At 72.2% G+C, this 56,261-nt stretch carries 49 protein-coding genes, 1 pseudogene and 1 CRISPR repeat array (2 of these 51 only partly in view); of the genes and pseudogenes, 23 read left to right on the top strand and 27 right to left on the bottom strand.

All coding sequences use genetic code 11. The features are described from left to right. Window positions 1–8, top strand: partial view of an MFS transporter gene (locus ACFZAX_RS04640; RefSeq protein WP_390959040.1) — the final stretch only. It extends 1,300 nt beyond the left edge of the window; 8 of the gene's 1,308 nt are visible here — the last part of the coding sequence; the start codon falls outside the window, past its left edge; its stop codon occupies window positions 6–8. Window positions 9–33: 25 nt separating this feature from the next. Here ACFZAX_RS04640 and ACFZAX_RS04635 read toward each other — a convergent pair whose 3' ends face one another. After that, entirely contained in the window at window positions 34–1,428 is a 1,395-nt protein-coding gene (locus tag ACFZAX_RS04635) for an MFS transporter (RefSeq protein WP_390959039.1), read from the bottom strand. A gap of 187 nt (window positions 1,429–1,615) precedes the next feature. On the opposite strand from ACFZAX_RS04635, the gene ACFZAX_RS04630 reads away from it, so the two are divergent. Beyond that, window positions 1,616–2,179: a TetR/AcrR family transcriptional regulator C-terminal ligand-binding domain-containing protein gene (locus ACFZAX_RS04630; protein WP_390959037.1), complete on the top strand. Its 564-nt coding sequence runs from the start codon at window positions 1,616–1,618 to the stop codon at window positions 2,177–2,179. Window positions 2,180–2,195: 16 nt separating this feature from the next. Here the strand turns inward: ACFZAX_RS04630 and ACFZAX_RS04625 are convergent, their stop codons facing one another. Then, window positions 2,196–3,020, bottom strand: coding sequence for a maleylpyruvate isomerase family mycothiol-dependent enzyme (locus ACFZAX_RS04625; protein WP_390959035.1), 825 nt, complete (start codon window positions 3,018–3,020; stop codon window positions 2,196–2,198). Window positions 3,021–3,230: 210 nt separating this feature from the next. Here ACFZAX_RS04625 and ACFZAX_RS04620 point away from each other — a divergent pair, with 210 nt between their 5' ends. Continuing rightward, window positions 3,231–4,043: a nitrilase-related carbon-nitrogen hydrolase gene (locus tag ACFZAX_RS04620; RefSeq protein ID WP_390959033.1), complete on the top strand. Its 813-nt coding sequence runs from the start codon at window positions 3,231–3,233 to the stop codon at window positions 4,041–4,043. Between the two features lie 156 nt (window positions 4,044–4,199). Here ACFZAX_RS04620 and ACFZAX_RS04615 read toward each other — a convergent pair whose 3' ends face one another. Next, entirely contained in the window at window positions 4,200–4,700 is a 501-nt protein-coding gene (locus tag ACFZAX_RS04615; RefSeq protein ID WP_390959031.1) for an LURP-one-related family protein, read from the bottom strand. Window positions 4,701–5,040: 340 nt separating this feature from the next. On the opposite strand from ACFZAX_RS04615, the gene ACFZAX_RS04610 reads away from it, so the two are divergent. Next, on the top strand, window positions 5,041–5,517 hold the full coding sequence (locus tag ACFZAX_RS04610) for a hypothetical protein (RefSeq protein ID WP_390959029.1): 477 nt from the start codon (window positions 5,041–5,043) through the stop codon (window positions 5,515–5,517). 106 nt (window positions 5,518–5,623) lie between these two features. Then, window positions 5,624–7,468 carry a thioredoxin-like domain-containing protein gene (locus ACFZAX_RS04605; protein ID WP_390959028.1) on the top strand — a complete coding sequence of 615 codons (1,845 nt, stop codon included), beginning with the start codon at window positions 5,624–5,626 and terminating at the stop codon, window positions 7,466–7,468. A gap of 81 nt (window positions 7,469–7,549) precedes the next feature. On the opposite strand, the gene ACFZAX_RS04600 is transcribed toward ACFZAX_RS04605, so the two are convergent. The 5 genes from ACFZAX_RS04600 to ACFZAX_RS04580 form a co-directional block, all read right to left on the bottom strand. Then, window positions 7,550–8,269, bottom strand: coding sequence for a DUF4232 domain-containing protein (locus ACFZAX_RS04600; RefSeq protein WP_390959026.1), 720 nt, complete (start codon window positions 8,267–8,269; stop codon window positions 7,550–7,552). A gap of 234 nt (window positions 8,270–8,503) precedes the next feature. Beyond that, on the bottom strand, window positions 8,504–11,314 hold the full coding sequence (locus ACFZAX_RS04595; protein ID WP_390959024.1) for a BTAD domain-containing putative transcriptional regulator: 2,811 nt from the start codon (window positions 11,312–11,314) through the stop codon (window positions 8,504–8,506). Window positions 11,315–11,570: 256 nt separating this feature from the next. Continuing rightward, a complete protein-coding gene (locus ACFZAX_RS04590; RefSeq protein ID WP_390959022.1) occupies window positions 11,571–11,792 on the bottom strand; it encodes a DUF6458 family protein in 222 nt (73 codons plus the stop codon). 102 nt (window positions 11,793–11,894) lie between these two features. Continuing rightward, window positions 11,895–13,199, bottom strand: coding sequence for a M18 family aminopeptidase (locus ACFZAX_RS04585; RefSeq protein ID WP_390959020.1), 1,305 nt, complete (start codon window positions 13,197–13,199; stop codon window positions 11,895–11,897). A gap of 138 nt (window positions 13,200–13,337) precedes the next feature. Further along, window positions 13,338–15,164, bottom strand: a complete 1,827-nt coding sequence (locus tag ACFZAX_RS04580; protein ID WP_390959018.1) for an acyl-CoA dehydrogenase C-terminal domain-containing protein — start codon at window positions 15,162–15,164, stop codon at window positions 13,338–13,340. A 186-nt stretch (window positions 15,165–15,350) separates the two neighbouring features. Here ACFZAX_RS04580 and ACFZAX_RS04575 point away from each other — a divergent pair, with 186 nt between their 5' ends. Then, window positions 15,351–15,809: an SseB family protein gene (locus ACFZAX_RS04575; RefSeq protein ID WP_327176900.1), complete on the top strand. Its 459-nt coding sequence runs from the start codon at window positions 15,351–15,353 to the stop codon at window positions 15,807–15,809. A gap of 97 nt (window positions 15,810–15,906) precedes the next feature. On the opposite strand, the gene ACFZAX_RS04570 is transcribed toward ACFZAX_RS04575, so the two are convergent. Then, complete coding sequence (locus ACFZAX_RS04570) at window positions 15,907–16,851, bottom strand: LysR substrate-binding domain-containing protein (RefSeq protein ID WP_390959016.1); 945 nt, start codon at window positions 16,849–16,851, stop codon at window positions 15,907–15,909. Between the two features lie 101 nt (window positions 16,852–16,952). On the opposite strand from ACFZAX_RS04570, the gene ACFZAX_RS04565 reads away from it, so the two are divergent. The 5 genes from ACFZAX_RS04565 to ACFZAX_RS04545 all read left to right on the top strand — a co-directional run bounded on the left by ACFZAX_RS04565 (window position 16,953) and on the right by ACFZAX_RS04545 (window position 21,745). Then, on the top strand, window positions 16,953–17,381 hold the full coding sequence (locus ACFZAX_RS04565) for a nuclear transport factor 2 family protein (RefSeq protein WP_390959014.1): 429 nt from the start codon (window positions 16,953–16,955) through the stop codon (window positions 17,379–17,381). A 354-nt stretch (window positions 17,382–17,735) separates the two neighbouring features. After that, window positions 17,736–18,692 (top strand): pirin family protein, encoded by a 957-nt coding sequence (locus tag ACFZAX_RS04560; protein WP_390959013.1) that lies wholly within the window; start codon window positions 17,736–17,738, stop codon window positions 18,690–18,692. Between the two features lie 84 nt (window positions 18,693–18,776). After that, window positions 18,777–19,856, top strand: a complete 1,080-nt coding sequence (locus ACFZAX_RS04555) for an AI-2E family transporter (protein WP_390959011.1) — start codon at window positions 18,777–18,779, stop codon at window positions 19,854–19,856. 121 nt (window positions 19,857–19,977) lie between these two features. After that, on the top strand, window positions 19,978–21,204 hold the full coding sequence (locus ACFZAX_RS04550) for a hypothetical protein (RefSeq protein ID WP_390959009.1): 1,227 nt from the start codon (window positions 19,978–19,980) through the stop codon (window positions 21,202–21,204). A 70-nt stretch (window positions 21,205–21,274) separates the two neighbouring features. Continuing rightward, entirely contained in the window at window positions 21,275–21,745 is a 471-nt protein-coding gene (locus ACFZAX_RS04545) for a hypothetical protein (protein ID WP_390959007.1), read from the top strand. Window positions 21,746–21,806: 61 nt separating this feature from the next. On the opposite strand, the gene ACFZAX_RS04540 is transcribed toward ACFZAX_RS04545, so the two are convergent. Further along, window positions 21,807–23,945, bottom strand: coding sequence for a SpoIIE family protein phosphatase (locus tag ACFZAX_RS04540; protein WP_390959005.1), 2,139 nt, complete (start codon window positions 23,943–23,945; stop codon window positions 21,807–21,809). A gap of 218 nt (window positions 23,946–24,163) precedes the next feature. On the opposite strand from ACFZAX_RS04540, the gene aspS reads away from it, so the two are divergent. Further along, the gene (gene aspS, locus ACFZAX_RS04535; protein ID WP_390959003.1) at window positions 24,164–25,981 is read left to right on the top strand and encodes an aspartate--tRNA ligase; all 1,818 of its coding nucleotides are present in this window, start codon (window positions 24,164–24,166) and stop codon (window positions 25,979–25,981) included. A 299-nt stretch (window positions 25,982–26,280) separates the two neighbouring features. Further along, the gene (locus tag ACFZAX_RS04530) at window positions 26,281–27,123 is read left to right on the top strand and encodes a L,D-transpeptidase family protein (protein ID WP_390959001.1); all 843 of its coding nucleotides are present in this window, start codon (window positions 26,281–26,283) and stop codon (window positions 27,121–27,123) included. Window positions 27,124–27,217: 94 nt separating this feature from the next. Here ACFZAX_RS04530 and metG read toward each other — a convergent pair whose 3' ends face one another. Together metG and ACFZAX_RS04520 are read right to left on the bottom strand one after the other, a co-directional pair. Then, window positions 27,218–28,825 (bottom strand): methionine--tRNA ligase, encoded by a 1,608-nt coding sequence (gene metG, locus ACFZAX_RS04525; RefSeq protein ID WP_390958999.1) that lies wholly within the window; start codon window positions 28,823–28,825, stop codon window positions 27,218–27,220. A gap of 196 nt (window positions 28,826–29,021) precedes the next feature. Continuing rightward, window positions 29,022–30,641 (bottom strand): VWA domain-containing protein, encoded by a 1,620-nt coding sequence (locus tag ACFZAX_RS04520; RefSeq protein ID WP_390958998.1) that lies wholly within the window; start codon window positions 30,639–30,641, stop codon window positions 29,022–29,024. 333 nt (window positions 30,642–30,974) lie between these two features. On the opposite strand from ACFZAX_RS04520, the gene ACFZAX_RS04515 reads away from it, so the two are divergent. Continuing rightward, window positions 30,975–31,397, top strand: coding sequence for a S4 domain-containing protein (locus tag ACFZAX_RS04515; protein WP_390958996.1), 423 nt, complete (start codon window positions 30,975–30,977; stop codon window positions 31,395–31,397). A 110-nt stretch (window positions 31,398–31,507) separates the two neighbouring features. Here ACFZAX_RS04515 and ACFZAX_RS04510 read toward each other — a convergent pair whose 3' ends face one another. The 4 genes from ACFZAX_RS04510 to ACFZAX_RS04495 all read right to left on the bottom strand — a co-directional run bounded on the left by ACFZAX_RS04510 (window position 31,508) and on the right by ACFZAX_RS04495 (window position 35,821). Continuing rightward, window positions 31,508–33,448: an FUSC family protein gene (locus ACFZAX_RS04510; protein WP_390959243.1), complete on the bottom strand. Its 1,941-nt coding sequence runs from the start codon at window positions 33,446–33,448 to the stop codon at window positions 31,508–31,510. A gap of 63 nt (window positions 33,449–33,511) precedes the next feature. Then, the gene (locus ACFZAX_RS04505; protein WP_390958994.1) at window positions 33,512–33,757 is read right to left on the bottom strand and encodes a DUF2630 family protein; all 246 of its coding nucleotides are present in this window, start codon (window positions 33,755–33,757) and stop codon (window positions 33,512–33,514) included. 104 nt (window positions 33,758–33,861) lie between these two features. Beyond that, window positions 33,862–34,842, bottom strand: a complete 981-nt coding sequence (locus tag ACFZAX_RS04500) for an alcohol dehydrogenase catalytic domain-containing protein (RefSeq protein WP_390958992.1) — start codon at window positions 34,840–34,842, stop codon at window positions 33,862–33,864. 115 nt (window positions 34,843–34,957) lie between these two features. Next, window positions 34,958–35,821, bottom strand: a complete 864-nt coding sequence (locus tag ACFZAX_RS04495) for a hypothetical protein (RefSeq protein ID WP_390958990.1) — start codon at window positions 35,819–35,821, stop codon at window positions 34,958–34,960. Window positions 35,822–35,941: 120 nt separating this feature from the next. On the opposite strand from ACFZAX_RS04495, the pseudogene ACFZAX_RS04490 reads away from it, so the two are divergent. Then, window positions 35,942–36,349 (top strand): annotated as a pseudogene (locus tag ACFZAX_RS04490) (hypothetical protein); the annotation flags it as partial. A gap of 148 nt (window positions 36,350–36,497) precedes the next feature. Beyond that, window positions 36,498–36,641 carry a hypothetical protein gene (locus ACFZAX_RS04485; protein ID WP_390958988.1) on the top strand — a complete coding sequence of 48 codons (144 nt, stop codon included), beginning with the start codon at window positions 36,498–36,500 and terminating at the stop codon, window positions 36,639–36,641. A gap of 151 nt (window positions 36,642–36,792) precedes the next feature. Here ACFZAX_RS04485 and ACFZAX_RS04480 read toward each other — a convergent pair whose 3' ends face one another. From ACFZAX_RS04480 to ACFZAX_RS04470, 3 genes are all read right to left on the bottom strand, one after another. Continuing rightward, entirely contained in the window at window positions 36,793–37,215 is a 423-nt protein-coding gene (locus ACFZAX_RS04480; protein WP_390958986.1) for a universal stress protein, read from the bottom strand. A gap of 179 nt (window positions 37,216–37,394) precedes the next feature. Next, the gene (locus ACFZAX_RS04475) at window positions 37,395–38,078 is read right to left on the bottom strand and encodes a CE1759 family FMN reductase (RefSeq protein WP_390958985.1); all 684 of its coding nucleotides are present in this window, start codon (window positions 38,076–38,078) and stop codon (window positions 37,395–37,397) included. A 5-nt stretch (window positions 38,079–38,083) separates the two neighbouring features. Then, entirely contained in the window at window positions 38,084–39,175 is a 1,092-nt protein-coding gene (locus ACFZAX_RS04470) for a CE1758 family FMN-dependent luciferase-like monooxygenase (protein WP_390958983.1), read from the bottom strand. A 306-nt stretch (window positions 39,176–39,481) separates the two neighbouring features. Here ACFZAX_RS04470 and ACFZAX_RS04465 point away from each other — a divergent pair, with 306 nt between their 5' ends. Then, the gene (locus ACFZAX_RS04465; protein ID WP_390958981.1) at window positions 39,482–39,610 is read left to right on the top strand and encodes a DUF6126 family protein; all 129 of its coding nucleotides are present in this window, start codon (window positions 39,482–39,484) and stop codon (window positions 39,608–39,610) included. Window positions 39,611–39,775: 165 nt separating this feature from the next. Here the strand turns inward: ACFZAX_RS04465 and ACFZAX_RS04460 are convergent, their stop codons facing one another. Continuing rightward, complete coding sequence (locus ACFZAX_RS04460) at window positions 39,776–40,522, bottom strand: methyltransferase domain-containing protein (RefSeq protein WP_390958980.1); 747 nt, start codon at window positions 40,520–40,522, stop codon at window positions 39,776–39,778. 312 nt (window positions 40,523–40,834) lie between these two features. On the opposite strand from ACFZAX_RS04460, the gene trpS reads away from it, so the two are divergent. Continuing rightward, the gene (gene trpS, locus ACFZAX_RS04455; RefSeq protein ID WP_390958978.1) at window positions 40,835–41,950 is read left to right on the top strand and encodes a tryptophan--tRNA ligase; all 1,116 of its coding nucleotides are present in this window, start codon (window positions 40,835–40,837) and stop codon (window positions 41,948–41,950) included. Between the two features lie 63 nt (window positions 41,951–42,013). Here trpS and ACFZAX_RS04450 read toward each other — a convergent pair whose 3' ends face one another. Beyond that, on the bottom strand, window positions 42,014–42,841 hold the full coding sequence (locus tag ACFZAX_RS04450) for an alpha/beta fold hydrolase (protein ID WP_390958976.1): 828 nt from the start codon (window positions 42,839–42,841) through the stop codon (window positions 42,014–42,016). Window positions 42,842–43,072: 231 nt separating this feature from the next. Beyond that, on the bottom strand, window positions 43,073–45,085 hold the full coding sequence (locus ACFZAX_RS04445; protein WP_390958975.1) for an NAD-binding protein: 2,013 nt from the start codon (window positions 45,083–45,085) through the stop codon (window positions 43,073–43,075). 355 nt (window positions 45,086–45,440) lie between these two features. On the opposite strand from ACFZAX_RS04445, the gene ACFZAX_RS04440 reads away from it, so the two are divergent. Beyond that, window positions 45,441–46,514: a helix-turn-helix domain-containing protein gene (locus ACFZAX_RS04440; protein WP_390958973.1), complete on the top strand. Its 1,074-nt coding sequence runs from the start codon at window positions 45,441–45,443 to the stop codon at window positions 46,512–46,514. Window positions 46,515–46,672: 158 nt separating this feature from the next. On the opposite strand, the gene lysA is transcribed toward ACFZAX_RS04440, so the two are convergent. The 3 genes from lysA to ACFZAX_RS04425 all read right to left on the bottom strand — a co-directional run bounded on the left by lysA (window position 46,673) and on the right by ACFZAX_RS04425 (window position 49,486). After that, a complete protein-coding gene (lysA, locus tag ACFZAX_RS04435) occupies window positions 46,673–48,175 on the bottom strand; it encodes a diaminopimelate decarboxylase (protein ID WP_390958971.1) in 1,503 nt (500 codons plus the stop codon). A gap of 12 nt (window positions 48,176–48,187) precedes the next feature. Continuing rightward, on the bottom strand, window positions 48,188–48,715 hold the full coding sequence (locus ACFZAX_RS04430; protein ID WP_390958970.1) for an SAV_915 family protein: 528 nt from the start codon (window positions 48,713–48,715) through the stop codon (window positions 48,188–48,190). Between the two features lie 315 nt (window positions 48,716–49,030). Continuing rightward, on the bottom strand, window positions 49,031–49,486 hold the full coding sequence (locus tag ACFZAX_RS04425) for a TerB family tellurite resistance protein (RefSeq protein WP_390958968.1): 456 nt from the start codon (window positions 49,484–49,486) through the stop codon (window positions 49,031–49,033). A gap of 307 nt (window positions 49,487–49,793) precedes the next feature. On the opposite strand from ACFZAX_RS04425, the gene ACFZAX_RS04420 reads away from it, so the two are divergent. The 3 genes from ACFZAX_RS04420 to ACFZAX_RS04410 all read left to right on the top strand — a co-directional run bounded on the left by ACFZAX_RS04420 (window position 49,794) and on the right by ACFZAX_RS04410 (window position 52,248). After that, entirely contained in the window at window positions 49,794–50,312 is a 519-nt protein-coding gene (locus tag ACFZAX_RS04420) for a BlaI/MecI/CopY family transcriptional regulator (RefSeq protein ID WP_390958966.1), read from the top strand. A 25-nt stretch (window positions 50,313–50,337) separates the two neighbouring features. Further along, window positions 50,338–51,384: a M48 family metalloprotease gene (locus ACFZAX_RS04415; RefSeq protein WP_390958964.1), complete on the top strand. Its 1,047-nt coding sequence runs from the start codon at window positions 50,338–50,340 to the stop codon at window positions 51,382–51,384. Between the two features lie 279 nt (window positions 51,385–51,663). Then, a complete protein-coding gene (locus ACFZAX_RS04410; protein WP_390958962.1) occupies window positions 51,664–52,248 on the top strand; it encodes a hypothetical protein in 585 nt (194 codons plus the stop codon). Between the two features lie 173 nt (window positions 52,249–52,421). Here ACFZAX_RS04410 and ACFZAX_RS04405 read toward each other — a convergent pair whose 3' ends face one another. Further along, window positions 52,422–53,696: a cation:proton antiporter gene (locus tag ACFZAX_RS04405; protein ID WP_390958961.1), complete on the bottom strand. Its 1,275-nt coding sequence runs from the start codon at window positions 53,694–53,696 to the stop codon at window positions 52,422–52,424. Between the two features lie 2 nt (window positions 53,697–53,698). Next, entirely contained in the window at window positions 53,699–54,169 is a 471-nt protein-coding gene (locus ACFZAX_RS04400) for a TrkA C-terminal domain-containing protein (protein WP_390958959.1), read from the bottom strand. Window positions 54,170–55,321: 1,152 nt separating this feature from the next. Continuing rightward, window positions 55,322–55,663: direct repeats of the CRISPR family, unit length 29 nt; unit sequence GTGCTCCCCGCGCGTGCGGGGATGGTCCC. 322 nt (window positions 55,664–55,985) lie between these two features. On the opposite strand from ACFZAX_RS04400, the gene cas3 reads away from it, so the two are divergent. Beyond that, on the top strand, window positions 55,986–56,261 hold the start of the coding sequence (gene cas3, locus ACFZAX_RS04395) for a CRISPR-associated helicase Cas3' (protein WP_390958957.1). The gene runs 2,859 nt beyond the window's last position; the window shows 276 of its 3,135 coding nt (coding positions 1–276); it begins with the start codon at window positions 55,986–55,988; its stop codon lies beyond the right edge, outside the window.

Below are 56,261 nucleotides of genomic sequence, written 5' to 3'. Positions count from 1 at the left end.
CGGTGTGAGTGGTTCCGGCCCGGGGGTGCGGGGTCACCCGTTCCCGGGGGTGGCCCGTGGGGCGCGGGCCCGGGCGAACCCCCAGGCGACGAGCGCGGCGGCCAGGACGGTGAGCGCGAGGCCCGCGACCGTGGTGGCCCGGTGGAACTCCGCGGTCTGCCGGGCGCTCCAGTGCGCGTCGGCGACGCTGCCGGTGAACAGCGCGGCGAGGACCGTACCGGCGACCGCGACGGCGGCGCCGGAGCTGACCTCGGAGGCCGTGTCGACGAGGGCCGCGCCGGTCGTCGTCCGGTTCTCGGGCAGCCCCCGCAGCACGTTGACCCCCGCGACGACCCCGACCACCCGCATCCCGGACGCCACGAGGACGAGGGCGAGCGCGACCCACCCGTAGCCGTACCCGCCCAGCAGCGAGTGGACGGCGAGCCCGGCGACGACCGCCGAGGCGCTGAGCAGGGCGGCCCGTTCGAGCCCGGCCCGCTCCACGAACGGCCGGACGAACGCGCCGCCCGCGACCAGCACCACCACCTGCGGCAGCATCCCGAGGGCCGCCTGTCCGGATGACCACCCCCAGTCGAGCTGGAGCCGCAGCGTCACCAGATAGCCGAGCCCGGCGGTCGCCAGCCCTGCCGCGGCCTTGAACGCCAGGCCGGTCGACACCAGCGGGGCGGCGAGGAGCCGCAGGTCGAGGAGCGGGTGGCGCGCCGACCGCTCGCGCAGGACGAAGAGCACCGCCCCCGCCACGCCCGCCGCCAGAACCGTCCAGGGGGCCCAGGCGCCGGCGCCCCGGTCCACGAAGAGCGTCGGCGCGAGGAGCGCCGCCACGATCGTCGCCGTACCGAGCACCGCTCCGGCCACGTCCACCGGATCACGGTGGAGCTCCGCCGCCCCGTCGGGTGCGATGCCCCGGCGTATCCCCAGGAACGCGAGCGCGGCGACCGGCACGTTCACCAGCAGCAGCACCTGCCACGGCGCGACCGCGAGCACGAAACCGCCCGCCGTCGGGCCGACCGCGAGCCCCGCCAGACCCACGGTGGAGATCAGGGTGGTCGCCCGTACGCGCAGCCCGTCCTCGTCGAACAGCCGGAAGGCCAGCGCCATCGAGCCCGGCGTGGTCATCGCCGCCGCGACGCCCGTCACCGCGCGGACCGCGACGAGCTGCCCCGGGGTGGTGACGCAGACGGTCGCCAGGCTCGCGACGCCCAGCAGCACCAGCCCGACGAGCATCACCCGCCGCCGCCCGAACCGGTCGGCGACCGCGCCGAACGCGAGCATCAGCCCGCCGAACACGACCGCGTACACCCCCGCCACCCACTGGAGCGCGGTCGTCGAGGCGTGCGCCTGCCGCCCGATCGTGGGGAGTGCGACGTCGAGGACCGAGTTGTCCAGCATCTCGAAGAGGAACACCGCCGACAGACCGGCCAACGCCACCCATGCCTCGCGGAGGGAGCGGGGGGAGGGGGCCGTCCCAGGGGGTGCGGTCCCGGTCCCGTGATGAGTACGCAAGGACGACAACCACCTAAGATATAGAGTCCTATCTTACTGGGCTCAGGGTAGAGCTCCGGAATAAGATAGGCAAATCTATCTAAGCGGATTCAGAGATCCTCAAGGAGACGTCATGGCCGAGCGGCGACGCGGACCGGCGCTGGAGAAGGCACTCCTCGACGCCGCATGGGAAGAGCTCACGGCCAACGGCTACGCCCGGTTCACCATGGACGCCGTGGTCCAGCGCGCGGGCACCAGCCCGCCCGTCCTCTACCGCCGCTGGTCCGACCGCGACGCCCTCGTCCGGGCCACCCTCCAGCACGTCATGAAGGGGGCCCTCCTCGACATCCCCGACACGGGGAGCCTGCGCGGGGACGTGCTCACCCTCATGCGCGAGATCAACGCCACCCGCATCGAACTCGTCACCGTCATGAGCGTGCAACTCGCCGACTACCACCGGGCCGCCGGCCCCGACGCCCCGCGCTCCCCCCTCACCAGCGGGCGCAAGGAAGCCGTCGACGTGCTCTACGACCGGGCCGTCCGGCGCGGCGAGGTCCGGCCCGAACGCCTCACCGACCGCATCAGGTCACTCCCCTTCGACCTGCTGCGCCACGAACTCCTCACGACCTTCGCCCCCGTGCCGGACGACGTGCTCGAAGAGATCGTCGACACGGTCTTGCTGCCCCTGGTCCGCTGACGCTCCCCGCACGCATCTACGGGGTCACGGCGAACCGGTGCAGGATCGCCGCCGCCAGGTCCTCGTCGCCCTCGACCTTGATCCGGTCCGCGACGGTCGACGGCCGCACCCGCCCGCAGGCCAGCCGGTAGTACGTCTCCCAGTCCATCGCCAGCGTCACGGCGGGGCCCAGCGACGGCGAACCGTCGATCGAGCCGCGCCCCTCCGCGTCCACCCGGATCGTACGGAGGAACTCCAACGGCCCCTGGACGTCGAGCACCACGGCCGAGTTCGCCGGGGCGCCCGCGTCCTTGGCGACGACCTTCGGCAGCGCCTCCAGCAGGGTGTCGCGGACGATGTGGGCGCCGGGGGAATCGAGGTTGCCGGGCCGCCCGAGCGCCGCACGCAGGTCCTGTTCGTGCACCCACACGTCGAAGGCCCGCATGTGCAGGGCGACTTCGAGGGTCTGCTCGGCACCCAGGGGCGCCCGGACCATCGTCTCGGGGGCGCGTGACTCGTTCCGCAGCTGCCGGGAGCGGCGGATGATCGTGTACTCCAGCTCCGAGGTCATCTCGGGCGAGGTGTGGTGGCGCCGCACGTCGACCTGCATCTCCATGTACCGGGCGATGTCGCTCTGCACGTGGTAGAGGTCGCGCGGCAGTGTGTGGATGGGCCGCGGGTCGCCGAGCTGCTCGCACTCCATGCCGATGATGTGCGACACGATGTCGCGCACCGACCAGGCGGGGCACGGCGTACGGCGGTTCCAGTCCCCCTCGGCGAGCGGCAGCACCAGCTCCGTTATCGCCTCGATGGAGTGGGTCCAGGCGTCGGCGTAGGTCTGGAGGCTGGGATGGACGGTCACGGGACCCCTCGTGCGGTTCTTCGGTGCGTGGGCTGGAGAGCAGGGAGTGCGGGCGGGTGGGCTGGCACTGACGGCGCTGTCTGCGAGCTGCGTGGGAGGTTCGTTCCTTCGGAAAGTTCCAAGTTACGCTGCGAGCAGGCACCCCGGCAGTGCTTTCGTGTGACGATCGTAGGCCGGTGTTGACGGCTCGAATGCCAGGACGGTGGTACTGTGCGCGCCTCTCTGATCCAGATCGCGGTAAACCCGGACGAACCCGTCAATCACCGCAGAGCGAGGGCGGCTTCCCTCGTGGTCGGCGAGGCGTCAGGTCCGAATCCGGCCGACTTGGTGGTCCTCCCCGAACTCTGGCCGGTGGGCGCCTTCGCCTTCACCCGCTTCGCCGACGAGGCCGAGCCCCTCGAAGGCCCCACCCACGAAGTGATGTCCCGCGCGGCGGCCGAAGCGGGCGTCTGGCTGCACGCCGGATCCTTCGTCGAACGCGCCGAGGACGGCACCCTCTACAACACCTCCCTCGTCCTCGACCCGAGGGGCGAACGCGTCGCCGCCTACCGCAAGATCCACCGCTTCGGCTTCGACCAGGGCGAAGCGACCCTGATGGGCGCCGGCGACACCCTCGTCACCGTCCCCCTCCCGGACACCACCCTGGGCCTCGCCACCTGCTACGACCTCCGCTTCCCCGAACTCTTCCGGGGCCTCGTCGACGCGGGCGCCCAGACCCTCGTCGTCCCCGCCGGCTGGCCCGAACGCCGCCGCGCCCACTGGACCCTCCTCGCCCGGGCCCGCGCCGTCGAGAACCAGGCGTACGTCCTCGCCGTCGGCACCGCCGGCACCCACGCCGACGTTCCCCAGGCGGGCCACACCATCGCGGTCGACCCGTGGGGCGAGGTCCTCGCCGAGGCGGGTGCGGACGAGGAGATCCTGCGGGTGGAGTTCGACCCGGCGAAGGTGGAGAAGACCCGTGCGCAGTTCCCGGCGCTGAAGGACCGACGGCTGGGGGTGGAGCGGCCGGGGGAGGTGGGGTGAGGGGTGGCAGGGGGAGGGTGAGGGTGGGATTCCCGAACCGGTGAAGGACCGAAGTGACGACGTGTGCTTCCCGCGCGTGCGGGAGTGCTCAGGTCCCCGGTCGGAGAAGCGGACCCACGATCCGTCGGCCGAGGTTCGGGTCTCACCCACCGTCCCTCAGTCGTCCCCCTTGTCGTGCTCCTTCTCAGCGAGGACGATCACGCACATCGCGACCGCGATCAGCAGCGAGGCGTCGGCGTCCTCGCGGACGATGTCGATGCCGTACGTGTCGCGGATGCTGAGCAGGCGCCGGGAGATCCGGGCCAGCAGCTCGTCGTCGTAGTCGATCGCGAACTCGCGGTCGAGGATCTTGCCGCTGACGTCGAGTTCGGTGCCGTCCGCCATGGTCACGCGGTAGTGGTTGCGGAGCAGCGACAGGTGCTTCTTCCTGACCCGTGCCAGCTCTTCGCCGTCGCGCTCGATGATCATCGTGTCGCGGATGCTGATCAGCTTCTGGCGCAGCTCCACGAGGACCCGGCCGTTCGCGTCCTTCAGCTCGAAGGTGTCGCGTACCCGCATGGCCTTGCCGTCGACGAGGAACACCTTGCGGCCCTCGGTGTCCTCGATCCAGTAGTCGTCGCCGATGGCGAACAGTCGCTCGCGTACGAGAAGTCTCATGGAGCACAGCTTCCCGGAGGCGGCCACGGAATGCCTGAGGGCGCGCGAGGTGCCGGAGGGTGCGGAGGCACCGGAGCAACGCGGACGTACCCCGCCCACGCCGCCGGCGAGCGCGGGATGAACACGGCATGAACAAGGACACCGGCCCGGGCGACGACTTCCCCCGCTTCGCCCGCGGCGGGAACCGGGCCGGGGCGTCGCGGAGTCACGGTCGTGAAGAGGGGCCGGACGCACCGCGTCGCAGCCGAGTCGGAGCCGCGTACGCACTGATCCGTCACGCATCACGGGACAGCCAGGCTGCCCGACGGCCCGAGACAGTCCGGCACCCCGAGGAGAGAACGTGATCCACCGCCTGAAGCGGATACCGGCGTTGTTCGTGGGAGCGCTCCTCGTCGGGGGGCTGGCCGCCTGTGATCCGGAGGGGCTGCACTCCGCCGAGCACGCCGGTCCGTTCCCGTACGAGTCTCCGGCCGACACCGCCGATGTCGACCTGCGCGAGGCCCTGTCCGACTACGGCGTCCGCCTGCCCGAGGGGGCCGAGGAGATCACCTACGGCGCGCTCAAGGCGCTGGACGGGTACCCGTTCCGGGTCGAGTTCTCGATGCCCTGCGACGGCGTCCCGGCCTTCGTCCGGGAGAACCAGCTCGTCCCGGCCGGGAAGGAGACCCCCGACGGGGTGAGGATGGAGGTCATGGATCAGGGGCTCCCGGTGGACGCCGACCCGGCGTACGTCCGGGCGAAGGGGTCAGAACTGTTCACGGTGTACGCGGCGATCTTCGACCGGTCGGGGACGTGCAGGGTGTTCCTCAGCAGCTGAGCCCGCCGGGAGCCCCTCCTGCCATGCCGCCACCCGTGATCGGCGACGACGCCGCGAGTGCGCCACCCGTGATCGGCGACGACGCCGCGAGTGGCACCCTTGAGGCATGAACGATGCCGTCCCGGCGCCCGCCCCCGCGCCCCACCGTGCCCGTGTCCGCGCCCCCGAGCTCATCGGCAAGGGCGGCTGGCTCAACACGGGTGGCCAGCAGTACACCCTCGCTGACCTGCGGGGACGCATTGTCGTCCTCGATTTCTGGACCTTTTGCTGCGTGAACTGCCTGCACGTCCTCGACGAGCTGCGCGAGCTGGAGGAGAAGCACCGCGACACCGTGGTGATCATCGGCGTGCACTCGCCGAAGTTCGTGCACGAGGCGGAGCACCAGGCCGTCGTGGACGCCGTGGAGCGGTACGAGGTGCACCACCCGGTGCTCGACGACCCGGAGCTCGCGACGTGGAAGCAGTACGCGGTCCGGGCCTGGCCGACGCTCGTGGTCATCGACCCCGAGGGGTACGTCGTCGCCCAGCACGCCGGCGAGGGCCACGCCCACGCCATCGCGAAGCTGGTGGACGAGCTGGAGGCCGAGCACGAGGCGAAGGGCACCCTGCGGCGCGGGGACGGCCCGTACGTGGCGCCCGAGCCGGTCGCGACCCACCTGCGGTTCCCGGGCAAGGCGCTGCTGCTGCCGGACGGCGGCTTCCTGGTCTCGGACACCACCCGCCACCGGCTGGTGGAGCTGGAGGCGGACGGCGAGACCGTACGCGGCCACTACGGCACCGGCGAGCGCGGCTTCACCGACGGCGGCCGTGACGAGGTGCGGTTCAGCGAGCCGCAGGGCCTCGCGGTGCTGCCGGACGGCCGGATCGCCGTCGCGGACACCGTCAACCACGCGCTGCGCGCCCTGGACCTCACCACCGGCCGCACGGTGACGCTCGCCGGCACCGGCAACCAGTGGTGGCAGGGCTCCGCGACCTCGGGTCCGGCGCGCGAGGTGGACCTCTCCTCGCCGTGGGACATCGCCTGGTTCGGCGACCGCCTCTGGATCGCCATGGCGGGCGTGCACCAGCTGTGGACGTACGATCCCGGGGCCGGGACCGTCGAGGTCGCGGCGGGCACCACCAACGAGGGGCTCGTCGACGGTCCGGCGGCGGAGGCGTGGTTCGCGCAGCCGTCCGGGCTCGCGGCCTCCGCCGACGGGGAGCGGCTGTGGATCGCCGACTCCGAGACCTCGGCGCTGCGCTTCGTGGACCGGGCGGGCGTGGTGACCACGGCCGTGGGCACCGGTCTCTTCGACTTCGGGCACCGCGACGGGGCGGCCGGCCAGGCGCTGTTCCAGCACCCGCTGGGTGTCACCGCGCTGCCGGACGGGTCGGTGGCCGTCTCGGACACGTACAACAACGCGCTGCGGCGCTTCGACCCGGCGAGCGGCGAGGTGACGACGCTCGCGACGGACCTGCGGGAACCGAGCGACGCGGTGCTGGTCGACGGTGACCTGGTGGTCGTGGAGTCGGCGCGGCACCGGCTGACCCGGCTGCGGCTGCCCGAGGAGGCGCTGCGGGTCGACGGCGGCGCGCACCGTACCCAGCGCGCGGCCACCGAGGTCGCCGCCGGGAACCTCCGGCTGGACGTGGTCTTCCAGGCGCCGGCCGGTCAGAAGCTCGACCTGCGGTACGGCCCCTCCACCCGGCTGCTGGTCTCCTCGACCCCGCCGGAGCTGCTGGCCGAGGGTTCCGGCGCGGGCACGGACCTCTTCCGCGACCTGGTGCTCGCGGACGGGGTCACCGAGGGCATCCTGCACGTCTCGGCGATGGCCGCGTCCTGCGACGACGACCCGGCGAACGAGTACCCGGCCTGCCACGTCCACCAGCAGGACTGGGGCGTACCGGTCGTGGTGACGGCGGACGGCGTGGCCCGGCTGCCGTTGGTGCTCGCGGGCATGGACGACGCCTGACCGGGCCTTCCTCCGGGCCGGGTTCCCGTCGGCGGGTTCTCGTCGGCGGGTTCCCGTGGGCGGGTTCTCGTCGGCGGGTTCTCAGAACTCGTCGGCGCCGTTGCGCAGTTCGGGCGTCCAGTAGCCGGTGGCCCACTTCGCGGGGTTGACGGCGATACCGCCGGAGCCGGGGGCCTTCACGGTGGCCATCCCCGCGCCGGCCGGGAAGGTGATGGTGAAGTCCTGCGCCGTTCTGACGTCCTCGTCCGTTCCGCCGTCCGACAGTCGCACCACCGCGTAGGCGGGAGCACCGGCGGTGAGGACGACCGCTTCGGCGGGCTTGCTGCTGGCGACCGCCGGAGCGGCGCCGAGGGCGTTCTCCAGGAACCGGATCTCCGGGAAGCCCGGCATCAGGCAGCTGTGCCCCGAGGTGTTCTTCGCGGTCAGCACGATGTGGGTGTAGGGCGGGCCGTCCTGAACCGCGGCACTGACCGTGAGGGTCTTGGTGGTGCAGGCGGGGGTGCCGGCGGAGGTTCCGGTTCCGCCACCCGTGGTCGTACCGGTGGCCTCGGCCGTACCGGCACTCTCCGTCGTACCGGCGCTCTGCGTCGTACCGGCGCTCTGCGCGGCGCCCGGGTCCGACGCGGGGTCGGCCGGGGCGGAGGGCGTCGCCGAGCCGCTCAGCACCGTGCCGGCGGACTCCGTGCCGGCGGACTTGGTGCCGGCGTCGGTGTCGTCGCAGGCGGTGAGGGCCAGGGCGAGCGCGGCGGCGGCTGCGGCGGCGAGGACGGTGCTGCGGGTGCGGTAGGCGGACGTACGCATGGAGATTCCCCCGGGAAGCGGTAGGACGACGGTGCGCCGACGGCGGCCGTAAACGCCGTGAGCTGCTGACATCTCCGAGTCTGGGCCCCATCGCTGACGTTCCGCCGGTGTCCCGCTGACGTCCCGCTGACGCTCCGCGCCCGAGGGCCGCCGCCCTTTGCCGGGCCACGAGGGGTCACACCCACTCGTCGACGGCCGCTGCGAGGAGGGTGGCCGCGTAGCGGAGCGTGGGCTTCAGCCCGTGTCGGTGAGTCTGCGCAGGGCCACCTCGTGCCGTATCCGGTGGTCCGCCCGTGCCGAGACCCGCAGCAGGACCTCCAGGGCGCGCACCGCGCCCTCGTCGTATCCGACGCGTTCCGCTTCCTCGGCGGCCCGCTCCAGCAGCAGGATGCCGCCGTCCTCCTCGCCGAGCGCCAGACGGGCCTCGCCGGCGACGGCGAGCAGCAGCGAGCGGCGGGCGGCCTCCTGCTGGTCCGGGCCCAGGTCCAGTGCCGCACGTGCGGTCGCCAGGGCGGCGGCGGGCCGGTCGGCCACCAGCTGCAACCGGGCGAGATGCTGCAGCGCGAGCGTCTCCGTGTGCCGGTCGCCCTCCTCCCGGGCCAGTGCGACGGCCCGCTCGCAGCCCTCCAGAGCCGTTCCGGTCGCGCCCCGGCCCGCCTGGACGACCGCCAGGTTGATCAACGCCGTCGCCTCGCCCAGCCGGTCACCGGCCTGCCGCGCGAGACCCGGCGAGCGTTCCAGGAGGACGGCCGCCTCGGCGGTCCTGCCCTCCTCCACCAGCACCCAGCCCAGCAGGCTGAGCACGCGCGACTCGGCGTAGGGGTCCTGCCGGGTCCGCGCGGAGTCCAGCGCCAGCTCCAGCAGGGGGGACCAGCTGTCCCGTACCCGCCACACCACCTGCGGCCACTGGAGCAGGATGATCCGCCAGGCCCGGTCGTGCAGACCGGCCTCCCTCGCCGCGACGGCGGCCCGTGCCAGGTCGTCCCGTTCGGCGGCCAGCCAGCGCATCGCCGCGGCACGGTCGGCGAAGTCCCGTACGGCGGAGGGGCGGTGGTAGTCCTCCGGAAGGACGAAGCAGGGCTCGCCGCCGGGCTCCGCGGCCTCGGAGGCGGCGAGGGCGGTGGCGATGCAGTGGTCGAGGACGCCGATCAGGGCCTCGGGCCCGGCCGCCGGGTCGAGATCCCGGGCGTACAGGCGCACCAGGTCGTGCAGCACCCAGTGCTCCGGCGCGGTCTCGGTCACGAGGTGCGCGGAGCCGAGCCGTTCCAGGGCGGCCGAGGCGGCGGCGGGACCGGTGCCGGCGAGTGCCGCGCAGGTGTACCGGTCGAAGTGGCCGCCGGGGTGGTGGCCGAGCCGGGCCAGCACATGGGCGGCGTCCGGCGGGAGTTGTTGGACGGTCAGCCGGAGAGCGGCCGAGACGCCGACGTCGTCCACGTCGAGACGGGCCAGCCGGCCGCGTTCGTCGGCCAGCTCCTCGGCCATTCCGGCGAGGGTCCGCTGCGGCCGGCCGGCCAGCCGGGCGGCCGTGACCCGCAGAGCGAGCGGAAGCCCTCCGCAGAGTTCGGCCAGGCGGCGGGCGGCCACGGGTTCGGCGCGGACCCTCTCCTCACCGAGGACACCGGCGAGCAGGGCCGTGCCGTCCCGGGGTTCGAGGGTGTCGAGCGGGACGGGTCGGGCCGCGTCCGAGGCGATGAGGCCCTCCAGCCGGTTGCGGCTGGTGACGACCGTGACGCAGTCGGTCCCACCGGGGAGCAGGGCGCGGACGGTGGAGGAATCGCGGGCGTTGTCGAGGAGCACGAGCAGTCGGCGCCGCTCGGTCAGGGAGCGGAAGAGCGCGGCCCCCGCGGTGACGGACTCCGGGACGCGGCGCGGTGCCACGCCGAGGGCGAGCAGGAACTCGCGGAGCACGTCGACCGGAGCGGGCTCGCCCGTCTCGCTGAACCCGCGCAGATCGGCGAAGAGCCGCCCGTCCGGGAACGCGGCGGGGTTGTGGTGCGCCCACTGGACGGCCAGCGAGGTCTTGCCCACCCCGGCAGGGCCGGTGACCAGGCACACCGGCGCCTCGCCTGCGGCGGCCCGGGTGAGCGCGGCCAGCTCGGCGGTGCGCCCGTGGAAGCCGCGGGGGGCGCGCGGCAGCAGATCGACGGGGTGCGGGGCGACCGGAGCGTGCGGTCCCGGCGCCGGAGGCGGTACGGGGAGCGCGCCGGCCGCCGTCGCCCCGGGGGGCACCGGGCCGCCCGCTTCCGTACCCGTGGCACCGGACGGCTCCACCGTCTCGTGACCCCCGGGGAACGGGACGGTCCCGGGATCGCCACGCAGGATCAGCGCGTAGGCGTCGGCCAGCTCGCGGCCCGGGTCGATGCCCAGCTCGTCGGCGAGCAGCCGCCTCGTACGGTGGAACCAGTCCAGGGCCTCGGACTGGCGCCCCGCCCGGTACAGCGCCAGGATCAGGGCCGCGGACAGGGACTCCCGCAACGGTTGTGCCGCGGCTTCCGCCCGCAGGACGGCGGCGGCCCGGTGGTGCTCGCCCAGTCGGCCGTGGGCACGGGCCAGTTCCTCCACCGTGGCCAGCCGCGATTCCTCCAGCGTGTGTGCCGCGGCCTGCAGCGGAGGACCGGCGAGTGCTCCGCTGAGGGCGGGGCCCTGCCACAACGAGAGGGCGTCCTGGAGCATGAGGACGGAGTCGGCGGTGCTGCGCTGTTGCCGTGCCAGCATCAGGAGTTCCTCGAACCGCTGCGAGTCCAGCAGGGTTTCGGAAGCGCGCAGGACGTAGGCGTCGCCGAGGGTGAGCAGCTCCACGCCGTACACCGCCGCCTCAGCCTCCACCAGCAGGGCGCGGAGGCGTGAGACGTGCCCCTGGATGACGCCGCGGGCGTGCGCCGGGGGCAGGTCGTCCCACAGGGACTCCGTCAGCCGGGCGACGGAGACGGGTGTGTTGACGGAGAGCAGCAGGGCGGCCAGCAGGCTGCGCCGTTTCGCCGGGCCGAGGGGCAGCGGACCTCGGTGGGTGTCGACGGAGACCGTGCCGAGCAGCCGGAACTCCACGAGCGGCTTCCTTCCGGGCGGAACGCACCCGGGGCGGGGGCCCGGACGGGAAGCCAGGATATCGGGGCCTTGGTGCGGGTCCTGCGTGCGGATCACGCCGGGCTCGCGGGCCCTGTTCCGGCCCGGACCGGACGGAAGGCCCTGGCCGGGCCGGTCTGCGGCCGTGCCGCGTACGTCCCGCTCGGGCCCGTGCGTTCACCCGGGGGGCCCGGCCCGGCCGCCGCGTGCGCGTGCGGAGTGCCGGACCCCCGTCGGGTCACTGGTAGCGGCGCTCTTCCTCCGACACGACCGTGGTCGTGGGCGGCACGATCATGCGGCGGCGCCGCGCGATGCTCATGTAGGCGAAGACCCCGACGAGGCCGACGAGCATCATGATCCAGCCGACCAGGTCGACGTTGACCGTGTCGATCTGCCAGTCGGTGGCGAACGCCAGTACCGCCCCGGCACCGATCAGGAGAATGCATCCTCCGAGTCCCATGATTCCCGCCTCCTCGACGACCCGGTGGCTCCGGGCCGGTGTACGGATCGCGTACCCGGCCCGGCGTCAACCATGTCCGTGCGGGCGGCAGGTGACCCGGCGTCAGCCCGCCAGGAACTCGGTCAGGGCGTTGGCCAGCAGGAACGGGTCGTCGGAGCCGCAGAGTTCGCGGGCGCTGTGCATCGAGAGGATGGCAACCCCGATGTCGACGGTCTGGATTCCGTGGCGGGCGGCGGTGATCGGGCCGATCGTGGTGCCGCACGACACCGAGTTGTTGGAGACGAATGTCTGCAGCGGCACACCCGCCCGCTCGCACGCGCCGGCGAACAGCGCGCGGCCGTTGCCGTCGGTCGCGTACCGCATGTTGACGTTGACCTTCAGGATCGGACCGCCGTTGACGACCGGGTGGTGCGTCGGGTCGTGGCGCTCCGCGTAGTTGGGGTGGATCGCGTGGCCGGTGTCGGAGGAGACGCAGATGGTTCCGGCGAAGGCGCGGGCGCGGTCCTCGTAGCCGCCGCCCCGGGCGTACACCGAGCGCTCCATGACGGTGCCGAGCAGCGGGCCGTCGGCGCCGGTGTCGGACTGGGAGCCGTTCTCCTCGTGGTCGAAGGCGGCGAGCACCGGGATGTACGGGAGCTCGGTGCCCTCGGAGGCGTGGCGCTGGGCGACGGCGGCCAGGGCCGCGGCGCCGGCGTGCACCGAGATCAGGTTGTCCATCCGGGGGCCGGCCACGAGCTCCTCGTCGCGGCCCAGGTAGGAGGGCTTCTCGACGGCGTGCGCCATCAGGTCCCAGCCGGTGACGTCCTCCGGGTCGACGCCCGCCTCCTCGGCGACGAACCGGATGAGGTCGCCCTCCTCGACCTTGCCCAGGCCCCAGATCGGCTGCATGTGCTTCTGGCGGTCGAGCTTGAGGCCGTCGTTGGCCGAGCGGTCGAGGTGGACGGCGAGCTGCGGGACGCGCAGCAGGGGGCGGTCGACCGAGGCCAGCACGTCGGTGCCGTCGCGCAGCGAGAGCCGGCCCGCGATGCCGAGGTCCCGGTCGAGCCAGGTGTTGAGCAGGGTCCCGCCGTAGATCTCCACGGCGACCTGGCGCCAGCCGTGCGCGCCGGTGTCGGGCAGCGGCTTGACCCGCAGGTTGGGCGAGTCGGTGTGGGCGCCGACGATACGGAACGGGGTGTGGGGGGACGCGCCTTCGGGGACGTACCAGGCGATGATGGCGCCGCCGCGCAGGACGTACTTCCCGCCGCTCGTCGCGTCCCAGGCCGCGGTCTCCTCGACCTGGCGGAACCCTGCCTTCTCCAGACGGGCGGCGGTGTTGGCCACGGCGTGGTACGGCGAGGGGCTGGCGGCGAGGAAGGACATCAGGTCATCGGTGTGGGACCTGTCGAAAGCGTGGGAGGAACTCATGTTCTTCACTGTAACGAGGCGTGTTGTGAACCATTCACGACCGGGTGGCGGGGACCTGGCGCGGACATGACGAAGGCCCGCCCCCCGGTATGCGCCGAGGTGGGGGCGGGCCGCCGTCCGTGACGGAGTGCGACGTACCTAGAACGCGGCCTCGTCCAGCTCCATCAGGGAGTTGTCGACGGACTCGGCGAGCGCGCGCTCCGTCGAGACGCCGGGCAGGACGTTGGCGGCGAAGAACTTCGCGGCCGCGATCTTGCCCTGGTAGAAGGCGACGTCCTTGGCGGAGGCGGTCGGCAGCTTCTCCGCGGCGACGGTGGCGCCCTTGAGGAGGAGGTAGCCGACGACGACGTCACCGGAGGAGAGGAGCAGGCGGGTGGTGTTGAGGCCCACCTTGTAGATGCTCTTCACGTCCTCGCCGGTCGCGGTGAGGTCGGTGATCATCGTGCCGACGATCGCCTCCAGGTCCACGGCGGCCTTGGCGAGGGAGTCCAGCGCGGGAGCGAGCTCCTCGTTGCCCTGGGCGCCGGCGAGGAACTTCTTGATCTCCTCGGACAGCGTGTTGAGCGAGGCGCCCTGGTCGCGGACGATCTTCCGGAAGAAGAAGTCCTGGCCCTGGATGGCCGTGGTGCCCTCGTACAGGGTGTCGATCTTGGCGTCGCGGATGTACTGCTCGATCGGGTACTCCTGGAGGTACCCGGAGCCGCCGAAGGTCTGGAGCGACTGCGCGAGCTGCTCGTAGGAGCGCTCGGAGCCGTACCCCTTCACGATCGGCAGCAGCAGGTCGTTGAGACCGTGCAGCGCCTTGGCGTCCTCGCCCGCGGCCTCCTTGACCTGGATCGCGTCCTGGACGGAGGCGGTGTACAGGACGAGGGAGCGCATGCCCTCGGCGTACGCCTTCTGCGTCATGAGGGAGCGGCGCACGTCGGGGTGGTGCGTGATGGTGACCTTGGGGGCGGTCTTGTCCATGAACTGCGACAGGTCCGAGCCCTGGACGCGCTCCTTGGCGTACTCCAGCGCGTTGAGGTAGCCGGTGGAGAGGGTGGCGATGGCCTTCGTGCCGACCATCATCCGGGCGAACTCGATGATCATGAACATCTGGCGGATGCCGTCGTGCTTGTCGCCGATCAGCCAGCCCTTGGCGGGGTGCTGGTCGCCGAAGGTCATCTCGCAGGTGTTGGAGGCCTTGAGACCCATCTTGTGCTCGACGTTCGTGGCGTAGACGCCGTTGCGCTCGCCCAGCTCGCCGGTCTCCCAGTCGAAGTGGTACTTCGGGACGAGGAAGAGCGACAGGCCCTTGGTGCCCGGTCCGGCGCCCTCGGGGCGGGCCAGCACGTAGTGGAGGATGTTCTCCGACATGTCGTGCTCACCGGACGTGATGAAGCGCTTCACGCCCTCGATGTGCCAGGAGCCGTCCTCCTGCCGCACGGCCTTGGTGCGCCCGGCGCCGACGTCCGAACCGGCGTCCGGCTCGGTCAGCACCATCGTCGAGCCCCACTGCTTCTCGACCGCGATCTCGGCGACCTTCTTCTGCGCGTCGTTGCCCTCGGCGAAGAGGATGCCGGCGAACGCGGGGCCCGAGGAGTACATCCAGACGGCCGGGTTCGCGCCGAGCAGCAGCTCCGCGTAGGCCCAGATCAGGGAGCGCGGGGAGGTGGTGCCGCCGATCTCCTCCGGGAGGCCGAGGCGCCAGTACTCGGAGTCCATGAACGCCTGGTACGACCGCTTGAAGGTCTCCGGGACCGGGGCGGTGTTGGTCGCGGGGTCGAAGACCGGCGGGTTGCGGTCGGCGTCGGTGTAGGAGTCGGCGAGCTCGTTCTCCGCGAGGCGGGTGACCTCGTCGAGGATGCTCTTCGCGGTCTCGACGTCCATCTCCGCGAACGGACCGGTGCCGTACAGCTTGTCGCGCCCGAGCACCTCGAAGAGGTTGAACTCGATGTCGCGGAGATTCGACTTGTAGTGCCCCATGGGAAGGCTCCGTAATCAATAGCAGTGACGCGCAGCGCCCCGGGGAGTGATGCGGTCGGGCGACGGGCTGTGCGGAAGGCCGGCCGGCTGCATGACGCGTATCAGTCGACCTCTCCGATGATGCTACCCGTGAGTAATAAGGCGCAACCCCTGGAGCCGGAGATGTGTCCGATTACTCTTTGGGGCATGTACGGCTACGACCAGAACCCGGGTGCACAGCAGCAGATGGGTCAGATGGGGCAGATGGGCGGCGGCTACGCCGAGCAGCCGCTGTACCCCGAGCCTTCGCCGCCCTCCCTGGCGGACGCGGTACGGGCCTTCACCACCGGCACCCTCGCGGCGGAGGACTTCCAGCAGATCTTCGCGACCTCGAAGGTCTACTGCCCGCGCGGCGACGGCCCGGGATTCCTCGCGCTGCACAACACCCAGCAGCCGGTGATCCCGATGTTCACCACGCTCAAGGAGCTGCGGCGGTACGCGGGCAAGGAGTCGAAGTACTTCGTGATCACCGGCGCCGAGGTGATCGACCTGCTCCCGACCGGATACGGCTTCGTCCTGGACATGGAGGGCGACCACCGGATGGTCTTCGACGCGAAGGCCGTCGAGCAGATGGTCGATTTCGCCATGCGGCGCATGTACGGCTGAGGGGCAGGTCCTGACTTCACGGCCTGGGCCTCCGGACGATCCGTTCCGAGGGGTTCGGCGGTGATGAGTGATCGGCAGGCGGTCTTCTGGTTGTTGATCAGCCGGCGCCGGCCTCTCCCGTCGGTGTCCTGGTCTCCGGTTCGGCGGTGGTGGGCATGCGGTGGCGCAGGCAGGCGCGGACGAAGTCGCCGATGACCGGGTCGTTGTCCCCCGCGGGCGCCCATGCGACCCCGACCTGGCTGGAGCTGACGGCGGTGACGGGACGGTAGGTCACCCCGGGGCGCTGGTAGAAGCGGGCGGTGGCCTCAGGGGTGAGGCTGACGCCGTAGCCGTTGGCGATCGCGGTCAGCCATTCGTCCGGGTTCTTGGCGATGGCGCCTATCTTGACGGGGCGGCCGTCGCGTTCGTCGGTGGCCAGCCAGTAGTCGCGCCACCAGCCCGACTCGGCCGGGGTGGCTACGAACGGCTCGTCCCAGAGCCGGTGGAAGGGAATCTCGGCAAGCTCCGCGAGCGGATGGGTGCTGGGGATGCCGACCCATCGTGGCTCGGTGATCAGCACCTTGACCCGTAGCGTGTCCTGGCCGGGGAACGGCAAGCGCAGCAGTGCCACGTCCACCTGCCCGTCCGCCAGACCTGCGGTGGGGTCGGACCAGTCGGACTGCCGCATCTCCACCCGCCAGCCGGGGCGGTACTGGGCGAACGAGCCGATGATCTTCTGGGTGCTCTCGTTGGCGGCGCTGGCCACGAATCCCACGCGCAGGACGTGGGTGGCGCGGCCGGCGGCGGCGCGCGTCTCGCGCAATGCGAGGTCCCAGTCTTCCAGGACGGTCGGGACCCGCGCGGTCAGCGCCCGCCCGGCGTCGGTGAGGGACATGCCGGTCCGGGAGCGGGTGAACAGCTCGACCCCCAGCTGGGTCTCCAACTGCTTGATCTGTTTGGTCAGGGCAGGCTGGGAGATGAACAGCCGCTCCGCGGCCCGGGTCAGGTGCCCTTCCTCCGCGACGGTCGCGAAGTAGCGCAGCAGCCGGGTGTCGATGTCCATGCCGTCAGGTTATGGATTCAGGTATTGGACGGTCATGGCGGGTCCCGGCAGGATCGATCACGCAAGCAGGAGCCAGCCGGTCGACCGAAAGAGCGGACCCCATGAGCGACAAGACCTTGAAGACCGACGTCATCAACCAGTTCTTCGCGGCCTACGCCACCTACGACCTCGACGGCATGCGGGCGGTACTGACGGACGATGTCGAGTGGACGATCCCGGGTCACCACGCGCTGTCGGGGACCAAGCACGGTGTCGAGGAGGTCGCGGCCTTCTTCACCCAGCTCGGCAAGGCCGGTTTCCAGGCCGAGCCGCTGTTCCTGGAGGCCAATGAGGAATACGTCGTCGACATCCACCGCGGCTGGACCACCGAGGGGGCGGGCAAGGTGGATACCGTCTGGGCCCTGGTGTGGCATTTCAACCGCGAGGGCAAGGTCGACCGGGTCATCAACCTCTCCGGCGACCAGCACCAGATGGACGCGTACATCTGGAACAACTACACGCTGGCCCCGATACCCGACCGGCTGGCCTGAATCAACCGCCCGGAACCTGCCCCCGAGGACGGCTGAGTGCTCAGGCGGACCGGTTCCGAGGGGGGCAGGCGCATGGGCCAAGTGGCTTCGCTGTGCCCCTCCCACCCGCGGCGTCTCTTCCCTGCCTGGCCAGGCGGACCGCTCGCCGGGCCCGGGCCCGGAACTGGGGCGTGTCTCGTCCGAACAGGCCCGCACCGGTGGTGCGGGCCTGTTTCCGTCACGCCTGCGCGCCCTGTCGGTGCGGCCGCCCGTCCCCGGTGCCCCTGGGCGCCCCGCGCCGGGAATGAACGACGCCTTGCAAGATGTTCACTGTTCAACTAAATTGGAAGCAGATCCCGCCCGGAGGTGGCTCCCATGCCCGCAGTGACCGTAGAAAACCCGCTGACCCTGCCCAAGGTGGCCGCCTCGGGCGACGCCGTCGCACGTCCCGTGCTCGCGGTCACCACCGCGCCGACGGGCTTCGAGGGCGAGGGCTTCCCGGTGCGCCGCGCGTTCGCCGGGATCAACTACAAGCACCTCGACCCGTTCATCATGATGGACCAGATGGGCGAGGTGGAGTACGCCGCCGGCGAGCCGAAGGGGACTCCCTGGCACCCGCACCGCGGCTTCGAGACGGTGACCTACCTGATCGACGGCAGCTTCATCCACCAGGACTCCAACGGTGGCGGCGGCACCATCGAGAACGGCGACACCCAGTGGATGACGGCGGGCTCCGGCCTGCTGCACATCGAGGCGCCGCCGGAGTCGCTGGTCATGTCCGGCGGCCTCTTCCACGGCCTCCAGCTCTGGGTGAACCTGCCCAAGAGCCACAAGATGATGGACCCCCGCTACCAGGACATCCGCGGCGGCCAGGTCCAGCTCCTCGCCTCCCCGGACGGCGGCGCGCTGCTCCGCGTCATCGCCGGTGAGCTCGACGGCCACGAGGGCCCCGGCATCACCCACACCCCCATCACGATGATCCACGCGACCGTCCGGCCCGGCGCCGAGGTGACCCTGCCGTGGCGCGAGGACTTCAACGGTCTCGCGTACGTCCTCGCCGGCCGCGGTACCGCGGGCGCCGAGCGCCGCCCCGTCCACATGGGGCAGACCGCCGTCTTCGGCGCCGGATCCTCGCTGACCGTCCGCGCGGACGAGCAGCAGGACGGGCACACCCCCGACCTGGAGGTCGTGCTCCTCGGCGGGCGTCCGATCCGCGAGCCGATGGCCCACTACGGGCCGTTCGTGATGAACAGCCAGGCCGAACTGAAGAGGGCCTTCGAGGACTTCCAGGCCGGCCGTCTCGGCACCGTCCCGGCGGTCCACGGCATGTGATGCCCCCGGGGTGCGGGTGACGGTCCGTCACCCGCACGCCCCACGGGGCGGGACACCGTGTCCGCCCCGTGGTCGGGTGGGGGAGTGCCGAACCAGAAGCCCCTTTTGCCCGACGCCGCACGGCGGACGGCCGCCTGGTGCGGCGTCCTGCTCCTCGTCGCCGCCGTCGCGGCGGTCCTCGTATGGTTGTCCGTCTACCTCAAGACCGCCGTCACTCCCGTGCTCCTGGCGCTGCTCGGTACGGCGCTGCTCGGACCGGTCCACCGCTGGCTGACCGCCCACCACGTGCAGCGCTCCCTCTCCGCCGGACTGACCTGCGCCGCGCTGGTCGCGGTCGTCGGCGGGGCCGGGTACATCGTCGTCACCGCGCTCATCGACACCGGCGACCAGATCGTCACCTCGCTCAAGGACGCCGGTCAGTGGGTGATCGACCACTTCGACCTGGCCGGCCAGGCGTCCGTGGACAACCTCGCGGGCAACGCCAAGAACCTCGTCGAGAAGTTCGGCGCCACCGCGGCCGGTGGTGTCATCACCGGGCTGAGCCTGATCGGCACGCTGATCGCGACCGCGGTCCTCGCCCTGCTGCTCACCTTCTTCTTCCTGCGCGACTCCGACCGGGCCGTACGGCTCGCCCACTCGCTCGCCCCGCACGGCTCCGGCGACCTGGTCGAGGCGATGGGGCGCCGGGCCTTCGAGGCGGTCGAGGGATTCATGCGCGGCACCACCTTCATCGCGCTGATCGACGCGATCTGCATCACCGTCGGCCTGTTGATCCTGCGGGTGCCCGGCGCGGTGGGGCTGGGCGCGCTGGTCTTCGTCGGCGCCTACATCCCGTACCTGGGCGCCTTCCTCTCCGGCGCCGTCGCCGTTCTGGTCGCCCTCGCCGACCGCGGCTTCGTCATCGCGCTCTGGGCGCTCGGCGTGGTCCTCGCCGTCCAGGTGCTGGAGGGCCACGTGCTCCAGCCGATGATCCAGAGCCGCACCGTGCGGCTGCATCCGGCCGTCATCCTGATCGCGCTGACCGCCGGAGCGAGCGTCGCCGGGATCCTCGGCATGCTGCTCGCCGTCCCGCTCTGCGCAGCCGCCTTCGGAGTGGTCGAGGAATTGCGGCTGAGGAACGCCGGCCCCTCGGCCCCGCCTCCGGCGGGCGACGACCGGGCCTGAAACCGCAGGTGAACGCCGGGGCATGCCCCCATGTCCGGCGGGCCGCCGGGGCGTGGCGGGCCGGGCGACGTACGATCTCCGCGCGCGGTCCACGGCGGATCGCGGGGAGGGGAATCTGTCCGTGGCGGTTACGGATCTCATCGACCTGGCCGGCCCCTGGGGCCGCGTCCTCAGCGGGACGCCGCTGAATCACGAGAAGCACACCCGGGCGCCGCAGTCGATCGCCGTCGACCCGGTGACGCACGACCTCTTCGTCGTGCAGATCCGTGACGCGCTGGAGTACGGCAACCTCTGCGTCTACCGCATGGACCGTGCCACCGGGCAGGCGCTCGACCACATGCACCTCGACGGCTTCGGCCACGGCTACCAGATCGGCGCGCAGCACATCGGCGGAACGACCTACCTGTGGACCGAATGCGGTCCGCTGTACGAGCAGTTCGGCACCCGGATCGCCCGGTTCCCGTACCTCCCGGGGCAGGTGGTCACGATGACCTCCTCCGTGCTGTCGGAGCCGTTCAGCCCGGTGCCGGACGCCAAGTTCATCGCGCCCAGCGTCGATCCGGTGTTCCAGCGCCTCACGGTCCGTTATCTGACCGCGCGGGGATATCTGTTCACCCAGTACCCGATCGACCCGTCGACCGGTGACGTGGTGTGGACCCCCCTGCGCACGGTGGCGCACCCCTCGGCCGCGCAGGTACCGCGCCTGGCCGACACCTTCCAGGGCTTCGCCTCGCTCGGCGACCACCTCTACCTGTACACCGGCAACCCGGACGTGGACGACACCCACATCACCGCCCTCTCCTGGACGGACGGTTCCGTCGTCGCCGGGCCCCGGCTCATGACCGCCGTGCCGGGGCTGGAGCGCCGGGAGCCCGAGGGGCTGGCCATCGAACTGGTCGGCGCGGAGGCGCGGCTGCTCTTCGGATTCAGCGGGAGCGACACCACGCCGCGCGAGGTCACGGTCTGCTTCCTCTCCACGGACGCGCCCGTGCAGGGGGTGAAGGTGCTGGCCGACTGGACCGCGCTGCCCCCCGCCGCCGGGATCACCGCGCAGACCGGGGTCCGGGCCCCGCGCGGGCGCCTGGTGGACATCGCCGGAACCACCTTCCTCCAGCTGCGCGGGGTCTTCGAGGGGACCCTCGCGAAGGACACCCGGGTCGCCACGCTCCCGCCGACGCTGACGCCCAGCCGCACCCTCCGGGCGGAGGTCTCCCGCAACAACCGGGGCGGGCGCTGCGTCTGCCGGCTGGAGATCTCGCCCGAGGGCGCGGTCACGGTGTACGGGCCGACCTCGGACAACACCGTCACCTGGGTCGACCTGGACGCCTGCTCGGTGGCCTGGCGCTGACGTCCCCCTCCCGCCGCGTCCCACCTCCTTCCCGTCCCCTCCCGTCTCCCACGCACCCCGAGGACCAGTCATGCGAGTCACGCCGCAGAGAACCCCCAGCCGCCGCGCCCTGCTGACCGCGGCCGTCACCGTCCCGGCGGCGGCGGTCGGCGCACCCCTGCTCGCCACTCCCGCCGCCGCGGCCACCACCGGGGGCATCGAGGTCGTCCACGACTGGACGGCGCTCGTCCTGGCGTCGGGCGTCACCCCCTCCGCCGACACCCCGGCCGCCCGCGTGATCCGGATCGCCGGTACGGAATTCCTCCAGCTGCGCGGAGGCGTCAACTGCGCCTTCACCGGGGACTCCGCGCTGGGCACGATCCCCGCCTCCCTGGCGGTGCCCAAGACCACCCGGGCGGTCTGCCCGCGCAACAACAAGGCAGGTGTCAACGCCTGCCGGGTGGAGATCAGCACGGCGGGCCACGTCACGGTGTTCGGCGGTACGACCGCCAACAGCATCACCTGGATCGCCCTGGACAGCTTCTCGGCCGTGCTGGTCTGAGGTCCGTCCCCGACCGCCGGGGCCGGCCGGGCGCCCTGGACGGCCCGGCCGGCCCCGGCGGTCAGATCTGTTCGAACGGGATCGGCCGTGCGGTGAGTTCTTCGGGCTCGGCGGACTCGTACAGCTCGTACCAGATCGACTTGCCCGCGCCGCGCGGATCGACCCCCCAGTCGTCCGCCAGCATCTCCATCAGGAGCAGCCCGCGTCCGCTGGAGGCCATCTCGCCGGGGCGCCGCTTGTGCGGGAGCTCGTCGCTGTTGTCGGCGACCTCGACCCGCAGCCGCCGCTCGCCGCGCTCGCCGGTCACCTCGGCCACCATCAGCGCGTTGCCGTCCGTGTGGACCAGCACGTTGGTGGCCATCTCGGAGAGCATCAGCACGGCCGAGTCGACCTGCTCCGGGTCCGCCCAGTCGTGCAGCAGCTCGCGGAGCAGCTGCCGGGCGACGGAGATCCGCTCCGGTTCGGCCTGCGCGATGGCGACGGCGGCCCGGCGCGGCGGGACCTTCGCCAGGGTGGCGGGGGTGTCGCGGCGGAGCAGGACCAGCGCGATGTCGTCCTCGTGACGCTCCGCGAGAGGGCCCGTCGTGTAGTGCGAAGTGGGTCCGTGGACCGTCTCCACCAGCGCCTCGGCGAGGGCTTCCGGGTCGGCTCCGGGCGTCTCCAGGACCGGCCGCAGGCGGACCCAGCCGGTCATGAGGTCGTGTCCGCCGGTCTCGATGAGCCCGTCGGTGCAGAGCATGATCGTCTCGCCGGGTTCCAGCACCACCTGGGTCGTCGGGTAGTCGGCGTCGGTCTCGATGCCCAGGGGCATCCCGCCCGCCGTCTGCCGGATGACGGCGGTGCCGTCCATGCTGATCACCACGGGGTCGGGATGGCCCGCGCGGGCGATGTCGAGGGAGCCGTCGGCCGGGTCCACCTCGGCGTAGAGGCAGGTCGCGAAGCGGGGGGCGCTGGCTTCGTCGTCATCGTCGCCCTCGTGGGCGTACCCCTCCGTCAGCCCGGCCAGGAAGCGGGAGGCGCGGGCCAGCACGGCGTCCGGACGGTGTCCCTCTGAGGCGTACGCGCGCAGGGCGATGCGGAGCTGTCCCATCAGCCCGGCCGCGCGCACGTCGTGGCCCTGGACGTCGCCGATGATGAGCGCGACCCGTCCGTTGGGCAGGGGGATCATGTCGTACCAGTCGCCGCCGACCTGGAGGCCGCCGCCGGTGGGGATGTAGCGGGCCGCCACGGTGATGCCCGGGGGGCTCTTGCCCAGGGACGGCATCATCGCCCGCTGGAGCCCCAGCGAGAGCTCCCGCTCGGTCTCGGCCGCCCCGGCGCGGGCGAGGGCCTGGGCGAGCATCCTGGCCACGGTGGTGAGTACCGCCCGCTCGTCGGGGGAGAACCCCACCGGATCGCGGAATGCCGCCATCCAGGCGCCCATGGTGCGGCCGGAGACGATCAGCGGCAGGAAGGCCCAGGAGCTGCGGCCGAACGTGCGGGCGAGCGGCCAGAACATCGGGAAGCGGCGGGCGTAATCCTCGGGGGTCGGCAGATAGATCGCCTGGCCGGTACGGGCGACCTCGGCGGCCGGGTACTCCGTCTGGAGCGGCATGTCGGCGAAGGGTTCCTCGTCGCGGACCTCGTGTCCGTGGTGTCCGACGAGCAGCAGCCGGTCGCCCTCCACGCCGAAGACCGCGAGCCCGTCCGGGGAGAAGCCCGGCATCGAGAGCGAACCGGCGACCCGCAGCACCTCCTCCGTGGACCGGGCCTCGGCCAGGGCCCGTCCCGCGTCCAGCAGGAACGCCTCTCGGGAGCGCCGCCAGTCGCCGGTGACAGGAGTCCGCACGGAGGTGCCGGGGATGGGCTCGGCGACCTCCTGGAGGGTGCCCAGGAGCACGACCTGCTCGACGGTCCTGCCCTCGGGAACGTGGGGCCTGGACCGGGTCCGTACGGTACGCAGGACCGTGCCGTGCTCGTCGACGATCCGGAGCCGGGACTCCGCGACGGTGTCCTCGGCGACCGCGAGGCCGACGACCGAGCGGACCTCGATCCAGTCGGCCTGGTGGTAGCAGGCGCGTACGACGGCCTCCCCGTACGTACCGGCTTCGGACAGACCGAGGAGACGGGCGGCCTCCGCGTCGATCGTGACCGTCCCGTCCGCGGTGTCCCAGCGCCAGAGCCCCGTCTCGATGGCCGCCAGGATGTCCTCGGTACGCATTGCCCCACTTTAGGAAGATGCGTTCCCCGGACGCCACCGTTGGCCCGGCCCCCCGGCGGGCCGTGGGGGCCCGGCGGGGGCGGTCCCACCGGGTGCGCGGCGGCCGTGGGCGCCCCCCTGGATGATCTTGAAGTGGTTATGGCAATGAAGTGGCCCGGCTCCGGGCGGTAGCCTGGGGAGGCTCACAGACCCCAACCGCGAAGACTGGATGAACGACGATGCATCGGTACAGGTCCCACACCTGCGGCGAGCTCCGCGCCTCTGACGTCGGCACCGACGTCCGGCTGAGCGGCTGGCTGCACAATCGCCGAGACCTGGGCGGCATCCTCTTCATCGATCTCCGCGACCACTACGGCCTGGTCCAGCTCGTCGCCCGCCCCGGCACCCCGGGGAACGAGGCGCTCTCGAAGCTGACCAAGGAGACCGTCGTCCGGATCGACGGCAAGGTCTCCGCGCGCGGAGCCGAGAACGTGAACCCGGAGCTCCCGACCGGCGAGATCGAGATCGAGGTCACCGAGGTCGAGGTGCTCGGCGAGGCGGCCCCGCTGCCCTTCACGATCAACACCGAGGACGGTGTGAACGAGGAGCGCCGTCTGGAGTACCGCTTCCTCGACCTGCGCCGCGAGCGCATGCACCGCAACATCATGCTGCGCTCGGCCGTGATCGCGTCCATCCGCTCGAAGATGGTGGCCCTCGGCTTCAACGAGATGGCGACCCCGATCCTCACCGCGACCTCTCCCGAGGGCGCCCGTGACTTCGTCGTGCCGTCGCGTCTCAACCCGGGCAAGTTCTACGCGCTGCCGCAGGCCCCTCAGCAGTTCAAGCAGCTGCTGATGATCTCCGGCTTCGACCGCTACTTCCAGATCGCGCCCTGCTTCCGCGACGAGGACGCCCGCGCCGACCGCTCGCCGGGCGAGTTCTACCAGCTCGACGTCGAGATGTCGTTCGTCGAGCAGGAGGACGTCTTCCGGCCGATCGAGAAGCTGATGACCGAGCTCTTCACCGAGTTCGGCAACGGCCGCGAGGTCACCTCGCCCTTCCCGCGCATCCCGTTCCGCGAGTCGATGCTGAAGTACGGCAACGACAAGCCGGACCTCCGCGCCAAGCTGGAGCTCGTCGACATCTCGGACGTCTTCGCCGACTCCGGGTTCAAGGCGTTCGCCGGCAAGCACGTCCGCGCGCTGCCCGTCCCGGACACCGCCGGCCAGTCCCGCAAGTTCTTCGACGGCCTCGGCGAGTACGCCGTCGAGCACGGCGCCAAGGGCCTCGCCTGGGTCCGCGTCGGCGAGGACGGCACGCTGGCCGGTCCGATCGCCAAGTTCCTCACCGAGACGGACGTCAAGACGCTCACCGAGCGCCTCTCGCTCGCCCCGGGCCACGCGGTCTTCTTCGGCGCCGGCGAGTTCGACGAGGTCTCCAAGATCATGTCGGCCGTCCGCGTCGAGGCCGCCAAGCGCTCCGGCAACTTCGAGGAGGGCGTCTTCCGGTTCTGCTGGATCGTCGACTTCCCGATGTACGAGAAGGACGAGGAGACCGGCAAGATCGACTTCTCGCACAACCCCTTCTCGATGCCCCAGGGCGGCCTGGAGGACCTGGAGACGAAGGACCCGCTGGACATCCTCGCCTGGCAGTACGACATTGTCTGCAACGGCATCGAGCTCTCCTCCGGCGCGATCCGGAACCACGAGCCCGAGCTGATGCTCAAGGCCTTCGAGATCGCCGGCTACGACCGCGAGACCGTCGAGCAGGAGTTCGCGGGCATGCTCCGCGCCTTCCGCCTCGGCGCCCCGCCGCACGGTGGCATCGCCCCGGGCGTCGACCGCATCGTGATGCTCCTCGCCGACGAGCCGAACATCCGCGAGACGATCGCCTTCCCGCTCAACGGCAACGCCCAGGACCTGATGATGGGCGCCCCGACCGTGCTCGACGAGGCCCGTCTGCGCGAGCTGAACATCCAGCTCCGCAAGCCGGTCGCCGTGTCGAAGGGCGAGGCCGCCAAGGCCGAGACCGCCGCCGCGGAGAAGACCGAGAAGTAGTCGGCGGGGGAGCCGCCGCCCCGGCGCCGCGCTCCCCGCCGTCCGTTTCCCTACGCGTGGTTCCGTACGCGTGCTCGTACGCGTGCTTCCGTGCGTTTCACGTGAAACAGTCCCCGATCGACCGATCGGGGACTGTTCCGTCGTGCGGGGGCGTCGTTCGCCCCGTACGGGCCGGGCGCCGTGGTAACAGGTGGGCGGGTGTACCGCCGGATGGCCCCCGCCCGGATTCGCGAGGGCCGGGCGCGGCGAAGAGTGGCTTCTGAGAGGCAGTCAGCCAGAACCACTCAGGAGCCCGCCCCGTGTCCGTCTCCCTCCGCACTCCCGCCCGTGTCGTCCCGGGAACAGCCCGCCGCCGTCGCCCGTACCCGTTCGCCGCTCCGGTCCTCGCGCTGCTTCTGGCGCTGCTCCCGGTGCTCACCGGCTGCGGTACCCCCGCCTCCTCGGGGGCCCCGCCGAAGGACGTGGCCGCGGCCCGGTCGGACGACGAGGGCAGCCGGGGGCCCGCCGGCGCCCTCGCCGCTCCCGCCCCGCAGCCGGCCGCCCCGCCGCTGGAGATCCCCGGGCTGGGGCCGGAGACCCGGGCGGAGATCCCGGCCGACGCCCGGCAGGCGTTCGTGGTGACCGGCAAGGGTGCGGACTCCAACGAATCCACCGCCGTCCTCTACGTGCGGGACGCCCCGGACCGGAGCTGGACGCCCGCCTTCGAGCCCTGGGCCGCCCACAACGGCATGGAGGGGTGGACCGAGGAGCACTACACCGGGGACCTCAGGTCCCCCGTCGGCGTGTTCGGCCTCACCGACGCGGGCGGCAAGCTGCCCGACCCCGGCGCCCTGCTCCCCTACGACGAGGAGGAGTACTTCGCGGTGGAGGGCGACGGGTTCTTCGGCGAGCCCCTGGAGGGCTCCTTCGACTACGTCGTGGCCATCAACTACAACCGCGTCGAGGGTGTCAGCCCGATCGACCACGAGCGCCCGCTCGGCGAGGACCGGGGTGGCGGCATCTGGATCCACGTGGACCACGGCGGGCCGACCCAGGGCTGCGTGTCGGTCTCGGAGGAGCGGATGAAGGAGCTGCTGCTCACCCTCGACCCGGCGAAGAAGCCGGTCATCGTGATGGGCGACAAGGCGTCGCTGGCCCGCTGAGGGGTCTTCCGACCTCCTCACGACGGGCAGGGGGCGGGAACGTGAAGAAGGGCGGGGCCACGGGGGCCCCGCCCTTCTTCACGAACGGATCGCGTTACGCGGCCGGCTTCTCCTCCAGGCGCGGGAAGAGCACCGCACCCTTGGTGACCGTGGCACCGGCGGGCAGCCGGCCCCAGGTGCCCGCGTCCTGGACGCGCTGGTCGGCCAGGGCGCCCAGGGAGGGCTCGGCGCCGAGCGACTCCCACAGCTTCTGCGAGGTCTCCGGCATCACCGGGTTCAGCAGCACCGCGACACCGCGCAGGGCCTCGGACGCCGTGTACAGGATCGTCGCGAGACGGGCCTGACCCTCCGGGGAGGTGTCCTTGGCGACCTTCCACGGCTCCTGCTCCGTGATGTAGCCGTTGACCTGCTTCACGAAGTCGAAGATCGCCAGGATGCCGGCCTGGAAGTCGAGCTCCTCGCCGATCTTCACGTCCGCCGCGGCGACGGCCTTCGCCAGGCCGTCCTGGACCGCCTGCTCGGCGTCACCGGCGGCGGTCGCCTCCGGCAGCGTGCCACCGAAGTACTTGCCGATCATGGCGGCCACACGGGAGGCGAGGTTGCCGTAGTCGTTGGCGAGCTCGGAGGTGTAGCGGGCGGTGAAGTCCTCCCACGAGAAGGAGCCGTCACTGCCGAAGGCGATGGCGCGCAGGAAGTACCAGCGGTACGCGTCCACGCCGAAGTGCGAGGTCAGGTCCTGCGGCTTGATGCCGGTCAGGTTCGACTTCGACATCTTCTCGCCGCCGACCATCAGCCAGCCGTTGGCCGCGACCCTGCCCGGCAGCGGAAGGCCCTGGGCCATCAGCATCGCGGGCCAGATCACCGCGTGGAAGCGGAGGATGTCCTTGCCGACCAGGTGGACGTTGGCAGGGAAGGTCGCGTCGAACTTCTCCTGGTTGGCGCCGTAGCCGACCGCTGTCGCGTAGTTCAGCAGGGCGTCGACCCACACGTAGATGACGTGCTTCTCGTCCCACGGTACGGGGACGCCCCAGTCGAAGGTCGAGCGGGAGATCGAGAGGTCCTGGAGGCCCTGCTTGACGAAGTTGACGACCTCGTTGCGGGCGGACTCCGGCTGGATGAAGCCGGGGTTGGCCTCGTAGAACTCCAGCAGCTTCGGGCCGTACTGGCTCAGCTTGAAGAAGTAGTTCTCCTCCTTGAGGATCTCCACCGGCTTCTTGTGGATCGGGCACAGCGGAGTGCCGTCCTCGGCCTGGATGAGGTCCCCGGGGAGCTTGTACTCCTCGCAGCCCACGCAGTACGGGCCTTCGTACCCGCCCTTGTAGATCTCGTCCTTGTCGTACAGGTCCTGGACGAACTCCTGCACCCGGTCGGTGTGACGCTTCTCCGTGGTGCGGATGAAGTCGTCGTTCGCGATGTTGAGGTGCTCCCAGAGGGGCTTCCACGCCTCTTCGACGAGCTTGTCGCACCAGGCCTGCGGGGTGACGCCGTGCTGCTCGGCCGTGCGCATGATCTTCTGACCGTGCTCGTCCGTGCCGGTGAGGTACCACACCTTCTCGCCGCGCTGGCGGTGCCAGCGCGTGAGCACGTCGCCTGCGACGGTCGTGTAGGCGTGGCCCAGGTGAGGAGCGTCGTTGACGTAGTAAATGGGGGTGGAGACGTAGAACGACGTCTCTCCCTGCTTCTCGGATCCAGTGGCCGCCATGGTCAAAATCCTAACGGTCCGCGGAAGGTTCCCCCGACTCACGGTTCCTCCCCCGCCCCCTCTCCCGCCGTAGGGCGAACGCCCGTACGTCCCGGGGACCGGGAAGGGCAGCCGGTGCGTCAGGGGACGCGGACGGCGGACCCGGTGACCGGGCCCGCCGTGACGTGCGGTGGAGCGGTTCGCGTGCGTACGCGGGTCAGTCGGCGGAGCCGCCGGACCGGGCCGTGATCCAGGCGGGCAGTCCGGCGAGGATCTCCCGGTAGAACGTGGCGTCCGGGATCGTGGCGGGCGCGGGGCCGGCGTGGAAGAACCCGGCGTGTTCGGAGTCCAGCTTCCGCAGGAAGTCGAAGCCCTTGGCGTCGTGGTCGCCGAACGCCACGAACTGGAAGTAGAGCGGCAGCCGGGCGGCCTCGGTCAGCGCCTGCTTGGCCGCGACCTTGGCGTCCGGCGGGCCGTCCGTCTGGAAGACGACCAGCGCCGGGCCGGTGGCGCCGGACTTCTCGTAGTGGGAGACGACCTCTTCGACGGCCCGGTGGTAGTGGGTGCGCCCCAGGCGCCCCAGACCGGCGTTCAGCTCGTCGATGCGGCCCTCGTGGCCTTCGAGGCCGATCGTGCCCGTGCCGTCGATGTCGGTGGAGAAGAAGACCACGTCGACCGAGGCGTTCTCGTCCAGGTGCGCGGCGAGAGCCAGCGTGCGGTCGCCCAGGTGCTGGGCGCTGCCGTCCTTGTAGAAGGGCCGCATGGAGCCCGAGCGGTCGAGCACCAGATAGACGGTGGCCCGGAAGCCGGTCAGCCCCTGCGCCTTGAGCGCGGCCTGCGCGGTCTTGTACGGGGCGACCAGGCCGGGGGCGCGCGACTTCACCCGGGCGAGCGAGGTGGCGGGCTTGGCGGCGGGGGCGGCGGGCGCAGCGGTGGAGGGCACCGCAGGGGCGGCCGGGGCCGCTGCCTCGGGGGCTGCCGCTTCGGTGGCGGGCACCTCGGGGGCCGGCTCGGGTTCGTAGTCGATGATGATCGCTTCGAGAGCTGCCTCGGTGGCCTTCTCGGGAGCCTCGGCCGTCTCCGCGTCCGCCTCCGCCTTCGCCTCGGTGCTCGTGGCCTCGGTCTTCTCGGCCTGCGGTGCGGCGGCCTCGACGGACTCGGTCCGCGGTTCGGCGGCCTCGGCAGGTGCCGGTGCCGGTGCGGGGGCGGGGGCGGGCTCCGGGGCGGGGGCGGTCTCCTGCTCGGGCTCCGGGTCCATGTCGATGGTGATGGCGGCGGCGAGGACCTCGGGCTCGATGACCGCCGGCTCCTCGGCCTCGGCCTTCGCGGGCTCGCGGGTCTCCGCCGGTTCGGGGGCCGCGGCGGCCTCCGGGGTCGCGGGCCGGTCGTCCACCTCGGCGGCCGGCGCGGCAGCCTGCTCGGGCAGGGAGACCGGCTCGGCCGCGGCGGCGGGCTCGGCTTCGGCGACCGGCTCGGGCGTCGTTTCGGACGCGGGCTTGGGGCCCGTGTTCTGTGCGGGCACCGTCGGCTGCGGGGCGGCGGGCGGCTGGTCGAAGGCGGCGGCGACCAGCGCCGCCGCGTTCCCCTGGTCCGACCGGTCCGCGCTGTCCGACCCGCCCGTACCCGCGTCCGACGAGGAGTGCGAGGCGGAGGAGAGGGGGGAGGCGGCGGGTGCGGGAACGGTCACCTTCGGCTCGGCGGCCGGAGCGCTCTCCGGGACCGCGTCCGATTCCGGCTCCGTCGATCGGGCGCGCTCACCCTGAGGAGGAACGGTGGCCGTGGTCGGCTCGTCCTGCTCCCGGCCGAACACCTTGCGCAGCAAGCTCCGAATGCCCATGGGCGAGGCCTTTCGCGTGAGTTGGGTGCGGGAATTGTCCGACCCGTGGAAAATCATCCCTGGCCAGGACGGATACGTAAGGTTAGCGGCCGGATCAGGCCGTTCGGCGGTCCGGCCCGCACGCGGGTGAACCGACGCGCAACCGTTTCCTTGGGAGAACCCAAGAGTTCGGCGGTCGGGCGTACTTCGCGGCTGGTTGACGGACCTGTTCCTCAACACCCGGACGGACGTACCCCGTCACGGTCCGCATACGATCCACCCCCGTGCCGGGTGCGCGGTGGTCCGTGCCGGCAGCGGCCTCCGCGCGGCAGGCTCCCCCGTTACAGTCGGACCATGGTTTCGGTTTCCGGTGAGGCTCCGCAGGCTGCAGGCAGCGTCCGGGTCGATGTGTGGATCTGGTCGGTGCGGCTGACGAAGACCCGGGCGCAGGCGGCTGCCGCCTGCCGGGCTGGACACGTCAAGGTCGCGGGTGAACGCGCCAAGCCCGCGCAGGCCGTGCGGGTCGGCGACGAGGTGCGGCTGCGGCACGAGGGCCGGGACCGGATCGTCACCGTGTCGAAGATCGTGAAGAAGCGCGTCGGCGCACCGGTGGCGGTGGAGTGCTTCGTCGACACCAGCCCGCCCCCGCCGCCGCGTGAACTGGCGCTCCAGGTGCCGGTCCGCGACCGGGGAGCCGGCCGTCCCACCAAGCGCGACCGGCGCGAGATGGAGCGGCTCCAAGGTGGCCGGGAGGGCCGGGAGACCGGTCCGCGCTGAGCGGTGAGGAGGGCGCGCGGCTGAGCCGTGCGGGGACGCTCTCGCGCGGTGCACGCGGCAGGTGCGTCGCGTAACTTCCGCTCACGCTCCGTGTTTCACGTGAAACATCGTCATGGCTGCGGTGAGGCGATGGCGCGGGCGGCCGCGACTTCCTGGCTGAGGGGGCCGAGGACGCTCTCCTCGATGCCGGTGAAGTCGGCCCGTACTCCCACCAGGGTTTCGCTGGACCGGATTCCGGCCGCCAGTTCCCGCAACTGGCCCTCGATCATGACGGCTTCGTCGGGCTCGGGCGGGGCTGCTCCGTAATTCAGCCGCACCCGGGCGGCTGTTGCCGCGTCGACGATCCGCTCGACGGCGACGACCAGCGGCCACCAGGCCGCGGCGCGGGTGCCCACGGGCGGTGGTTCGGTGAGGGCGCGCTGGAACTCGGAGCGCACCGCCGACAGGTCGCGATAGAGCTTCCGGCGTGCGCGGACCCGCTCGGACCGGTCGTGGTCGCTGGTGAGATCGAAGGCGCAGGCGATGTAGGCGGCGGTGTCCTCCACCGCGTTCGCGAGCCGGTCGCCGACGCGGGTGTGCCAGCTCTCCGGCCAGAGCAGATAGCCGGCCACCAGCACGATCGCGCAGCCGAGCAGGCTGTCGAGGAAGCGCGGCTGGACCAGGTTCACGCCCTGGTGGTTGAGGAGGTCGGAGAGCAGCAGGATGGGCGGCGTGACAGCGGCGGTCTGGAACGCGTATCCCTTCGCCGTCAGTGCCGGGATCAGCGCGGCGAGGACCGCCATCGCCGGGACGAACCACCAGCCGGACGGAACCTCGGCCAGTACCGGAGCGGCGACGAGCAGCCCGGCGGTGGTGCCCACGGCCCGCAGCACGGCGCGGGAGAACACCGAGCCGTAGTCGGGCTTGAGGACGAAGGTCACGGTGAGCGCCACCCAGTACGAGCGTTCCACCGGGATCAGCGAGGTCAGTGCCTGGGCCAGTCCGATGCAGAGGGCGAGGCGCAGCCCGTAGCGCCAGGACGCCTCGGAGAGCAGGACGGACCGCAGGGAGCGCCGGACGCGGACACGCAGGGCGGCGGGCCGGCCGAGCCGGTCGTCCACGTTGTACGGGGCGGGGTCGCCCCCGTGCACGACGGTGGCCGTGTGGCGCAGCGCGGTGTCCACGGCACGGGTGGCGGGCGAGTCGGGCGGGGGCAGGTCGGGGGCGGGGCGTCCGGTGTGGCCGCGTTCGACGTCGTCGGCGAGTGCGCGTACCGCTGCCGGGACGGCTTCGGGCAGTCGGCGTCCCTCCCCGTGTGCGGCGGGCGCCGCCTCGACGAGCGGGATCACCACGTTGAGCTGGGCGAGCGTCTGCACCATGGCGGGGCTGCGGCCGTGGTAGCGGGCCCGGCGGGCGAGGATCAGGTCGTAGGAGGTGTTGAGGCGTTCGGTGACGTCCTGGCGGTGCAGTTCGTACGCGGGGGTTCCGGCGGCGTCGAGCAGAGCGGCGACCGCGCGGTAGGTGCGGGCGACCGCAGCGCGTTCGGGGAGCCGGCGGCGGAACGGCCACGAGAGCAGGGCGAGCGCCAGCACCACCAGCCCGCCGAACGCGAGCAGCACCGGGGCGACCCACCAGGGGTCGGGCATCGGGAGTCCCGCGCCGACCACGGAGTTGAGCAGGAGCAGCAGGCCGGAGACGGAAGCCACGGCGCCGATCGTGGACATCATTCCGGAGACCAGCGCGACGGCGGTGAGCACGCCGACGGAGGCCCAGCCGGTTCCGTACACGAGTGAGCCGAGGGTGACGCCGACGGCGCCGAAGAGCTGCGGCACGGCGATGTTGTAGATCCGCATCCGGTAGGCGTCGGCGGTGTCGCCGATGACACCGGAGAGGGCCCCCATGGAGACCAGTGCCCCGTAGGCGGGGCGGTCGACGGCGAAGCCGACGGCGAGGGGCGCGGCCATGGCGACGGAGGCGCGCAGCACGGCCGCCCAGGGGATGGGGGTGGACTGCGGGCGGAGTCCGCTCGTCAGCCAGGGCGGCGGCGTCACGCGTCGCCTTCCGGTGCGCATGTCGGCCGTGGCCACGGCTCACTCTCCTCGCGGGGTCTGCCGGATGCTGCCTGAGGGGCGGCTTCAGCCCTGGTACCCCTCCACTTCGTCGGCCGGGCGGATCCGGGCCGACGAGGGGTCCTCGCCGTACTCGCTCAGAGCGCGGCGCTGCCTCAGCAGGTCCCAGCACTGGTCCAGTTGGACCTCCACCGTACGCAACCTGGCCTTCTCCTCGGCGGACAGGCCGAGGGCGGCGGCGGACCGGTCGCGCAGGGACCGTTCCTCGGCGACGAGTTCGTCGATGTTCGTGAGGATGTCGCTGTCGGACATGGCAGTTCCTTTCTTCGGGGCGTGCCGGGGCGTGCCGGGGCAAGGCCTGGGCATGCCGGGCGGGAGCGGGCGGGCGGGTGGCGGGTGGCGGGCGGCGGCGCGGGTCACGGGGCGTGGTGTGCGGCGGTGCCGTGGGGCCTCAGGGCGAAGACCGTTTTGCCCCGGGCGCCGCCCGCGCGGTTCTGAGCGAGCGCCTCGGGGGCCTTCTCCAGAGGCAGTTCGAGGTCGATGGGGACGACGAACGCCCCGCTGGTCACCGCCGTCGCGAGGGCGTCGAGCAGCAGTGCGGTCGGCGCGAGCCGGAAGTCGACGGGGAGCGGTCCGGTGTGCGGGGTACGGGTGCCCCCGGCGCCCCGGGTGGTGAGCGCGATGCCGCCGTCCCGGACGAGGGCGGCTTGCTCGGCGAAGGCGTCCGGGGTCTCGGAGACGAGGTCGGCCAGGGCGTCCACTCCCTGCGGGCAGAGCTCCCGCACGGCGGCGGGGAGTGCCTCCGGTCCTGCGGAGACGTCGAGGGTCCGGGAGGCCCCGAGGATGGTCATCCTGCGGCTCTCGTCGCCGCGTACGGCGGCCAGTACCCGGACGCCCCGGGCGGAGGCGAGCTGGGTGAGGTAGCTGCCGACGCCGCCCGCCGCCCCGACGATCAGCAGGGACTCGCCCTCACCCGCCCCGGTGGCGGCCAGGATCTGGCAGGCGGCGGTCGCGGCGGTCGGCAGTGCGGCGGCGGCCTTCAGCGACAGACCGGTGGGGACCGGGGCGATCGCCGAGTCCTGGTGCACCGAGACGTACTCGGCGTGGGCGCCCCCGCCGGGCAGCGGGGTGGTGATCCGGCCGAACACCGGGTCGCCCACCCGGAACCGGCTGGGGCCCCGGCCGATCACGTCCACCTGCCCGGCGAAGTCCACGCCGAGGATGTGCGGGAGGTCCCCGGGTGCCGTACCGGCCCGGTCGTCGGCGCGCTGCCAGTCGTACGGGTTGAGGGCCGCGTACTCGATCCGCACCCGTACCCCGCCCGGTTCCGGATCGGGCTTGGGGAGTTCGACGAGTGCGGGCTCCCCGTGGAGCGCGGTGACGGCGATGGCTCGCATACGGCAACCTCCAGTCGCCCCCGGCGTTCACGCTCCCACTCTCGCCCGGCCCGTTCCGCGTCGCACGTCGGAGGCGGATCGGCCCCTTCCCGGGCCCCGCGGTGCCGCTCCTGCGTCAGCCCGGTCGGCGCGCGGTCAGCAGGGGCCGGGCGACGGCACCGGCCACCAGCAGGACGGCGCCGACCCCCAGGAGCCACCAGACCGTGGTGCGCAGCGAGGCGGTCAGCGCGTCGGAGATCGCCGCCGCGCCGTCCCGGTCACTCGTAGGCACCGCGTCCAGCACCTGCGCGCGGCCGACGGCGAGCAGCACCCGGAGCACGACCGCGCCCAGGACGAGTCCGCCGCCCACGACGGCGGTGGCGAAGAGCCCGGCCCGCCGCCCGCCCCGGACCGTCGACAGCCCCACCACCAGCACGAGGAGGACCACGGTCGCCACGGCCGGCCAGACGCTGGCGTACCGCAGCCATCCGAACGTCTCGCGCACATGGTCGGCCCGGTCCCCGGAGAGGATGGTGAGTTCGGTGCGCTCGACCGGGATCTGGTCGGCGAAGGGCACCCCGCTCACCTCCAGTTCCTTCTTCACCTGCTCGATCACCGGGGCCAGGTCGATGGTCACCGACTCGCCGGAGTCCCCGTCGAGCGCGGCCGTGATCGAGGTGTGCGCGGTGCGGTTCGCCGCGTCCCACGCGGCACGGAACGCGTCCGTCGTCGTGAAGGAGAGGACGCCCTGGTGCAGGAAGTCCCGCATCGTCTGCTGGAGCTCGCCGAGATCGATCCGTCGCATCGCCTCGTCGGTGATGAGGTCGGCGACGGTCTCGCGCACGGCGGGGTCGGAGGAGAGCGGGGAGACGGCAGCCACGTACCGGTCGGTGTCGTCGACCTCCAGATCGACCCATGCGGAGAGCGCGCTCAGCGGCACCAGGACGGCGAGCACGACGAGCAGCACGGCCGACAGGGTCGCTGAGCAAGAGGTCCGCATCTCCTCAGGGAATCCCGGCGGCCGTGGTCGCGCCCCGAGCCGTCGTCCATTCGAGTTGCCGGGCGGCGCGGGCGGGTGTGCGCTGGAGTGACAAGGGGGCGACGGAAGGAGCTCTCCATCATGGCCACACACGCAGCCATGCCCGGGTCGAGGTCCCGGGCATCGCAGGCCAGGACGCCGGTCCACCGTCACACCGCGATGGTGTGGGCGGTGCCCCTGCTCCTCGGCGTCATCTACGGCTTCTACGCGGCGTTCATCAGGCGTGACGGCGGCCCGAGCACGGGCGGTCAGGTGGCCCTGGGCTTCGCCGCCGGTGTGGCGTTCGCCGTGCTCTGCTTCGCGCTGGCCCGGTTCGAGTACGCGATCCCGCGTGAGGCGCGGGCGGCGGCCTACGGGGCGCTGACGGCGTGCGCGATCGGGTTCCTGGTGAGCCTGACCGACACCAGCGTGCTGCGCTCGGCCATCCTCGGCCTGGCGGTCGGCATCCCGGTGGCGCTCGCCACGTACTACTTCTTCTACTCGCGGGAGGACTGGCCCGAGGAACGGACCACCGACCGGACCACCGGCGGGACGATCTACCGGGCGACGGACAGGACCGCCCACCGGATCACCGACCGGCCGCTGCCCGGGGGAGGTGCGGGTGAGCGTCGAACCGGCCGTCGGGACGACCGGACTGGTGAAGGCCTCCGGTGAGAACCGGGCCGTGGACGGCGTCGATCTCGTGCTCGCGGGGGCCGCGCTGGTGCTGCTGTTCGCCTCTGCCTTCTCGTGGGTGTGGACGATGTCCGGGTGCTGCTGCGCACCGAGAAGCCGGAAGTGAGCGGGGCGCAAACGTGCCGACGGCGGTGAGCGCGGGCCCTTGGGGGCACCGCGCTCACCGCCGTCGGGCTCTTCGCCCGGTCGCGAGAACGTCTCGGCCGCCCGGACCGCCCAGCCGTGTACGGCCGTCCCGGCGGTGTGCGGCAGCCGTCTCAGTCGCGTACGACCGTCACCGGGCAGGGGGCGTTCTGGGTGACGTGGAGGCTGACCGATCCCAGCAGGGTCGCCTTGAAGCCGCTGTACCCCCGCGCGCCGACCACCAGCAGGTTCGCTCCCTCGGCGCGGTCGATGAGGTTCTGCGCCGGGTTGCCGATCACCACGACCTTGCTGATCCCCGCCGCGCGTTCCGCGCCGAGGGCCTCTTCCAGGGCCTCGGTGAGGGAGACCGTCGCCAGGGCCTGCGGGTCGAAGTCCTCCGGCATGCCCGGCATCATCGAGGCCCAGCTGGTGGCGGGGTACTCCCAGCTGTTGACGGCTTCGACGGTGTCGCCGGTGAGCTCGCCCTGGCGTACCGCCCAGTGCAGTGCCTTGATCGACGACGCCGAGCCGTCCACGCCTACGACGATCCTGCCCATGTTCTGCCTCCCGCTGGGTCCCGCTCGATCCGATGTCCGGTCCGCTGTCCGGTCCACTCCCAGTAGACCGGACATTTGGTACTTCGGCGTCCAGTCGTGTCCGACCATTCCCGCCGGGCGGGCGGTGTCCGGCACGGCCTGGTCCTCCCACCGGGCGTGTCCGTGCGGCGGGGCGCCGGTCAGTCGAGCCGCAGGTCGGCGAGCTGCTGGGCGAACGGCACGATCGCGTCCAGCCCGTCGTCCAGGCCCAGCGTCCGGGAGGCGCCGGAGACCGTACGGCCCAGGACCGCCGAGGCCAGCTCGCCGCCGGCCCGCCGGATGCGGGACGGCAGCCCGTCGGTGTACTCGTCGCCGGACGATCCCCAGTCCTCCGACGCCGCGTAGACGGAGGTCGGTACGGTCACGGCCCGCAGGTACGCGAAGAGCGGGCGCATGGCGTGCTCCAGGACCAGCGAGTGCCGGGCCGAGCCGCCGGTCGCGGCGATCACGACCGGCTTCCCGGTCAGCGCGGTGTTCTCGATCAGGTCGAAGAAGGACTTGAACAGGCCGCTGTACGAGGCGCTGAAGACCGGGGTCACCGCGATCAGCCCGTCCGCCCCGGCCACCGCGTCGACGGCGTCCTGGAGGTCGGCCGACGGGAACCCGGTGATCAGGTTCTTCGCGATGTCGACGGCGAGGTCGCGCAGATCGATGGCGCGGACCTCGACCTGGCGGTCCTGTCCGGTCTCCAGCTGTTCCCGGGTGGCCGCCGCCAGCCGGTCGGCCAGCATCCGGGTCGAGGACGGCTGGCTCAGCCCGGCCGACACGGCGACGATCCTGAGCGGGGCGGTCGAGAGGACGGTGGCGCCCACGGGTGCGGTCATGGCGGTCAGACCTCCTTCGAGGCGGTACGGGCGGCGGTGACGGCCGGGTGGACGGGGGCGGACTCGGGCACCCCGGCGGGGCGCAGGGCGGCGAACTCCTTGCGGAGCACCGGGACGACCTCCTCGCCGAGGATGTCGAGCTGCTCAAGGACCGTCTTGAGCGGGAGGCCGGCGTGGTCCATCAGGAACAGCTGGCGCTGGTAGTCGCCGACGGCGTCACGGAACGACAGGGTGCGCTCGATGACCTCCTGCGGGGAGCCGACGGTCAGCGGCGTCTCGCGGGTGAAGTCCTCCAGCGTCGGGCCGTGGCCGTAGACCGGGGCGTTGTCGAAGTACGGGCGGAACCGCTTGACGGCGTCCTGCGAGTTCTTGGCCATGAACACCTGGCCGCCGAGGCCGACGATGGCCTGCTCGGCGGTGCCGTGGCCGTAGTGCGCGTACCGCTGGCGGTACAGCTCGACCATCTTCTTGGTGTGGGACATCGGCCAGAAGATGTTGTTGTGGAAGAAGCCGTCGCCGTAGTAGGCGGCCTGCTCGGCGATCTCGGGGGACCGGATCGAGCCGTGCCAGACGAACGGCGGCACGCCGTCGAGCGGGCGCGGGGTGGCGGTGAAGGACTGCAGCGGCGTCCGGAACTTCCCCTCCCAGTCCACGACGTCCTCGCGCCACAGCTTGTGCAGCAGGGCGTAGTTCTCGATGGCGAGCGGGACGCCCTGGCGGATGTCCTTGCCGAACCACGGGTAGACCGGGCCGGTGTTGCCGCGGCCCATCATCAGGTCGACACGGCCGTCCGCGAGGTGCTGGAGCGTGGCGTAGTCCTCGGCGATCTTCACCGGGTCGTTCGTCGTGATCAGCGTGGTGGAGGTCGAGAGGATGAGCTTCTCGGTGCGGGCGGCGATGTAGGCGAGCGTCGTGGTGGGCGACGACGGGACGAACGGCGGGTTGTGGTGCTCGCCGGTCGCGAAGACGTCCAGGCCGACCTCTTCGGCCTTCTGCGCGATGGCGAGGGTGGCCTTGATCCGCTCGTTCTCGGACGGCGTCCGGCCGGTCGTCGGATCGGTGGTGACGTCCCCGACGGTGAAGATCCCGAACTGCATGACGTCCGCCTCCTGTGCTGTGTCCGCTTCAATGTTGTTGAAGCTTGAACTAACTGGTCCCACCCTACAACGGGGACCCCCCACTGGCTATTCCGCCCGTGCACCCCCTGTTGCCCCTGAGGGAACGACGGAGGAAACGCGGGTGGTGCGGAGGTGGTGCGGGCCGTCCGCACGGGCCTTCGGCCCCTCGGGCGGGCGCCGACCGGGTGCGTACGCTGGGGGAAACGCGCCGTGGCCGGAGCCGGCCCGGAGCCGTCGGGGCCGACGGGGCGCGTCCGAGCGCGTGCGGGACGAGGGGGAGCTGCCGTGAGCGAGAGCGAGAACTGGAAGGAGCGCGGCGTCGCGCTGCGCGTCTTCGTGTACGTCTTCGCCACCCACGCCTTCGCGGGCTTCGTCTACCTGCTGTTCTACGTGGGGGACCACGCCCACAGGTAGGGCCCGGCAGGCGAGGGCGCGTCTTCGGACTGCCGTCTGCCGGTCGGCGTCCGGCGCGCACGCTCGCCGCGCTGCCGGGTCGCACGCACCGGACGCCGCCCGGGCCCGGCCTTCGGCCGAACGACGGCAGTGTGAGGACGCGCCCCGGGGCGCGGGGTTCCCGCGTCAGCGGCGGGCGACGGCCAGGCTGACCACGTACCGCTCCTCCACCGTCCCGTCCGGGAACGCGGCGGACAGCAGGCCGTGCTCCTCGGCGAGGAAGGCCTCCGTCCCCGCTGCGCCGAGGACCAGGAAATCGGAGTAGCTGGCGAGGTTGGCCAGATGTGTACCGAGGGGCACGCGCCGGGACCAGACGAGCTGCCGGTGGGCGAAGCCGAGCCCGGTCGGCAGCCCACGGAAGCGGGCCCGGGGGTCGTGAGGACGGTCCGCTGCTCCGAAGAGCCGGCGCAGACGCGCGTCCTGGGCGCCGACCCAGGGGACGGTGGCGTCCGAGTCGTTCCACCAGAGGGCGAGGGCGCCGCCGGGGCGCAGCACGCGCAGCGCTTCCGGGACGGACGCCCGCGGATCGGTCCAGTGCCAGGACTGGGCGTAGGTGAGGAAGTCGAGGCAGGCGTCGGCCAGGGGCAGCCGGTCGCCGTCCCCCAGCACCAGCGGGACCCCGGGCAGCCGGCGGCGGAACTCCGACGCCATCCCGGCGCCGGGCTCGACCGCGAGGACCCGCGCGCCCCTGTCCCGCAGGATCGCCGTCGCCAGCCCGGTGCCCGCCCCGACGTCGGCGACGGCGGCGCCCCCGATCGGACGGCCGCCGAGCTCCTCGACCGCGTCCAGCAGCGCCGGAGGGTAGGAGGGGCGGTTCGCGGCGTACGCGGCGGCGGCGAGGTCGAACGAGCGGGCCTGCGAAGTCCGTTTCATACGGCCATTGTTGGAGAGGCTGGTCCCCGCGCCGCCACTGGTTTTCCGGGCGCGGGCGGGCGCCGCCGATCCCCGGGCGGGCCGACAGGTGCGCGTTACACTCGCTCCATGACCTCCGTACCGTGCCGGAACTGGTGGCGCTCCTCCTAGGAGCGGCACCCCTTCCGCACGGAACCAGGGCCGTTCGACACGGACGGCCCTTCTCCGTTCCCGCGTACGGCGCCCGAGGCGCGCGCGACGGGGAGACGGACACGGATCAGCTCCACGGCGGGGCCGTCCTCCACGCAGCCACACCTCGCGAGGAGAGATTCCATGACCACGATTCCGCCGCTCACCACCTCCGCCCCGGGCGCCGACCCGCTCGCCGCCGTATCTCCGCTCGCCGCTTCCACCGTCGCCGCCGCCCGAAGGCGCAGCGCCGAGCTGGAACGGGAGCTCGCCGCTGCGCCGGGCCGCTTCCGGGTGATGACCGGGGACCGGCCGACCGGCCCCCTTCACCTCGGGCACTACTTCGGCACCCTCCACAACCGGGTCCGACTCCAGGACCTGGGCGTGGAGGTCTTCGTGCTGATCCCCGACTACCAGGCGCTGACCGACCGGGACGTGGTCGACCGGCTCGCCGGGACGATGGAGGGGCTGCTCCTCGACTACCTCGCCATCGGCATCGACCCGTCGCGTTCGACGATCTTCAACCACAGCGCGGTAGCCGCCCTGAACCAGTTGCTGCTGCCTTTCCTCAGCCTGGTCTCGGTGGCCGAACTGGGCCGCAACCCCACCGTCAAGGACGAGATCGCCCACTCCCGCCAGGCGGCCGTCAGCGGTCTGATGTACACCTACCCGGTCCACCAGGCCGCCGACATCCTCTTCTGCAAGGGCAACCTCGTCCCGGTGGGCCAGGACCAGCTGCCGCACCTGGAGCTCACCCGGACCGTCGCCCGCCGCTTCAACGAGCGCTACGCACCGGTCTTCCCCCAGCCCGAGGCGCTGCTCTCCGCCGCCCCGCTGCTGCTCGGCACCGACGGCGGCAAGATGAGCAAGAGCCGCGGCAACGCCATCGCCCTCGGCGCGACCGCCGACGAGACCGCCCGGCTGATCAAGGGTGCGAAGACCGACGCCGACCGGCGCATCTCCTACGACCCCGGACACCGGCCCGCGGTCTCCAACCTCGTACTGCTCGCCGCGCTGTGCCAGGACCGCGACCCGCACGAGGTCGCCGAGACGATCGGCGACGGCGGGGCGGCCGAGCTCAAGCGGACCGTGACGGAGGCCGTCAACACCCGGCTGGCGCCCGTCCGGGCCCGTCGCGCGGAGTACGCGCTGGACCTGGGGTACGTACGCTCCGTGCTGCGTGCCGGGAACGCGCGCGCGAACGAGATCGCCGAACGCACCCTGGACGAGGTCCGGGAGGTCATGGGGACGCTGCGGTAGAGGACCCGGTGCCGGGCGACGCGTCGGGGGCGCGGCGCCCGCCCGGCACCGGTCACGTCATGCTCACTTCTTGAGGAAGTCCAGCAGGTCCTTGTTGAACTTCTCCTTGTCGCCCGGCACCAGCGCGATGCCGTGCGAGCCGCCCTCGTAGACCTTCAGCGTGGCGTCCTTCACCAGCTTCGCGGTCTTGCGGCCGGTGGCGTCGATGGGGACGACCTGGTCGTCGTCGCCGTGCACGACGAGGGTGGGGACGTCGAACTTCTTCAGGTCCTCGTGGAAGTCCGTGGAGGCGAAGGCGTCGACGCAGGCGACCCCACCCTCGATGGTCTCGGCCATGGCCATGTACCAGAACGCGTCCTTGTTGCCCTGGGTGACCTTGTTGCCCTCGCGGTTGGCGGAGTGGAAGCCGACCGCGGTGTCCTTCCAGAACTGCGAGCGTTCCGTCAGGATGCCCTTCTTGATGTCGTCGAAGACGCTCTGCGGTACACCCTCCGGGTTGTCCGGCCCCTGGAGCATCAGCGGGGGGATGGCGGAGAGCAGGACGGTGGACCTGATCCGCTCCGTGCCGTGCCGGCCGATGTACCGGGCCAGCTCGCCGCCTCCCATGGAGTGCGCGACCAGGGTGACGTCCCTCAGGTCGAGCTGGGTGATCAGGTCGTCGAGGTCGTCGGCGAAGGTGTCGAAGTCGTAGCCGTCCCACACCGGGGTGGAACGGCCGTGGCCCCGGCGGTCGTGCGCGATGCCGCGGTACCCGGCGTCCGCGACGGCCTTGAGCTGGTCCTGCCAGGCGTCGCCGTTGAGCGGCCATCCGTGGATGAAGACCACGGGGCGCCCCTGGCCCCAGTCCTTGTAGAAGATCTCGACTCCGTCGCGCGTGGTGCAGACGGGCATGTGCTTCTCCCTTTCCTGCGGTCCTGCCGTACAGGGGACAACACGGTCCATTACCGCATGACGGGAATTTCGACGGGGAGCGCTCTTGGGCCGAACGGGTGAGGGCGGGAGGGGCCCGGTGGGGGCGCTGTCCAGGGGAGGCGCTGTCCGGTGGGGGCGCTGTCCAGATGTGGAGCCGTCGGGTGGGGAGCGTTTCACGTGAAACGCTCCGGCGCCGTGCTCTCCGCCGCTTCAGCGCCGCCCAGAGGCCGCGCGCTGCCTGCGCAGCAGCTCGGCGAGTCCGCGCCGGGTCGCGGCGATCACCACGCGGTCCTCGGCCTTGAGTACGTACCCGTCCGGCAGGTCCCAGATCAGCCCCGAGGTGCGCTGCCTGTCCCCGGCGCCGTAGAGGGAGGTGGCGGTGTCGGGTATACGGCCGCCGGGCGGGGTGGTGTCCAGGGCCAGCACGCGCCAGGCGCCGGCCCGGAACGCCTGCGCGACGGTGTGGCCCTCCAGCTGGGGGTGTCCGCCCACCACCAGGGCGGCGAAGAGCATGACCTTCCGCTCGACCGGGACCGCGCCGAGGATCTGCCGGCCCATCATGGCCACGGCGAACGAGGGGGCGGCCAGATGGGTCACCGACCGGGAGCGGGTGGTGGCCCCCGGGTGGGCGGTGCGCAGGGTGCGGTAGACGACGGTCGCGAAGTCGTCGTCGTAGAGCCGGAGGGCCACGCGCAGATCGGGCTTGATCGACCGGGCGTAGAGGGTCGCTTCGAGGTTGGTGGTGTCGCTGCTGGTCAGGGCGAGCAGTGCGCGGGCCCGGCCGACCTTCGCCGCCTCCAGTACGCCTTCCTGGGTGACGTCGCCGATGACGGTCGGCACGTGCAGCGAGCGGGCCAGCGGGATGCCCCGGGCGTTCGGGTCCTCCTCGACGACGACCACGGGGATGCCGAGCTCACGGAGGCGTACGAGGACCCGGGTGCCGATCTTGCCGAGGCCGAGCAGCACCACGTGGCCGGAGAGGCCGCGCGGCGGGCGGCGCAGCGAGGAGGCGGTGCGCAGGGTGCCGAAGGCCTCCAGGACCGCCGCGATCAGCAGCGGCAGCAGCAGGAGCCCGGCCACCCCCGACAGCAGTTGGATGATCTTGCGGGCGGAGGGCGCGGTGTCGTCCGCCGGGTCCCCCATGGCGAAGAGGTCGAGCAGGGTCAGGTAGACCGAGTGCGGGGCGCTGTCGCCGGTCGTCCGGACCGAGGCCACCGCCAGAGCGACCACGGCCGCCGCGACGCCCAGGGCCGACCAGCGCAGCCGCCGCGAGAACACCTGGCTCAGCGGGGCGCCCCTGCCGCCCATGCGGGCGGCGGGCCGGTCCGGGGCCGAGCGGCTGACGGTCTCCAGGACGATGGTGCCGCGCCCGGTCGCCGCCGCCACGGAGCGTTCGTCGGGCAGCAGCCGCGGTCCTTCGTCGCCGCTGCTGTCGGAGCCCTCGGCCCCGGCCGGGTCGACGGTGGTGGAGGAGAGGAGCGCGAGGGTGCAGAGCCCCGGGTCGGCCCGCTCGCCGGGACCGGGCGGGGTGCGCTCGGCCGCGCGCAGCAGCAGCCCCTCCGCCTCGACGACCTTGCTGCTGCCGGTCAGCGCGGTGGCGGCCAGGGCCGGGGCGACAGTGTCGGCGTCGGAGAGGACCGTGGTGCCGGCGTCCAGGGCGGCCTGGTCGAGTCCGGGCACGGCGAAGGCCGCCGCCTGGTCGAGGAGGGTCTCCAGGTGGACGCCGAGCTTGCGGTTGTAGAGGCGGATCACCAGGCGCAGACGGGGGTTGAGGCGGCGGGCGGTGAGCGCGGCCCGGATGTTGCGTTCGTCGTCCTCGTAGACGAGGGCGAGGGCTGCGGCCCGGTCGACACCTGCCTCTTCCAGGATGTCGTCGGAGGGTTCCGCCGATTCCATGATGACGACGGGCTCCACCCCGGCGTTGGTGTCGCTGTCGCCGGATCCGACGCCCTCCAGGGGTGCGGGACCGGTGCGGCTCATCGCCGCGGACATCCGGCCGAACAGGGCGGAGGCGCGGGCCCGCTGGTTCAGCGGGAGGTCCGGCTGCGCGGCGTCGGGGCCGGGCGGGAGGATCAGGGTGACGCGTTCCCCGTAGACGTACCGCAGTTCCACGGCGAGCCGCCGGGCGAGCGCGTCGTCCCCGCAGACGACCATGTGGCCGGACAGCGGGAGGCGTTGGGGGCGCTGCGGCTGCTGGGGGAGAGAGGACACGAAACCCAGCATGCCTTGCTCCTGTCGGGTCGGTACGGGACTCGGTGATCCGTGTGCCGAACTCGGGGCCGGGGCCGGGGAGAAGGGGGTGCGGAGGGAGCGGGGAACCCGGTACGAGCCCCGTCGCCGGGGCCCGTCGCCGGGCCGTTCCCCCGATTCCCCCGTGTTTTCCCCCGCTGGTCCCCCGTCAGAGCACCGTCACCGAGGTGGTCGTTCCCCCGTGTGGTGCTGTACGGATCGTGTCATCCGGACGGGACTTCGCGCACTGCCGGATTCCGGCAGTCCTCGGGTGAGGAGGTTGCCGGACCGTGGAACGGACGGATGTGCGCTACATATACGTACGGGAACCACGGGGAAGGAACGAGCGATGGCGGAAGCGCGCATATCCAGCGGGGCACTGGGGGACTACGTCCAGGTCCTGGAGGAAGTGGCTGTTACAGGAAGGCGGTTGACGCACAAGGAGCTGGAGGACCGCCGCGAACTGGGGCGGGACGCCGCGGAGTCCGGGCTCCGGCTGCGCGAGCTGATCACCCTCCACCTCGCGCGGACCCGCGCGCACTGGCCGTGCACGGCGGCCCGGGGAGGCGGCGCCTCGACGGACGCCGTGCTCCACGCGGTGGAACAGGCCGTGGACGCGTTTGTCGAGGGCTTCGAGGAGGCCCAGCGGATGACGGTGCGCCGCGAGGAGGCGGCCCGTCGCGAGTTCATCGACGACCTGCTCTACGGGCGCAGCGACCTCGGCCGCCTCGCGGAGCGGTCCACCCGGTTCGGGCTGCATCTGTCGCGGGCGCACGCGGTCGGGGTGGCCGTGGGCCCGGAGGCGTACACCGAGACGGACGCGGTGCCGCGCAGCGTGGAAGCGGCCTTGCTGGCCCGGTTCGGGGGGCGGGAGATCCTGCTGACGACGAAGGACGGCCGCCTGATCTGCATCGCGCCGGGCAGCCGGCCGGAGGTGTTGCTCCACTTCGCCCAGCAGTCCCACGCGGCGACCGGCGGCGGGCGGGCGGCCATCGGCCGACCGCACCACGGGCCGGGCGGTGTGGTGCAGTCCTACGACGAGGCTCTCGAAACCCACGAGCTCGCCGAGCGGCTGGGGCTGGACGAACCGGTGCTGCACGCGGCGGATCTGCTGGTCTATCCCGTGCTGACCCGGGACCGGCAGGCCATGGTGGACCTGGTGCGCAGTCGGCTGGGCCCGCTCCAGAAGGCCCGGGGCGGTGCCGAACCGCTGCTGCGGACCCTCCAGGCGTACTTCGACTCGGGGTGCGTCGCGGCGGAGACGGCCCGGCGGCTGTCGCTGAGCGTCCGGGCACTGACGTACCGGCTGGAGCGCATCCACCAGCTGACCGGCGCCGACCTCGCCGACCCGGTGCACCGGTACACCCTGCAGACGGCGGTGATCGGCGCCCGGCTGCTGGACTGGCCCACGAAGGAGATCTGAACCCGCGCGCGGCGGGAGGCTCCCGGTGCGGAGGGTCCCCGCGCACGGAGGGCCGGGTACCTGGTGTGCGCGGCCCTCCCCTCGTGCGGTCGCCCTCGGGACCGGGATGCCGTCGGGCCCATACGCCATCGGGCCCGACGGCTCACCTGCTCACGTCATCAGGCCCCCACGTCCCTGCGCCGGAGGTCTTCGAGGGACTCGCGGCGGACGAGCATGCGTGCGGCGCCGTCCGTGACGGCGACGACCGGCGGCCGGCCCACGAGGTTGTAGCCGGACGCCATCGACAGGTGGTACGCCCCCGCCGCCGGGACGGCCAGCAGATCGCCCGGGTGCACGTCCTCGGGGAGTTCCACCGCGTCGGCCAGGATGTCCCCGGCCTCGCAGTGCCGGCCCACCACGGTCACCGTCCGCCCGGGAGCGTTGGACGCCCGGCCGACCATGCGGGGCGCGTACCGCACGCCGTACAGGGCCGGGCGCGGGTTGTCGCTCATGCCGCCGTCGACGGCGACGAAGGTGCGGGTGCCGGTCCGCTTGACGGAGAGCACCCGGTACACGGCCACGCCCGCCGGGCCGATGACCGCCCGTCCGGGTTCGACGGTCAGCCGGGGGACCGGCAGCATGGCCCGCGCGCAACCGGCGGCGAGTTCGGCGCGGATGCGCGCGGCGAGGGTGGGGATGTCGAGCGCCGGTTCGCCCGCCCGGTACGCGATGCCGTGCCCGCCGCCCATGTCCAGCTCCGGCAGCGCGACGCCGTGCTTGTCCCGGGTGCGGGCGAGGAGCCCCACCATCCGGCGGAGCGCGGAGACGTACGGCGTGACCGAGGTGATCTGCGAGCCGATGTGGCAGTGCAGGCCCACGAGTTCGAGTCCCGGCTGGCCGAGGACCCGGTCGATGGCGTGCTGCGCCGAGCCGTCCATGAGGGAGAGGCCGAACTTCTGGTCCTCGGTGCCGGTACGGACCGCGGCGTGCCCGCCGGCCGAAATCCCGGGCACCACTCGGATCATGACGCGCTGGCGGGTTCCGTGCGGCACCAGCGCGGCGAGGCGGGCGATCTCGGAGGTGGAGTCGAGCACGATCCTGCCGACACCGAGCCGTACGGCGGTGCTCAGGTCCTCCGGGCTCTTGGCGTTGCCGTGCAGCACGATCCGGTCGGCCGGGAAACCCGCGCTGATCGCGAGGAGGAGTTCACCGGCCGAGCAGACGTCGAGCCCGAGCCCCTCCTCCCGTACCCAGCGGACGACGGCCCGGCTCAGGAAGGCCTTCGCCGCGTAGACCACGTCCGCCTCTTCCGGCGGGAACGCGGCACGGTAGGTCCGGCAGCGGTCGCGGACCTCGCCCTCGTCGAGTACGTACAGCGGGGTGCCGAACCGTTCGGCGGCCTCGGTCAGGGAGACCCCGCCCACCGTCATGTCCCCGTGCGGGCCGGGGCGCGTCGACGCGGGCCACACGTCCTGCGGATACGTCTGCCGGGCCGGTGACGCGCACGGGGTGAGGGCTGACGCGCACGGAGTGAGGGCTGACGCGCACGGGGCGAGGGGTGCGGGGGAGGTGGGGACCTCCCCGGCGGGGTCGAGGGACCCGGCCGGGGAGGGGGCGCCGGCGGGGCTTGGGGACCCGGCCGGTGCGGGGGTGGGGACGGGGGCGAGGGGGGTGGTGGTCATGGGGCGCTCCCTTCAGCGTCCGTGGCGGACGAGCGCGGGGGCGTCGGGGACGGCCGGCGCGGGAGGAGCCGTGCCCGTCGCGGGGACGACGGCTGCGGCGGGGATCGCCTGCGGGGCAGGAACGGCAGGCGCGGTGGTCGCGGCGGGGCCCGCGTGCGCGGCGGTGTGGGGCACCGAGGGGTGCGGGTCGGCGGCGCGCGGCGCGGAGAGCAGCGGGTCGACGGTGAGGGTGCGGACGCCGAGAGGAGCGGCGAGGTCGCGCAGGGCCGGTTCGCAGAGGCGTACCCACTGCTGCCCGGCACCCAGGGTGGCGACGAGCAGGCGTTCCGAGGTGAACGCGACGGCGGTGCGCGCGCCGAGGGGTGTACGGAAGAACCGTGCCTGGACGCTCGACGGGCAGCGGGCGGAGCCCGCGCGGACGGGTACGAACAGCGGCCCGGCCGGGACGGATGCGATCGGGGGTCCGGCCGGGACGGATGCGATCGGGGGTCCGGCCGGGACGGGTTCGAGGGGGTCGGGATCCGGCAGCGCGGTTTCCATGGTGCCTCCAGACGTCGGCACGGGTCGCGGACGCGACCCGGCGGTTCGTCTTCGACGCTAAGTCCGCAGGCAGGGGGCGGCGCGGCCGGCGTCCGGGCCCTGACGGGTACTTGACGCCGGACCCGGGTCGCCTTGACGCGACGCTGACGTGGAGTCCTCGGGCACGGGCGGGCTGACGAGCCTTTCGGGGCCCGGTCCGCCCGGAAAGGCGACACGCCCCGGCCGTCAGGACCGGGGCGTGTCGGAGTGCGGTGCGGCGGGCCCGGCGCAGGGGCCTAGCCCGGAGGTATCGGTGCTTCGGAGCAGGGCCCGAACTCAGAGGTCGAACTCGTGCGGCGGCAGGTCGAGGGCGTAGCACGCCTCCCGGACCACGGCCTGCTCCGACTTGTCGAAGTCGCCGTCGGCGCCACCGATGACGATGCCGATCTGGATGACCGCGCGCGCCTCGGCCGGCTTCTTCTTCGCCTTGGCGATCTCCTGGAGCACGGAGACCTTGCCGAAGGCGAAGTCGGCGGTGAGCTTGTCGACGTACGCGTTGAAGCGGCGCTGGAGGTCATCCGCGGGGAAGTTCTGGAGCACGTCGTTGCTCATGATCAGCTGGGCGACGCGCTGCCGCTCCGACGGGTCGATGGAGCCGTCGGCCGCCGAGACCAGGGCGCACATCGCCATGCTCGCGTCGCGGAACGCCCCGCTCTTCAGATCGTTCTTCTTCGCCTCCAGCTGCGTCTGCATCGTCGAGGCGGATTCCTTGATCCGATCCCACAGGGCCATGACGTCTCCATACGTTGCTTTGCGGTGCGTTGGCTGAACCGAGTGGAACTCTACAGACGTGTAGAACTCGCCGCTCGACCCGGCGGGCTTTGCCATGGAATGGCGGCTCAGTAGGATGCGGCGATCGCTGAGCAGTGCCCGGGGCCGCCCCGCCGCGACTGCGAGAGCCTGCGCGAAGGGCGGACACCGCATGGGAAACGCGGGACGGCACGAAGACGTTCCTGGCCTTCCCCCGGGGGCGGGCGTTCCTCCGGGGGCCGGCCTTCCTCCAGGGGCCGGCGTCACTCCGGGGGCCGACGTGTCTCCGGTGGCGGACGCCCCCCAGGGTGCCGACGCTTCACCCGGCGGTGGTGGCGGTGGTGGCGGTGGTGGCGGTGGTGGCGGACGGCCGCGCAAGCGTGGGCAGGGTGAGCTGGAGGCAGAGGTACTCGCCGCGGTGCGCGCGGGCGGGGGGCCGGTGACGGCGGGCTGGGTGCGCGAACGCCTCGACGGCGGGCTCGCCCTGACGACCGTCATCACGATCCTCTCCCGCCTCCATGCGAAGAACGCGGTCACCCGCACCCGTGCGGGCCGGTCCTCCACGTGGACGAACGCCTCCGACGAGGCAGGCCTCGCCGCCCTGCGGATGCGTCGGGTGCTCGACGGCGAGCGGGACCGCGAGGCCGTCCTCGCCCGTTTCGTCTCCGCGCTCAGTCCCGGCGACGAGGAACGCCTGCGGGCCCTGCTGTCCCGGACCGGCCCGGCGGGTTCGCCGGAGCCGGACGCGGGCGACCCCGCCGAGCCCGCGTGGCCCGATGCCTCCGGCCACGCGTCGGGGAACCGATGACGACGACAGGGGTGCTGGGGGAGCGATGGGCATCTTCGTCTACTTGCCACTCGTCCTGCCGCTGACCGCGCTGCCCGTCGCGCGGCTGGCCGCGCACCACTTGCACCCGCGCGGCGCGACCCGGTTGCTGGCCGTCGCCGGTACGACGCTCGCGCTGTGCAGCACCCTCTGCCTCGCCCTGCTGATGGTGATCGGTACGGCCCGGCTCCCCGGCAACCCGTTGCCGGACGGCTGGTCGGACCCCGAGGTCAGGGCCGCACTGCCCTACGAGGACCGGACTGGCCTGGTGGCCATCGGGGTGCTGGGCGCGGTGGTGGCCGGCTGCGCGGTGACGCTCGTACGCCATGTACGGACCCGGGCCGCCGCAGCCCGCGCGCTGGGGGCGGCGGGAGCGGGCCGTGGGGCCGTTTCCGCTCACGGTTCCGGCGCCGATGCCGGGGTGCGTGTGGTGGAGTCGCCCGCCCCGTACGCGTACGCGCTCCCCGGCGGCCTGTTGAGCGGGCGGACGCGGGGTACCGCGGGCACGGGCCGGGTCGTCGTCTCCAGCGCACTGCTCGACTGCCTCGAACCGGACGAGCAGCAGGCGCTGTTCGCCCACGAGCGGGCGCATCTGGCGGGGCGCCACCACCGCTATCTGTTGCTGACGCAGCTGGCCGCGCGCGCCAACCCGTTCCTGGTGCCGCTCCGTACGGCGGTGGCGTACACCACCGAGCGCTGGGCCGACGAGGAGGCCGCGCAGGCGGTCGGCAGCCGCCGGGTGGTGGCGCGGGCGGTCGGCAAGGCGGCGCTGGTCTCGGCCCGTTCGCCGTTCGCGGGGCCGGCGGGGTCCGCCGGGCCGACGGGGTTCGCGGGGCCGGCAGGGCCGGCGGGGTTCGCGGCGGCAGGGCCCGTACCGCTCCGGGTGGCTGCTCTTCTCGACCCCGCCCCGACCGCCCGTTTCTGGCCACCGGCGTCGGCGCACCTGCTGCTCGCCGCACTGACGGCGACGGCGGGTACGGCGGTCTCCGCGCTGTCGTCGGTGAACGCCACGGTCACGCTGGTCCGCATCCTGCACGGGGCGACCCTGCTGTAGACCCGGCTACACCGGGGAACTTCGCAGGTCAGAGGGAAACCGGCGCGCCGCGTGCGGTACGCGACTGTTGCTCTGTCCGGGAACGGTGACAGTGGTGTCGTGGGTCCAGGACATCCGGCCGAGGGGATCCCCGAAGGGCTCATAGTGATCACACAGCGGGTCGCACCGCATGTGACGCAGCGGATCGCACCGTGTGTCACGCAGCAGATCACCCACCAGATCACGGCAGGCCGTGGAGAGACGCCTCTCCGTGGACGCCCTTCCCACGGGAGCAACGCCATGGCTTCGGCCCTCCGCACCAAGACCGCCGTCCTCGTCGCCGCCGCAGTCGCGGGCACTCTGCTCCTGACCGGCTGCCAGGGTGACGACTCCGACGCAGGCTCCGACACCGGCGCGAAGGACACGAGCAGCAGCAGCGCCGCCGCCACGCTTCCGGCCGAGACCCCTGCGGCGCAGGACGCCCCGTCCGCCACCGGCACTGCCGACAGCACCAGCGGCGGCAGCACCACGGGCGGCAGCACCGGCTCGGGCGGGGACGCTGCGGACGGTTCGGGCGACCGGGAGACGGCCGTCGAGGGCATCGACCAGGGCAAGGGCGTCAACGGCACCTGGAACGGCAAGGTGCGCTACCTCGCGCCCGGCAAGTACACGGTGACCCGCCCGGGCGACGTGGACCAGCAGTTCTTCGTCTCCGAGGACACGGACATCGAGGGCACCGGCGACATCTGCGGTACGGAGGACGGCCAGGCCGCCATGCCGTGCAGCGAGGAGATGCTGGAGGCCGCGACCAAGGGCGACGGCGTCGACGCCGAGGTCGTCGTCGTGAACGGCATCGCCACGAGCATCGTCGACAACCACAGCTGACGCCGACCACGGCGCGCAGACCCGCCGCGCGCGGAACTCCCCGCACGGGGAGCGCCCCGTACGCGGAGCCCCCCGAACGGGGAGCGCCCCGTACACAGAACTCCCTGTCCGCAGCCAACGGCCGACTGCAAACAGGAAGTTCTTCGTGTCGCAGGGTGGGACGGACGAGGTACTCAGTCGCGGCCCTCGCCGACGTGCTCCGGCGTGAGGTCGTCGTGCGTGGGCCGGGTGGTGGTGGCCGGAGCGGCCTTGCCCACGGGGGCGGTCGCCTGGGCGCCGACGCTGGTGCCGGTACCGCGCAGTGCCTTGATCCGGGTGACGGCCGGTTCGGTCCAGCGGGCGGTGAGCGGGCCGAGGATGACCAGGATCAGTACGTACGCGGTGGCGATGGGCCCGATGCGGGGCTCGGTCGCGACGGCCAGACCGGCGATGACGATGGAGAACTCGCCGCGCGCCACGAGCGTGCCGCCCGCCCGCCACCTGCCGCGCGACTTGATGCCGGCGCGGCGGGCCGCGTACCAGCCGGTGAAGATCTTGGTCAGCATGGTGACGACGGCGAGCAGCGCGGCCGGGAGCAGTACCGGCGGGATGTCGGCCGGGTTGGTCGAGAGGCCGAAGAAGACGAAGAACACCGCCGCGAAGAGGTCCCGCAGCGGGGTCAGCAGCTTGCGCGCCCCCTCGGCGACCTCGCCGGAGAGCGCGATGCCGACGAGGAACGCGCCGACGGCCGCCGACACCTGGAGCTCCTGCGCCAGCCCGGCGACGAGCACGGTCAGGCCGAGGACGACGAGGAGCAGCATCTCCGGATTGTCGGAGGAGACGGCCCGGCTGATGATCCGGCCGTGGCGCAGCGCCAGGTAGAGGACGAACCCGACCGTTCCGAGCGCGATCAGCAGCGCGACGCTGCCCCCGGCGAGACCGACTCCGGCGACCATGGCGGTGAGCAGCGGCAGGTACACCGCCATCGCCAGGTCCTCGATGACGAGGACGCCGAGGATGACCGGGGTTTCCCGGTTGCCGAGGCGTCCGAGGTCCGTCATCACCTTGGCGATCACCCCGGACGAGGAGATCCAGGTGACTCCGGCCAGCGCGACGGCCCCGGCGGGACCCCAGCCGAGTATCAGCGCGGCGACGGCGCCGGGGGTCGCGTTGAGGACGAAGTCGACGAGGCCGGAGGGGTACTGGGTTTTGAGGCTGGTGACCAGTTCGGAGGCGCTGTACTCGAGCCCGAGGAGGAGCAGCAGCAGGATCACGCCTATCTCGGCGCCGACCGCGGTGAACTCCTCACTGGCACCGAGCGGCAGCAGCCCGCCCTCGCCGAACGCCAGACCCGCCAGGAGGTAGAGGGGGATCGGCGAGAGACCTATCCGGCCGGCGAACCGCCCGATGATCCCCAGCCCGAGAATGACGGAGCCGAGCTCCACCAGCAGTGCGGTCATGTCGTGCACGATCAGCCCTCCGCAATGATCTCGGAGAGCGCGTCGACGCCCTCACGGGTACCGACGACGACGAGCGTGTCACCGATGGCCAGCCGGAAGTCGGGCCCCGGCGACGGATGCGCACTGTGCGTCCGCAGCACTGCCACGATCGATGCCCCCGTACGGGTCCGCGCCCGCGTATCCCCCAACACCCGTCCGCCGTAGGGCGATCGGGACCCGAGCGGTATGTGCTCGGTCACCAGGTCGATGCCCTCGGTCCGTACGGCGTCGATCGGTGCGGGATCGATGAGGTGGGCGAGCGCGGTCGCCTCGTGCGTCGTCAGGGGGACGGTCAGCCGGCACGAATCTGGGTCGTCCTGTTCGTAGAACCCGATGAACCGCCGCCCGTCGTGGTGGACGACGACGGAGATGTGCTGGCCGGACTCGGTGATGAAGTCGTACTGAGCCCCGACTCCGGGCAGCGTGGTGCGGCGGGTTCCCATGACTTCCTCCCGAGTGGAGCGCCGATGCGTGCGGCGCTCCTCGTCAGCTCTTGGTGATCTCTTTACCTTTCAACACCTTAACGCGATCCATACGCGTCGCGGGGGGCCGGGGGAGGAGCGGGGGTGGTATGGGGAGGTGCCCCGGGTGCGGTGCGGTGCGGGGTGGTGGGCCGGGGGCGTCGTTGATCACTTCGCGGGCGGGAGGGAGGGCGGGCGGGGTAGTGGGTGGGGTTGGGTGTTGGGATGTTGGTTATTTGTGTGGCCTGTCGGATGTGCCGGAGTCGGTGAAGTTGGCCCGGATGCTTGCAGGGGCTGGATGAACCCGCAGGTCGGAAAGGTGCTACCGGTGCGCGCGGGGACGGTCCCGGCAGGCCCACGCGATCAGGGTCGCCCGAACACGTTTCCCGCGCGTGTGGACATGGCTGCTACGTGTACCAGCAGGCCTCAAGCCGTTGGGCTTCCATGGTTTCGCAGTGCTGCGCACTGGGCTGGACTTTGCTTCTGGTTGGCCGGAGTGCCGCCGTCGCCGTAACGGGTCCCGATCTCGCCGAGGAGTGTGACCACCGGCTCAGTGTCCGCCTCGGTCGCCAGGCTGATCTCTGCGGCTGCTCCTTCCGGTGGGGTGCTGTGTCCGCGACTCACGGCGCATTGGCGCAGGGGGCACAGGTCAACAAAAAAAGTCGAGTACCTGGGCGACGAACGACACCGTCCGGTATTTCACCTGGTGCCAGCGATTGCAGAACGGGCGCGGCAGCCACCACTTGCGCGATGCCACGGGTCGTCTGCACCACCGGCAGACCGGCGCTTCCCTCACCAGTTCGAACGAGACCCCCATGCGGCGACTTTAGCGGCGCTCTCCCGCGTACGGTGCTCGCGTGCTGCGCTCGGTGGCCGGCCACTCCAGCGCGCTGTCCGGGCCTCTTCGCACCTCCGGTGGCCGGGGAGGGCGGCAACGAATCGCGCGGCAAAGGAACGAGAAGGCGGCTTACCGTGTGTCCGCCGAGAAGCCCCGTGGGAACGTGGGGTGTTGACGGGCACGGGAGCTATGAGCAAAGGGCTGTGGCGATCATGGGCGATGTGCTCCAATTGTCGGAGTCGGTGAAGTTGGATGATTCGAGCCCTGTGACCGTCTAGACGCCCAGGTCAGGAAGGGTGCTCCCCGCGCGTGCGGGGATGGTCCCCGGGAGCGGCGGGCCGTCAGGGGGTGTGGCCCGTGCTCCCCGCGCGTGCGGGGATGGTCCCGGGTGCGGCATGTACCGCATCCAGCTCCCCATGTGCTCCCCGCGCGTGCGGGGATGGTCCCCCGGCGCCCTCGGCAACAGCCAGCGGGGCGAGGTGCTCCCCGCGCGTGCGGGGATGGTCCCAAGGTCGCCGGCCTGCACGCCCCGGAGCTCACGTGCTCCCCGCGCGTGCGGGGATGGTCCGGCTTCTCCCCGCTGCTGCACATCGGCCTGCCCGGCCCCCGGTGCTCCCCGCGCGTGCGGGGATGGTCCCAGCCGGAATCAGCCAACCGCCACACCCGCCCAGCCGCGCCCCTCCGCCGCCGGGAACGCCCCGAGCGAAGCCGGTGCCCCTACCCTCGGCGGCGCACCCCAAACAGCACGCGTGCCCCTTTATGCCGAGCGCTCAGAGCCCCGACCGGTCGCCCCGGAGGCCGTAACTGAGCCAGTAAACATCGAAACACCCCAACCTCACCCTCGAAAACAACACCCAAACGAAACCGACCAGTCAGATTTTTTCATTGCCGATCTCTCTTCCCCTGACCGACTGTCGTACTGCAATCTGAGGCCCTGCAAGCACAGCAAGTGCCATAGGCATGGGGGACGACGTGCGGCTGTCCGATGCTGCCCGGAGCGTGTGGGCCAAGCATGATCACGACACCAAGGCGTGGATGCCGCTCTGGCAGCACCTGGAGGACAGCGCTGCCGTGGCGGGGCGGTTGTGGGACGAGTGGTTGCCGCGCAGTGTGCGATTGCAGGTGGCCGAGGTGGTGCCCGGTGGGGAGGCCGACGCGCGGTTGCTGGTGGTCTGGCTCGCGGGGACGCACGACATCGGGAAGGCGACGCCCGCGTTCGCCTGCCAGGTGGAGGAT

This window comes from Streptomyces sp. NPDC008125, assembly GCF_042957125.1.
Lineage (GTDB): Bacteria > Actinomycetota > Actinomycetes > Streptomycetales > Streptomycetaceae > Streptomyces.
The sequence above is the reverse complement of the archived record's forward strand: the minus strand, read 5'-3'. Positions and strand labels throughout refer to the sequence as shown.

Coding starts and splice junctions, on each gene's coding strand:
- ACFZAX_RS04410 (WP_390958962.1), top strand. CDS start 51,664: ATGGCTTCGGCCCTCCGCACCAAGACCGCCGTCCTCGTCGCCGCCGCA.
- aspS (WP_390959003.1), top strand. CDS start 24,164: ATGCATCGGTACAGGTCCCACACCTGCGGCGAGCTCCGCGCCTCTGAC.
- ACFZAX_RS04590 (WP_390959022.1), bottom strand. CDS start 11,792: ATGGGACTCGGAGGATGCATTCTCCTGATCGGTGCCGGGGCGGTACTG.
- trpS (WP_390958978.1), top strand. CDS start 40,835: ATGACCACGATTCCGCCGCTCACCACCTCCGCCCCGGGCGCCGACCCG.
- ACFZAX_RS04470 (WP_390958983.1), bottom strand. CDS start 39,175: ATGCAGTTCGGGATCTTCACCGTCGGGGACGTCACCACCGATCCGACG.
- ACFZAX_RS04600 (WP_390959026.1), bottom strand. CDS start 8,269: ATGCGTACGTCCGCCTACCGCACCCGCAGCACCGTCCTCGCCGCCGCA.
- ACFZAX_RS04460 (WP_390958980.1), bottom strand. CDS start 40,522: ATGAAACGGACTTCGCAGGCCCGCTCGTTCGACCTCGCCGCCGCCGCG.
- ACFZAX_RS04415 (WP_390958964.1), top strand. CDS start 50,338: ATGGGCATCTTCGTCTACTTGCCACTCGTCCTGCCGCTGACCGCGCTG.
- ACFZAX_RS04505 (WP_390958994.1), bottom strand. CDS start 33,757: ATGTCCGACAGCGACATCCTCACGAACATCGACGAACTCGTCGCCGAG.
- ACFZAX_RS04430 (WP_390958970.1), bottom strand. CDS start 48,715: ATGGAAACCGCGCTGCCGGATCCCGACCCCCTCGAACCCGTCCCGGCC.
- ACFZAX_RS04500 (WP_390958992.1), bottom strand. CDS start 34,842: ATGCGAGCCATCGCCGTCACCGCGCTCCACGGGGAGCCCGCACTCGTC.
- ACFZAX_RS04445 (WP_390958975.1), bottom strand. CDS start 45,085: ATGCTGGGTTTCGTGTCCTCTCTCCCCCAGCAGCCGCAGCGCCCCCAA.
- ACFZAX_RS04580 (WP_390959018.1), bottom strand. CDS start 15,164: ATGGGGCACTACAAGTCGAATCTCCGCGACATCGAGTTCAACCTCTTC.
- ACFZAX_RS04630 (WP_390959037.1), top strand. CDS start 1,616: ATGGCCGAGCGGCGACGCGGACCGGCGCTGGAGAAGGCACTCCTCGAC.
- ACFZAX_RS04545 (WP_390959007.1), top strand. CDS start 21,275: ATGCGAGTCACGCCGCAGAGAACCCCCAGCCGCCGCGCCCTGCTGACC.
- ACFZAX_RS04510 (WP_390959243.1), bottom strand. CDS start 33,448: ATGCGCACCGGAAGGCGACGCGTGACGCCGCCGCCCTGGCTGACGAGC.
- lysA (WP_390958971.1), bottom strand. CDS start 48,175: ATGACCACCACCCCCCTCGCCCCCGTCCCCACCCCCGCACCGGCCGGG.
- ACFZAX_RS04575 (WP_327176900.1), top strand. CDS start 15,351: ATGTACGGCTACGACCAGAACCCGGGTGCACAGCAGCAGATGGGTCAG.
- ACFZAX_RS04560 (WP_390959013.1), top strand. CDS start 17,736: ATGCCCGCAGTGACCGTAGAAAACCCGCTGACCCTGCCCAAGGTGGCC.
- ACFZAX_RS04615 (WP_390959031.1), bottom strand. CDS start 4,700: ATGAGACTTCTCGTACGCGAGCGACTGTTCGCCATCGGCGACGACTAC.
- ACFZAX_RS04495 (WP_390958990.1), bottom strand. CDS start 35,821: ATGCGGACCTCTTGCTCAGCGACCCTGTCGGCCGTGCTGCTCGTCGTG.
- ACFZAX_RS04520 (WP_390958998.1), bottom strand. CDS start 30,641: ATGGGCATTCGGAGCTTGCTGCGCAAGGTGTTCGGCCGGGAGCAGGAC.
- ACFZAX_RS04540 (WP_390959005.1), bottom strand. CDS start 23,945: ATGCGTACCGAGGACATCCTGGCGGCCATCGAGACGGGGCTCTGGCGC.
- ACFZAX_RS04440 (WP_390958973.1), top strand. CDS start 45,441: ATGGCGGAAGCGCGCATATCCAGCGGGGCACTGGGGGACTACGTCCAG.
- ACFZAX_RS04400 (WP_390958959.1), bottom strand. CDS start 54,169: ATGGGAACCCGCCGCACCACGCTGCCCGGAGTCGGGGCTCAGTACGAC.
- ACFZAX_RS04585 (WP_390959020.1), bottom strand. CDS start 13,199: ATGAGTTCCTCCCACGCTTTCGACAGGTCCCACACCGATGACCTGATG.
- ACFZAX_RS04515 (WP_390958996.1), top strand. CDS start 30,975: ATGGTTTCGGTTTCCGGTGAGGCTCCGCAGGCTGCAGGCAGCGTCCGG.
- ACFZAX_RS04425 (WP_390958968.1), bottom strand. CDS start 49,486: ATGGCCCTGTGGGATCGGATCAAGGAATCCGCCTCGACGATGCAGACG.
- ACFZAX_RS04570 (WP_390959016.1), bottom strand. CDS start 16,851: ATGGACATCGACACCCGGCTGCTGCGCTACTTCGCGACCGTCGCGGAG.
- ACFZAX_RS04480 (WP_390958986.1), bottom strand. CDS start 37,215: ATGGGCAGGATCGTCGTAGGCGTGGACGGCTCGGCGTCGTCGATCAAG.
- metG (WP_390958999.1), bottom strand. CDS start 28,825: ATGGCGGCCACTGGATCCGAGAAGCAGGGAGAGACGTCGTTCTACGTC.
- ACFZAX_RS04605 (WP_390959028.1), top strand. CDS start 5,624: ATGAACGATGCCGTCCCGGCGCCCGCCCCCGCGCCCCACCGTGCCCGT.
- ACFZAX_RS04450 (WP_390958976.1), bottom strand. CDS start 42,841: ATGCCCGTCTGCACCACGCGCGACGGAGTCGAGATCTTCTACAAGGAC.
- ACFZAX_RS04475 (WP_390958985.1), bottom strand. CDS start 38,078: ATGACCGCACCCGTGGGCGCCACCGTCCTCTCGACCGCCCCGCTCAGG.
- ACFZAX_RS04565 (WP_390959014.1), top strand. CDS start 16,953: ATGAGCGACAAGACCTTGAAGACCGACGTCATCAACCAGTTCTTCGCG.